Source organism: Pseudomonas sp. NPDC098740, assembly GCF_044760065.1.
Classification (GTDB): Bacteria; Pseudomonadota; Gammaproteobacteria; order Pseudomonadales; family Pseudomonadaceae; genus Aquipseudomonas; species Aquipseudomonas rossensis.
In genome coordinates this window covers 115343-173013 of the sequence record NZ_JBIWAM010000004.1, presented here as the reverse complement: position 1 = coordinate 173013, position 57671 = coordinate 115343, and the positions used below count along the sequence as shown (strand labels likewise).

The 57671-nt window shown below is 60.3% G+C and carries 48 protein-coding genes, 1 tRNA gene and 1 pseudogene (2 of these 50 running past the window's edge); 31 read left to right on the top strand and 19 right to left on the bottom strand.

What is annotated here, in order from left to right; genetic code table 11:
- Positions 1–3121 carry the 5' portion of a condensation domain-containing protein gene (locus ACIQU2_RS06815; protein WP_403139545.1) on the bottom strand. The gene continues 305 nt to the left of window position 1, outside the view, so only the first 3121 of its 3426 coding nucleotides appear in the window; the start codon lies at positions 3119–3121; its stop codon lies off the left edge, out of view.
- A gap of 8 nt (positions 3122–3129) precedes the next feature.
- Positions 3130–4107 (bottom strand): TauD/TfdA family dioxygenase, encoded by a 978-nt coding sequence (locus ACIQU2_RS06810; protein ID WP_347805297.1) that lies wholly within the window; start codon positions 4105–4107, stop codon positions 3130–3132.
- A gap of 259 nt (positions 4108–4366) precedes the next feature.
- Here ACIQU2_RS06810 and ACIQU2_RS06805 point away from each other — a divergent pair, with 259 nt between their 5' ends.
- From ACIQU2_RS06805 to ACIQU2_RS06790, 4 genes are all read left to right on the top strand, one after another.
- Positions 4367–6427 (top strand): TonB-dependent receptor, encoded by a 2061-nt coding sequence (locus ACIQU2_RS06805; protein WP_403139542.1) that lies wholly within the window; start codon positions 4367–4369, stop codon positions 6425–6427.
- Positions 6428–6512: 85 nt separating this feature from the next.
- On the top strand, positions 6513–7934 hold the full coding sequence (locus ACIQU2_RS06800) for a diaminobutyrate--2-oxoglutarate transaminase (RefSeq protein ID WP_347805299.1): 1422 nt from the start codon (positions 6513–6515) through the stop codon (positions 7932–7934).
- Between the two features lie 71 nt (positions 7935–8005).
- Positions 8006–9160, top strand: a complete 1155-nt coding sequence (locus ACIQU2_RS06795) for an efflux RND transporter periplasmic adaptor subunit (RefSeq protein WP_403139539.1) — start codon at positions 8006–8008, stop codon at positions 9158–9160.
- 44 nt (positions 9161–9204) lie between these two features.
- The gene (locus ACIQU2_RS06790; RefSeq protein WP_403139537.1) at positions 9205–12345 is read left to right on the top strand and encodes a multidrug efflux RND transporter permease subunit; all 3141 of its coding nucleotides are present in this window, start codon (positions 9205–9207) and stop codon (positions 12343–12345) included.
- A 19-nt stretch (positions 12346–12364) separates the two neighbouring features.
- Here ACIQU2_RS06790 and ACIQU2_RS06785 read toward each other — a convergent pair whose 3' ends face one another.
- Entirely contained in the window at positions 12365–12631 is a 267-nt protein-coding gene (locus ACIQU2_RS06785) for a DUF4880 domain-containing protein (RefSeq protein WP_149629447.1), read from the bottom strand.
- Positions 12632–12787: 156 nt separating this feature from the next.
- On the opposite strand from ACIQU2_RS06785, the gene ACIQU2_RS06780 reads away from it, so the two are divergent.
- Positions 12788–13165, top strand: coding sequence for a fe2+ zn2+ uptake regulation protein (locus ACIQU2_RS06780; RefSeq protein ID WP_347805302.1), 378 nt, complete (start codon positions 12788–12790; stop codon positions 13163–13165).
- Between the two features lie 198 nt (positions 13166–13363).
- Here ACIQU2_RS06780 and ACIQU2_RS06775 read toward each other — a convergent pair.
- Positions 13364–13451 (bottom strand) — tRNA-Ser (locus tag ACIQU2_RS06775).
- A 123-nt stretch (positions 13452–13574) separates the two neighbouring features.
- Between ACIQU2_RS06775 and ACIQU2_RS06770 the strand changes: the two genes are divergently transcribed.
- Positions 13575–14246 carry a Bax inhibitor-1/YccA family protein gene (locus ACIQU2_RS06770; protein ID WP_347805698.1) on the top strand — a complete coding sequence of 224 codons (672 nt, stop codon included), beginning with the start codon at positions 13575–13577 and terminating at the stop codon, positions 14244–14246.
- A gap of 64 nt (positions 14247–14310) precedes the next feature.
- Here ACIQU2_RS06770 and ACIQU2_RS06765 read toward each other — a convergent pair whose 3' ends face one another.
- Positions 14311–14748, bottom strand: coding sequence for an Lrp/AsnC family transcriptional regulator (locus ACIQU2_RS06765; protein ID WP_347805697.1), 438 nt, complete (start codon positions 14746–14748; stop codon positions 14311–14313).
- Between the two features lie 135 nt (positions 14749–14883).
- Between ACIQU2_RS06765 and ACIQU2_RS06760 the strand changes: the two genes are divergently transcribed.
- On the top strand, positions 14884–15789 hold the full coding sequence (locus ACIQU2_RS06760) for a DMT family transporter (RefSeq protein WP_347805696.1): 906 nt from the start codon (positions 14884–14886) through the stop codon (positions 15787–15789).
- A 14-nt stretch (positions 15790–15803) separates the two neighbouring features.
- On the opposite strand, the gene ACIQU2_RS06755 is transcribed toward ACIQU2_RS06760, so the two are convergent.
- A complete protein-coding gene (locus ACIQU2_RS06755) occupies positions 15804–16844 on the bottom strand; it encodes an FUSC family protein (RefSeq protein ID WP_403139533.1) in 1041 nt (346 codons plus the stop codon).
- Between the two features lie 47 nt (positions 16845–16891).
- Positions 16892–18517 carry an NADP-dependent glyceraldehyde-3-phosphate dehydrogenase gene (locus ACIQU2_RS06750; RefSeq protein WP_403139531.1) on the bottom strand — a complete coding sequence of 542 codons (1626 nt, stop codon included), beginning with the start codon at positions 18515–18517 and terminating at the stop codon, positions 16892–16894.
- 185 nt (positions 18518–18702) lie between these two features.
- Here ACIQU2_RS06750 and ACIQU2_RS06745 point away from each other — a divergent pair, with 185 nt between their 5' ends.
- The 17 genes and pseudogenes from ACIQU2_RS06745 (at position 18703) to ACIQU2_RS06665 (ending at position 35948) form a co-directional block, all read left to right on the top strand.
- Complete coding sequence (locus ACIQU2_RS06745) at positions 18703–19590, top strand: Dyp-type peroxidase (protein ID WP_403139529.1); 888 nt, start codon at positions 18703–18705, stop codon at positions 19588–19590.
- Positions 19591–19606: 16 nt separating this feature from the next.
- Positions 19607–20572, top strand: a complete 966-nt coding sequence (locus tag ACIQU2_RS06740) for a Gfo/Idh/MocA family protein (protein ID WP_403139528.1) — start codon at positions 19607–19609, stop codon at positions 20570–20572.
- A 267-nt stretch (positions 20573–20839) separates the two neighbouring features.
- A complete protein-coding gene (locus ACIQU2_RS06735) occupies positions 20840–21592 on the top strand; it encodes a GntR family transcriptional regulator (protein WP_403139526.1) in 753 nt (250 codons plus the stop codon).
- Positions 21589–23319: a fumarate reductase/succinate dehydrogenase flavoprotein subunit gene (locus ACIQU2_RS06730; RefSeq protein ID WP_403139524.1), complete on the top strand. Its 1731-nt coding sequence runs from the start codon at positions 21589–21591 to the stop codon at positions 23317–23319. Before ACIQU2_RS06735 ends, ACIQU2_RS06730 begins: the two co-directional genes overlap by 4 nt.
- Positions 23320–23344: 25 nt before the next feature.
- The gene (locus tag ACIQU2_RS06725) at positions 23345–23590 is read left to right on the top strand and encodes a ferredoxin family protein (RefSeq protein ID WP_007946457.1); all 246 of its coding nucleotides are present in this window, start codon (positions 23345–23347) and stop codon (positions 23588–23590) included.
- Between the two features lie 250 nt (positions 23591–23840).
- Complete coding sequence (locus ACIQU2_RS06720; RefSeq protein ID WP_403139793.1) at positions 23841–25247, top strand: ABC transporter substrate-binding protein; 1407 nt, start codon at positions 23841–23843, stop codon at positions 25245–25247.
- 49 nt (positions 25248–25296) lie between these two features.
- Positions 25297–26002: pseudogene (locus tag ACIQU2_RS06715) on the top strand (ABC transporter permease).
- Positions 26002–26850: an ABC transporter ATP-binding protein gene (locus ACIQU2_RS06710; RefSeq protein ID WP_403139522.1), complete on the top strand. Its 849-nt coding sequence runs from the start codon at positions 26002–26004 to the stop codon at positions 26848–26850. The pseudogene ACIQU2_RS06715 and the gene ACIQU2_RS06710 overlap by 1 nt, the downstream one beginning before the upstream one ends.
- Entirely contained in the window at positions 26847–27809 is a 963-nt protein-coding gene (locus ACIQU2_RS06705) for a HEAT repeat domain-containing protein (protein WP_403139520.1), read from the top strand. The genes ACIQU2_RS06710 and ACIQU2_RS06705 overlap by 4 nt, the downstream gene beginning before the upstream one ends.
- Entirely contained in the window at positions 27806–28081 is a 276-nt protein-coding gene (locus ACIQU2_RS06700) for a DUF971 domain-containing protein (RefSeq protein WP_403139518.1), read from the top strand. The genes ACIQU2_RS06705 and ACIQU2_RS06700 overlap by 4 nt, the downstream gene beginning before the upstream one ends.
- A gap of 53 nt (positions 28082–28134) precedes the next feature.
- On the top strand, positions 28135–28752 hold the full coding sequence (lexA, locus tag ACIQU2_RS06695; RefSeq protein ID WP_347806318.1) for a transcriptional repressor LexA: 618 nt from the start codon (positions 28135–28137) through the stop codon (positions 28750–28752).
- Positions 28752–29369: a translesion DNA synthesis-associated protein ImuA gene (gene imuA / locus ACIQU2_RS06690; RefSeq protein ID WP_403139515.1), complete on the top strand. Its 618-nt coding sequence runs from the start codon at positions 28752–28754 to the stop codon at positions 29367–29369. Before lexA ends, imuA begins: the two co-directional genes overlap by 1 nt.
- 7 nt (positions 29370–29376) lie before the next feature.
- On the top strand, positions 29377–30792 hold the full coding sequence (locus ACIQU2_RS06685; protein ID WP_403139514.1) for a Y-family DNA polymerase: 1416 nt from the start codon (positions 29377–29379) through the stop codon (positions 30790–30792).
- Entirely contained in the window at positions 30768–33866 is a 3099-nt protein-coding gene (locus tag ACIQU2_RS06680) for an error-prone DNA polymerase (RefSeq protein WP_403139513.1), read from the top strand. The genes ACIQU2_RS06685 and ACIQU2_RS06680 overlap by 25 nt, the downstream gene beginning before the upstream one ends.
- A 346-nt stretch (positions 33867–34212) precedes the next feature.
- Complete coding sequence (locus tag ACIQU2_RS06675; RefSeq protein WP_347806248.1) at positions 34213–34887, top strand: CsgG/HfaB family protein; 675 nt, start codon at positions 34213–34215, stop codon at positions 34885–34887.
- Positions 34888–34947: 60 nt separating this feature from the next.
- Positions 34948–35292: a DUF4810 domain-containing protein gene (locus ACIQU2_RS06670; RefSeq protein WP_403139792.1), complete on the top strand. Its 345-nt coding sequence runs from the start codon at positions 34948–34950 to the stop codon at positions 35290–35292.
- On the top strand, positions 35289–35948 hold the full coding sequence (locus tag ACIQU2_RS06665; RefSeq protein ID WP_347806245.1) for a DUF799 domain-containing protein: 660 nt from the start codon (positions 35289–35291) through the stop codon (positions 35946–35948). The genes ACIQU2_RS06670 and ACIQU2_RS06665 overlap by 4 nt, the downstream gene beginning before the upstream one ends.
- Before the next feature lie 137 nt (positions 35949–36085).
- Here ACIQU2_RS06665 and ACIQU2_RS06660 read toward each other — a convergent pair whose 3' ends face one another.
- From ACIQU2_RS06660 to ACIQU2_RS06630, 7 genes are all read right to left on the bottom strand, one after another.
- Positions 36086–36748: a flavin reductase family protein gene (locus ACIQU2_RS06660; protein ID WP_401360933.1), complete on the bottom strand. Its 663-nt coding sequence runs from the start codon at positions 36746–36748 to the stop codon at positions 36086–36088.
- A 12-nt stretch (positions 36749–36760) separates the two neighbouring features.
- Positions 36761–38248 (bottom strand): amidohydrolase family protein, encoded by a 1488-nt coding sequence (locus ACIQU2_RS06655; RefSeq protein ID WP_403139511.1) that lies wholly within the window; start codon positions 38246–38248, stop codon positions 36761–36763.
- Entirely contained in the window at positions 38245–39441 is a 1197-nt protein-coding gene (locus ACIQU2_RS06650; RefSeq protein WP_403139510.1) for an amidohydrolase family protein, read from the bottom strand. Before ACIQU2_RS06650 ends, ACIQU2_RS06655 begins: the two co-directional genes overlap by 4 nt.
- A gap of 158 nt (positions 39442–39599) precedes the next feature.
- Entirely contained in the window at positions 39600–40652 is a 1053-nt protein-coding gene (locus tag ACIQU2_RS06645) for an extracellular solute-binding protein (RefSeq protein WP_403139790.1), read from the bottom strand.
- Positions 40653–40684: 32 nt separating this feature from the next.
- The gene (locus tag ACIQU2_RS06640) at positions 40685–41473 is read right to left on the bottom strand and encodes an ABC transporter permease (RefSeq protein ID WP_046048507.1); all 789 of its coding nucleotides are present in this window, start codon (positions 41471–41473) and stop codon (positions 40685–40687) included.
- A complete protein-coding gene (locus ACIQU2_RS06635) occupies positions 41470–42387 on the bottom strand; it encodes an ABC transporter permease (protein WP_403139507.1) in 918 nt (305 codons plus the stop codon). Before ACIQU2_RS06635 ends, ACIQU2_RS06640 begins: the two co-directional genes overlap by 4 nt.
- 1 nt (position 42388) lies before the next feature.
- Positions 42389–43474: an ABC transporter ATP-binding protein gene (locus ACIQU2_RS06630; protein WP_403139506.1), complete on the bottom strand. Its 1086-nt coding sequence runs from the start codon at positions 43472–43474 to the stop codon at positions 42389–42391.
- 140 nt (positions 43475–43614) lie between these two features.
- Between ACIQU2_RS06630 and ACIQU2_RS06625 the strand changes: the two genes are divergently transcribed.
- The 3 genes from ACIQU2_RS06625 to uvrA all read left to right on the top strand — a co-directional run bounded on the left by ACIQU2_RS06625 (position 43615) and on the right by uvrA (position 49513).
- Positions 43615–44304 (top strand): GntR family transcriptional regulator, encoded by a 690-nt coding sequence (locus ACIQU2_RS06625; protein WP_008154995.1) that lies wholly within the window; start codon positions 43615–43617, stop codon positions 44302–44304.
- Positions 44305–44632: 328 nt separating this feature from the next.
- Complete coding sequence (locus tag ACIQU2_RS06620) at positions 44633–46744, top strand: PAS domain-containing protein (protein ID WP_403139504.1); 2112 nt, start codon at positions 44633–44635, stop codon at positions 46742–46744.
- A gap of 138 nt (positions 46745–46882) precedes the next feature.
- Entirely contained in the window at positions 46883–49513 is a 2631-nt protein-coding gene (gene uvrA / locus ACIQU2_RS06615) for an excinuclease ABC subunit UvrA (RefSeq protein ID WP_403139502.1), read from the top strand.
- A gap of 82 nt (positions 49514–49595) precedes the next feature.
- Here uvrA and ACIQU2_RS06610 read toward each other — a convergent pair whose 3' ends face one another.
- A complete protein-coding gene (locus ACIQU2_RS06610; protein WP_403139500.1) occupies positions 49596–51539 on the bottom strand; it encodes a response regulator in 1944 nt (647 codons plus the stop codon).
- 175 nt (positions 51540–51714) lie between these two features.
- Here ACIQU2_RS06610 and ACIQU2_RS06605 point away from each other — a divergent pair, with 175 nt between their 5' ends.
- Complete coding sequence (locus tag ACIQU2_RS06605; protein ID WP_347805798.1) at positions 51715–51903, top strand: hypothetical protein; 189 nt, start codon at positions 51715–51717, stop codon at positions 51901–51903.
- Between the two features lie 51 nt (positions 51904–51954).
- Here ACIQU2_RS06605 and ACIQU2_RS06600 read toward each other — a convergent pair whose 3' ends face one another.
- A complete protein-coding gene (locus tag ACIQU2_RS06600) occupies positions 51955–52476 on the bottom strand; it encodes a DUF4142 domain-containing protein (RefSeq protein WP_347805795.1) in 522 nt (173 codons plus the stop codon).
- Positions 52477–52692: 216 nt separating this feature from the next.
- Here ACIQU2_RS06600 and ACIQU2_RS06595 point away from each other — a divergent pair, with 216 nt between their 5' ends.
- Complete coding sequence (locus tag ACIQU2_RS06595; protein WP_033061630.1) at positions 52693–52935, top strand: DUF465 domain-containing protein; 243 nt, start codon at positions 52693–52695, stop codon at positions 52933–52935.
- A 109-nt stretch (positions 52936–53044) separates the two neighbouring features.
- Positions 53045–53305: a hypothetical protein gene (locus tag ACIQU2_RS06590; RefSeq protein WP_347805794.1), complete on the top strand. Its 261-nt coding sequence runs from the start codon at positions 53045–53047 to the stop codon at positions 53303–53305.
- Between the two features lie 11 nt (positions 53306–53316).
- Here ACIQU2_RS06590 and ACIQU2_RS06585 read toward each other — a convergent pair whose 3' ends face one another.
- From ACIQU2_RS06585 to ACIQU2_RS06575, 3 genes are all read right to left on the bottom strand, one after another.
- The gene (locus ACIQU2_RS06585) at positions 53317–54408 is read right to left on the bottom strand and encodes an SMP-30/gluconolactonase/LRE family protein (protein WP_403139497.1); all 1092 of its coding nucleotides are present in this window, start codon (positions 54406–54408) and stop codon (positions 53317–53319) included.
- Positions 54405–55550, bottom strand: a complete 1146-nt coding sequence (locus ACIQU2_RS06580) for an SRPBCC family protein (protein ID WP_403139495.1) — start codon at positions 55548–55550, stop codon at positions 54405–54407. The genes ACIQU2_RS06585 and ACIQU2_RS06580 overlap by 4 nt, the downstream gene beginning before the upstream one ends.
- 107 nt (positions 55551–55657) lie before the next feature.
- Positions 55658–56521 (bottom strand): LysR family transcriptional regulator, encoded by an 864-nt coding sequence (locus tag ACIQU2_RS06575; RefSeq protein WP_403139493.1) that lies wholly within the window; start codon positions 56519–56521, stop codon positions 55658–55660.
- A gap of 436 nt (positions 56522–56957) precedes the next feature.
- Here ACIQU2_RS06575 and ACIQU2_RS06570 point away from each other — a divergent pair, with 436 nt between their 5' ends.
- On the top strand, positions 56958–57671 hold the 5' portion of the coding sequence (locus ACIQU2_RS06570; RefSeq protein ID WP_347805791.1) for a zeta toxin family protein. The gene runs 258 nt beyond the window's last position; 714 of the gene's 972 nt are visible here — the first part of the coding sequence; the start codon lies at positions 56958–56960; its stop codon lies beyond the right edge, outside the window.

The window sequence follows — 57671 nt, the reverse complement described above, 5'->3', positions numbered from 1 at the left end:
GCGCGGTCATGTGCGCACCAGCGATATCGGTCGGTGTTACCCGCGATGGTTGATAGTTGAGCTTGACCTGGAACAGCGGCGAGTGACCGGAGCGGCGCTCCGGTGCCAGTGCCGACACCACCAGATCGAAAGGCAGGCCTTGATGGGCATAGGCCAGTCGTGCTTCATCGCGGACCCGCTCAAGAAAACCGGCCAGGGTCGGCTCGCCGCGCAGGTCGCAGCGCAGGGTCAACTGGTTGACGAAGAAACCGATGACGTCGTTGTGTTCCGCCAACGGCCGGCCGCTGACATCGGTACCCAGCAGAAATTGCTCCTGGCCACCCAATTGCTTGAGCACCAGTTGATAGCTGGTCAGCAACAGCATGAACAGCGTCATGCCGTGTTCGCGGGCCATGGCTGCGAGGTGTTCGCAGGTGGCCTGAGGCACGGTGAAGTTCAGATTGTGCTCGCCTTGAGTCTGGCCGCTGCCACCCAGGTCGAGGGTTTGAGGCACATGCGCCAGATGCTCACGCCAGAAATCCTGTTCGGCAGCAATCCGTTGTGCGCTCCAGTGCCCGGCTTCCCAGTGGGCGAAATCCAGGTACTGCACCGGCACTTCGGTGTTGGTGACGCCGGCCAGTTCCGCCAGCAACACTTGCGCCGAGCGGCCGTCGAAAGCGATGTGGTGCAGGGTCAGCAGCAAGTCGTGTCGCTCGTCGTTGCGGCTGAGCAGTTGCGCGCGCAGCAGCGGGCCGGTTTCCAGTTCAACCGGAGTGGCGTGTTCATTGGCCAGACAATCGTGGAGTGCTTGCTGTTGCTGCGGCTCGCTCTGGTTACGCAGGTCGTGCCAGGTCAGTGGCACGGCGCTGGCCGACAACACCTGTTGCTGCGGGCCATTGACCCCGTCGCGATACACCGTACGCAATACGCTGTGACGGTTGACCAGTGTGTTCAGCCGTAGCGCCAAGGTTTCGACGTTGATCGGACCTTGCAGACTCAGGCGCAACACCAGGTTGTGTCGGGTGTCGTCCGGGTTCAGTTGACGCAAGAACCACAGGCGGCTTTGGGCGAAAGATTGGCGACTTTGGCTGACGTTTGCATGGGTGGTCGAGGCGCTGGGCGCCGGGGCCGACTCGCTCAGGTATACCTGCAAGGCCAGCGCCCATTCGGCCAGGGTTTGTTCACCGAACAGGCTTTGAATATCGAGGTTCCAGCCCAGATCCTTGTGCAGGCGGGCGGCGAAGTCGGCCACGCTGATGGAGTCCAGGCCCAGGCCGATCAAGCTCAGTTCGAAGTCTGCCGCAAGGTACGGATTGACCTCGCGCAAGGTTTGCTCAAGCCATTGGCGGCAAGCAGTCTGCGCGCGTTGCGGCGTGCCCACGAGGTGCTTCAGTTGATTGAGGGCAATGGTTTCACTGTTTGGTGCGGTCTGCCCACCGCTCTGGGCGATGATGCTCAAGGTGCCGGCGGCCAGTTGTTTGCACGCGCCTTGACGGGCGATCTTGCCGCTGGTGGTCATCGGGATGGTGCCGGCTTCCACCAGCACGATCTGATCGATGCCGCAGTCGGCGGCTTCGCGCACGGCGTTTTGCATCGACGCAAACAGCGCCGGGTGATGCGCCGGGTCGACGAACTTGCGTTGCGGCTCGGCGACGATCACCAGTTTCTCGCGGCCCAGCACCGGGTCCATTTGCGAGAACGCAGCGATACGTCCGGTGCGAATGCCCGGCTCGGAATCGGTAATGGCGAATTCGATGTCGTGGGGGTACAGGTTGCGCCCGTTGAGAATCAGCAAGTCCTTGAGCCGCCCGCAGATCACCACCTGACCTTCGTGCATGAAGCCCAGATCGCCGGAACGCAGGTAATGGCCCGGCTCGCCGACAATGCGTGCTTCAAAGGCTTCGCGACTGGCTTCTGGATTTTTCCAATAGGCTTCGGCGTTGCTCGGGCCCCTCAGCCAGACTTCGCCAACGCGGTCGTCGGCGCAGCGCTCGTGACTCTGAGGATCGGCAATGGCAATGTCATGCAAGGCCTGCGGGTAACCGCAGGCGACGAATTCCACGGCGGCGGCATCGGTGGCCGCCAGAGCAACACGACCGGTTTCCAGCACTGCTTTATCCAAGCGAAGCACCACCGGCAGCGCGTCGGCTGGCGTGGCGCTGACGCACAGCGTGGCTTCGGCCTGGCCATAACCGGGGCTGATGGCCAAAGGGTTAAGGCCGCAAGCGGCAAAGCGCTGGGCAAAGGCTTCAAGGGTGCCGGGGTGGATCGGCTCGGCGCCGTTGATTGCGTGTTGCCAGGCGCTCAAGTCGAGCTGGGCAATCAGGTTGTCGCTGACTACCCGATTGCATAGGGCATAGGCGAAATTGGGGGCAAAACTGGCGGTGGCGCGGTAGCGGCTCAGCGCCTGAAGCCAGGTCGAGGGCGCATTGACAAATGTCTGCGACGCCATCAGGTAGCAAGGCATGCCGCTATATAGCGGGGCCAGCATGCCACCGATCAAACCCATGTCGTGGTACAGCGGCAACCAATTAACCATGCCGCCATGCTCATCGAAACCATAGGCCTGGCGCATCAGTTCGACGTTGGCGATCAGGTTGCGCTGACGCACTTCAACGCCTTTGGGTGTACCGGTGGAGCCCGAGGTGTATTGCAGAAAAGCCACGGTTGCACCGTCGACATCCGGGCGTTTCCATTCACTGGCCGGCGGCAGGCCGAGGTCCTGGACGGTCGACACGTCGACCTTGCCTTCCACCAGCTCCAGCAAACCCTGGCAATGATCCGCTGGTGCCAGAATCAGGCCCGGCTGTGCATCCACCACCACGTTACGTACGCGATCGAGGTGGCGCGGTTTGCGCGACGGTGGCGGGAACAACGGCACGGCGATCATTCCGGCATATAAACAGGCGCAAAATGCACGGGCATAGTCGAGACTGCTGGGCAGCATCAACAACACCCGATCTCCCGGCGCGTAGCGCGATTGCAGCGCGGCAGCCAGGGAGCGGGATTGTTCGTGCAACTGGGCAAAGGTCAGGGTTTCGCCGATCTCGACGCCGTCCGGCAAGAAGTGCAGGGCAGCACGCTGCGGGAAGTGCTGGGCATTGGCCTCCAGTACTTCGATCCAGTGATTGAATGAGAACATGATGGTATTCACGCCATGGCAACGATGACTTTGCGGTCACCGGTGTAAGGATTGCGGCCGTGTGCGACCAGTCGATTGTCGAGCATCAGGATGTCGCCGGGTTGCCAGGGAAAGCTGATGGCGGTCTGGCGATAGACCTCGCGCACGGTGTCGAGTACCTCATCGGGAATCGCCGAGCCGTCACCGAAGTAAACATGGCGGGGCAGGTTCTCTTCACCCACCGCGGCGAGCAGGCTGGCGCGCACGCCCGGCTCGATGGCCGAGACATGAAACAAGTGCGCCTGATTGAACCAGACCCACTCACCGGTATCAGGGTGCTGCAGCACGGCGGCGCAACGCTGGCGTGTGCGCAGGTCGCCGTCGGCTTTCCATTCCCACTCGATGTCGTTGTCCCGGCAGTAGCGTTCAACCTGGGCGCGGTCCTCGGTGTTGAACACTTTCTGCCACGGCAGATCCAGCGCGCCGCTGTAGTTACGTACATAGAGCAGCTCGCGACTGGCGAACAGTTCGCGGATCTCGGCGGGCATGCGCTGGTAGATCAGGCGGCTGTCGGCAATCGGTGTTTCGCCACCGGTCTCACTGGCCTTGATGCAGTGGAACCAGATGCGCGAAGGCCACGGTCGGGTGTAGGCCTGCTCGTTGTGCAAGGGAATGAATTGATGGGCCGGGTATTCGGTAGAGCTATAGACCCCGGCGAAGACTTTGCTGCGTGGCGTGGAACCGAATTCGTAACTGGCCAGCGGTGCGCCGAAACTGGCGGCGAAGCGCTTGAAGTCGATAGGTGTGGCGACAGTGAATCCTCGAAACAGCACGCCACCAATGGTGGTCAGCGCGTGGGGCAACGTGTCGCGAACTGACGGGTCGAGATTATGAATCGACTGTCCCGGCGTCGCCTGCACCAACACGGGTAACGACTGCTCGTTGCCATCCGCTGGAGCAATGGAGAAAGACTCGGAACGCCCGCTCAGGTGTTCGATTGAGGTCATCCTTTGTACTTCCTTTTTTATCTTTATTCGGCCAGTCGGGCGGCTTGGGCAGGCCTTGGAAACAGGGCAGAGGCCGCCGTTGCAGAGTTCGACTGAAATGTATTCGCTCTGATACACGGCGGCATATTAGGTGTTAATGAGATAGATTATCAATACTATTCCTTTAAGTTTTTTTTTGGATTAGACTCCGCCCCGCTGGCCCGAATGAGCATTTGGCCGGCCGAAAAAACAAAAAATATCTGTCGCATGGGAGCGGGGCGTGAATTTCAAAAAGAACACAATTGCGTTGGCTGTGGGGTCGGCGGTCTGCCTGGCTAACAGCGCATGGGCGGCCGAGCAGTCGAACACAATGGAGATCGCTCCGATCACGGTGACGGGTGAAAAAATCAACCGCTCCCTGGAGAAAACCCAGTCCAGCGTCGTGGTTGTCACCGAGCAGCAACTACGCGAGAAGGCCGACAATAGCCTGGTCGACGTGTTCGCCCGTACGCCGGGCGTGTACAGCCAGACCGGTAACGAGAACTGGGGTATTCGCGGTGTGCCGGTATCCGGTTTCGATGACCAGGGCCCGGCGACCCTCAACGGTGCGGTATCGGTTTATGTCGACGGCGCCGTGCAGCCGAACCGCACGCTGACCCTCAGTCCGGTCCCGTTGTGGGATGCGGAACAGGTCGAAATTTTCCTCGGCCCGCAGTCCACCACTCAGGGTCGAAATTCCCTGGCCGGGGCGGTGGTTATCCAGACCAAAAACCCTACCTTCCAACCGAGCTTCTCGGCGCAGACCAATGTGGGGAACTATGGTGAGAAGGGCGCGGCGGTAGCCGGCGGTGGTTCGATCGTCGACGACAAGATTGCCGGGCGTATCGCCGTGGATTATCAGGACGGCGACGGTTACATCGATAACGTCACGCTCAATGAGGACGCCAACCCGCATCGCACCAGCAATACCCGCGGCAAATTGCTGATCCTGCCCAATGACGACACGGACGTTTTGCTGACCTATGCCCATAACGAACACCGCCTGGGCGACCGTTCGACGATGAGTGTCAATGGAAAGCCCAGGTATTACGATATTTCTTCCAATACCAAGGCTTTCGACAACTTCAAGCAGGACACCCTCAGCGCAAAAGTGGATTACCGCCTGAACGATGCCTGGACGCTGACAAGTCTCACCGCCAATACCCGTACGGACTACAGCGCCCGACTGGACTTTGACCAGACCGCTGACTCTAATGAAGTCGTTCTGCGCAAGCAGGACAGCGACCTGTTCAGTCAGGAGTTGCGTCTGAATTACACCTCCGACACGGTGAAGAGTTTCGTCGGTGCCTACTATGGTTACAACACCAACAATTTCCACGATCGGTTGTTGTTCGATAACGAACTGTTCGGTACCTCCAAGGGTGATACCAAGATTGAAAACAAAGCAGTGTTCGGTGAAATCAACTGGACATTCGCCCCGCGCTGGACGTTGATCACCGGTCTGCGCTACGACCACGAGACGAACGACACCGATATCGAACAGGATGACTTCTCCAGCCCCGGGCAAGTCAGCAAGTCGTTTGATGCCGTGCTGCCGAAACTGGGCATCAACTATGAGCTGGCCACAGGACAGTACCTTGGATTCATGGTGCAGAAAGGCTATCGCGGCGGCGGCGTCAACGTCCGTGCCGGCGGCGGTCACGAGTCCTACGATCCTGAATACACCACCAACTACGAACTGTCGTACCGTGGTTCATTCTTCGACGAGACCCTGCGTACCCGCGCCAACCTGTACTACACCGACTGGAAGGACCAGCAGGTCAGCGTGCAGGACCCAGACACTCAGTTCTCTCGCGTCTTCAACGCCGGTAGCAGTGACATCAAGGGCCTGGAAGTCTTCGTTGAAAAAGACCTCACCGAACAGCTGACGCTGACCGCTGGTGGCGCCATCACCGATGGCAAGTACAAGGACTTCGTCACGGGCGATGGCCGGGATATGAGCGGCGAATCGTTCCTCTTCTCGCCCAAATACAAGATGTCGGTGGGTGGCACCTACCGCTGGGATGACCGCCTGACCTTCAACACGGACGTTACCTACCAGAGCACCGCGCCGTCGGAATACGAGTTCGGCGCGGACGGCAAGGTTACTGGCGAGCGCAAGAGCGACAACTACGTGCTGGTCAACTTCAACACCGAGTACAAGGTGACCAAGAACGTCGCTGTGTCCGGTTTCGTGAAAAACGCTTTCGACAAGGAATACGTCACCAACGACCGGAGCGACGGCATCATTGATGTGGGTGCGCCGCGCACGGTGGGTCTGGTTCTGCGTTACGACATGTAAGCCGATGAGCGCGGGGAGGCAATCTCTCCGCGCTCGTTTTCAGGCCAATTGTTCCTTTCCAAACCCAGCCTCCCTGGAGGAAATCATGAGTGCTTTTTCGAATGTCACGTCGGGTGACGCGCAACAGCTACGCCTGTTGCACACCGGTCTGTCGAGCCCTTACTGCCTTGATCCGACGCCGATGCTGGAGCGCCAGCAACAGCAGGAGTCCAACGCCCGCAGTTACCCTCGGCGCATTCCGCTTGTGCTCGAACGAGCCCATGGCATTTATGTGCAGGACAGTCGCGGACAAGTGTTCGTCGATTGCCTGGCCGGCGCCGGCACCCTGGCGCTGGGCCACAACCATCCAGTGATTATCGAAGCCATAACCCAGGTCATGGCCGCGGGTGTGCCAATGCATACTCTGGATCTCATGACGCCGGTGAAGGATGCATTCGTACAGGAAATCTTCGGCTGCCTGCCGGCTGACTTCGCGCGTAATGCACGCATACAGTTTTGCGGCCCAAGCGGGGCCGACGCAGTCGAAGCAGCGCTGAAGCTGACCCGCACCGCCACCGGACGCCATTCGGTACTGGCCTTTGAAGGGGCTTACCACGGCATGACGCTGGGGACACTTTCCATTAGCGGTAACCTGTCACCAAAAAATGCTCTCGGTGCCCTTATGCCAGGTGTTCAGCGCCTGCCGTTTCCCCATGATTACCGTTGCCCGTTCGGTGTGGCCGGTGATCAGGGTGTGACGTTGAACGTGCGTTACCTCGAACATTTGCTCAACGACCCGGAAAGCGGTGTCACCGCACCGGCAGCAATGATTCTGGAACCGATCCAGGGCGAGGGTGGGGTGATTGCCGCGCCGGACCGCTGGCTTCAGGAGCTTCGTCGATTGACCAAGGCCCACGGAATTCCGTTGATCGTCGACGAGATCCAGTGCGGCATCGCCCGCAGCGGCCGGATGTTCGGTTTCGAGCAGTCCGGCATCACGCCGGATGTCATCACCCTGTCCAAAGCGATCGGTGGCGGTCTGCCGCTGTCGGTCATGGTCTACAACGATTCGCTGGATGTCTGGCAGCCGGGTGCCCACGCCGGCACTTTCCGTGGCAATCAACTGGCAATGGCAGCTGGCACCGCGACCTTGCGCTTCATCCGAGATCAAGGCTTGGTGGCACACGCCGAAACCGCTGGTGCGCATCTGCGTAAGCAGTTACAGATGCTGCAAAGCGAATTCGCCTGGATTGGCGATGTTCGCGGTCGTGGTTTGATGCTCGGCATGGAAATCGTCGACCCGCAAGGCGCCCTCGACGTACAGGGTCACCCGCCGGTAGACGCGGTGCGGGCCAAGGCCTTCCAGCAGGCTTGCCTGAAGCACGGTTTGATCGTCGAACTCGGCGGACGCCACGGTGCGACCGTACGCTTCTTGCCGCCGCTGATCATCACCGAACAGGAAATCGATTTCGTCGCACAAATCCTGTTCCAGGCAGCGAGTTCGATCAATGAGCGCTCCACGCGTTAATGATCTGCCGATGCACAGGGTTTGCCGACATGGAACGGCAAGCCCGTTTTTGTTTTGAACAGGGACTGATAATGCGTAAGGCTTTAGCGACGATAAAACCGACGTGGGTGCTGGCGACCGTATTGGCATTGAACGGCTGTGGAGCACAGGATCAGTCCGCTGAACACAGTACGTCGCCGCCGCAGGTCAAAACGCTCACCGTGCAACCCCGACCGTTTGCCATGACCTCAGACCTGCCTGGTCGAATAGAACCGGTGCGCATCGCCGAGGTGCGCGCACGGATTGCCGGTGTTGTGTTGACCCGACATTTTGAAGAGGGCAGCGACGTCAAGTCTGGCCAACTGCTCTTCAGCATCGACCCTGCGCCGCTCAAGGCTGCATTAATGCGGGTCGAAGGCGCCTTGGCCAAAGCAGAAGCCGATGTCTATCGCGCCAACGCTCATGTGCAACGCTACAAACAACTGGTGGAAATCAACGCCGTCAGTCCGCAGGTATTCGACGACGCGGTCTCTGATCTCAAGAGCGCCAAGGCTAACCGCCTGGCCGCTCAAGCCGATGTGGCGACCGCCCGACTCAACCTCGGTTACTGTCAGGTGCGAGCGCCGATCAGTGGCCGTATCGGCCGCGCCATGGTCAGCGAGGGCGCACTGGTAGGCCAGGACGAAGCCACGCAAATGGCGCGGATTCAGCAACTGGACCCGATTTACGCCGACTTTACGCAGTCCGTCGATCAGATCGTGGCCTTGCAGCAAGCCGTGGCCAGTGGTCGTCTGACGCTCACCGGTGCGGGTGCAGCCAAGGTTACGGTACAGGTCGGCACTCCGGCACAAACTCGACAAGGCAAGTTGATGTTCTCCGATATTTCGGTCGATCGAAGCACCGGGCAAGTCACCTTGCGCGGCGAGTTTCCTAACCCGGACAGCGTACTGCTGCCGGGCATGTATGTGCGGGTCGTAGCGCCGGCGGGGATCGATCCGCAAGCGTTGTTCGTGCCGCAGCAAGCGGTGCAGCGCGGTGTCGACGGCCAGGCCAGGTTGATGCTGGTGGACGCCCAGGGGGGGGTGCGCGAACGGGTGGTCAGCACCGGCGCGATGCTCGGTTCCGACTGGCAGATCACCCAGGGACTAGTGGCCGGCGAGCAAGTGGTGGTCGAGCGCGCCGACAAGCTCAGTGTCGGCACCAGGGTCAACATAATCACCTTGGCCGAACAGCAGGCCCATAACTGAGGGCGTGACGCTTTTACCCACGGTTGTTAGCCAGGATCTTACCGATGCCCGATTTTTTCATTAACCGTCCGAACTTCGCCTGGGTCATCGCGTTGTTCATCGCGCTGGCAGGAGCGCTGACCCTGGGCACCTTGCCGGTCAGCCAATACCCGGACGTGGCACCGCCGCAAATCAGTGTCAGTGCCAGCTACCCCGGTGCCTCGGCGCAGATCATCAATCAGAACATCACCAGTCTGATCGAGGAGGAACTCAACGGCCTCAAGGATTTGCTGTATTACGAATCCAACAGTGCCAACGGCAGTGCAGAAACCACCATCACCTTCAAGCCGGGCATCGATCCCGACATGGCGCAGGTCGACGTCCAGAACCGCTTGCAACGGGTAGTCGGGCGCTTGCCCCAAGCGGTGATCGAGCAAGGCCTGAAAGTGGAGCAGGTACGTGCCAATTTTCTGATGATCTATGCCTTGTCCTACACCGATGGGCAGCAGGATTCGATCGGGCTGGCGGATTACGCCGCGCGGGGCATCAATAACGAGATTCGCCGCGTGGCCGGGGTAGGGCGGGTGCAGATGTACACCGCCGAACGGGCCATGCGCATCTGGGTCGACCCTGCCCGGCTTGTGGGTTACAACCTGTCGATGGCCGATGTAAGTAAGGCCATCGCCGGACAGAACGTGCAAGTACCCGCCGGCAGCATGGGCGAACGTCCGGGGCCTGCCGAGCAGCACATTACCGCCACCGTCATGGTGCAGGGTCAGCTCGAATCCGTGGAGGCGTTCGGCAACATTGTGCTGCGGGCCAATGACGACGGCTCCAGTGTCAGGATTCACGATGTGGCCCGAGTCGAACTGGGTCGTCAGGACTACCGCTTCGACGCTCGCCTGAACGGCAAACCTGCGGCGGCCATGTCGGTGCAGTTGGCACCCGGTGCCAACGCGCTGCAAACGGCGGCGGCGATCAAGGCCCGGCTGGATCAACTGTCGAGCACGCTGCCAGCGAACATGACGCTGAGCGTGCCTTATGACACCTCATACTTTGTCGACGTGGCGATCAAGCAAGTCATCTACACCTTGATCGAAGCCATGGTGCTGGTGTTCCTGGTGATGCTGCTGTTTTTGCAGAACCTGCGTTACACGCTGATTCCGGCCATCGTGGTGCCGGTCTGCCTGTTGGGCACCCTCGCGGTAATGGCGCCGCTAGGGTTTTCGATCAACATGATGACCCTGTTCGGCATGGTGCTGGCCATTGGCATTCTGGTGGACGACGCCATTGTCGTGGTAGAGAACGTCGAGCGCTTGATCACGCAGGAGCGCCTGTCGCCCAAAGACGCGACCCGCAAAGCGATGCAGCAGATCAGCGGGGCGATTGTTGGCATCACCCTGGTGCTGGCGGCGGTATTCCTGCCGTTGGCGTTCATGGGCGGTTCGGTGGGGGTGATCTACCAGCAGTTTTCCATGGCGCTGTCGGTGTCGATTCTATTCTCCGGGTTCCTGGCGTTGACCCTGACGCCGGCCCTGTGTGCCACCTTGCTAAAACCCTTCGACCCGGCGAAAGAGCTACGACCCAACCGCTGGGCGAACGGCTTCAATCGACGCTTCGATGCCTTGGCCCGGCGCTACGAGCGGTTCAGTTCGAGCTGGGTCCGTCGCAGCACTCGCAGCATGGGCATTTACCTCATAATGTTGCTGGTACTCGCTTTTGCCTATCACCGATTGCCATCCTCATTCATGCCGTCCGAGGATCAGGGCTACATCATCACGGATATCCAGCTACCACCTGCGGCTTCGGCTTCGCGCACGGATGTGACGGTGCAAACGTGGGAGCACTATGCCCTGGCGCAACCCGCCACGGATCAGGTGCTGGCCATCATGGGGTTCAGTTTTTCCGGGGTCGGCGCTAACGCGGCGTTGTCGTTTACCAGCCTCAAGGACTGGTCGGTTCGCGGCGATGGCCAGGCCAGCGACGCGGTGGCCCGACGCGCGAATGAGGCTTTTGAGAACGCCGCTGACGGCACGCTGTTCAGCGTGGTGCCGCCGCCGGTGGACGGCCTCGGCACCTCGAACGGTTTCGAGTTACGGTTGCAGGATCTGGCAGGGCAGGGGCACGAAGCGCTGTTGAAGGCCCGAACCCAATTGCTGGAGGCGGCCAAGGCGTCGCCGGTGATCGATTACCTGATGGAGGATGGCCTGGCGGATGCGCCGCAGATCAACGTCAGCATCGACCGCGAAAAAGCCGAAGCCCTCGGTGTGAGTTTTGATGTGATCAGTTCAGCGTTGTCCTCGGCGCTGGGCTCGGAACAAATCAATGAGTTTGCCAATCAGGGGCGGATGCAGCGGGTGATCGTTCAGGCGGACAGCATCAGTCGCCAGACGCCTGAAGCGCTGTTGCGCCTGCAAGTGCCCAATCGACAGAACCGATTGGTGCCACTGGAAGCGTTCAGCCGTTTTGAGTGGCAGGTCGGGCCACTGCAGATCGCGCGCTACAACGGCTCGGCGTCGCTGCGTTTTTCCGGTGATGCCGCACCGGGTTACAGCACCGGTCAAGCCATGGAAGAACTGCAGAAAATCGCCCGTCAGTTACCGGCCGGTTTTAGCCTTGAATGGGCCGGGCTGTCACTTCAGGAACAACAGGCCAGCGATCAGGTGCCGCTGCTGGTGGCGTTATCGTTGATTGTGGTGCTGCTGGTGCTGGTGGCGCTGTATGAAAGCTGGACGATTCCCTTTGCCGTGCTGTTGATCGTGCCTGTCGGCATGCTCGGTTCGGTAGCCGCGGTGACGATCATGGGCCTGCCCAATGATGTCTATTTCAAGGTGGGGCTGATCACGATCATTGGACTGGCGGCGAAGAATGCAATCCTCATCGTCGAGTTTGCCAAGACACTTCACGTTCAGGGCGCGAGCCTTGCGCAAGCGGCGGCTCAGGCCGCGCGTCTGCGTTTTCGTCCGATCGTCATGACGTCCCTGGCCTTCATTCTCGGCGTGGTGCCTCTGGCTATTGCAACTGGTGCGGGAGCTGCCAGCCAGCGAGCGATCGGCACAGGCGTGATCGGCGGTATGCTGGCGGCGACAGTGCTCGGGGTCTTGTGGGTACCGGTGTTCTTTGTCTGGGTTTTGTCCGCGGCAAATCGGTTGCGTAGTCGCCGTGTCAGCCTCACCGAGCCCGTGGCAGACGATGGAACGCGGTAATGTGGATTCAGCTCCCACGTTACATTTTGCGGGCGCCGTTATGCCGGGCTGATGTGTCGGTCAGCAGTTTTTTCGATGTGCTTTGATTGTCGGGTAACTGGTCGCTGAGGTCCCAGATTTCAAGCATTTTGGCGTACTCGAATGCGTGACGCGGATCGGTCTGAATCCACTGCTGAAAGGTCAGGCGTTCTTCGGTCGTGCAGGTTTCATCATGCAATCGCACACACCAATGCGCAGCTTGAGTGAGGATTTCTTCGTCCATTTCGCAAGGGTTGGGGGGATTCATTGACAGCTACCTGTATGGCCGGACAAGCCACTCTACGAGAGAGATTGGTAAAAAAATGTCAAAAAAAAACAAAACAAAACAGTCTTGCGTCCAAGTCTGGAGACTTGGACTCAGCGAATCTTTGCAAACCGTACATTTCTGAAAAGGAGTATTCGCATGTACAACCACTCAGCATCGGCACCCCCCGTTACGCAATTGCAATTCCAGGCAGCGGCAACTCAACGAGCATCCGAGTCAGATCGCGGCACTAATAAACATATCCGTGAGTTGCTGCGTTACTACGGGCTGCGCACCAGCTTGATCCGCTTGAAAGTTATCGATGCCTTGCTGATCGCCGCCAGAGATGGACGTTCCATCAATGCGCGCGACGTGCATGCCTACCTGGAATCATTTGCTGCCGAGTTGTCGTTCATTTGTGTGCGTGAAGTGCTCAAACGCCTATGTGATGAAGGTGTAATCCTTTTTCAACCAGACAAGAGATACATCTTTACCACCGAAGCCTGCGCAATACTGGAACAGCACTCCGGTCGTTGAAGGCCTAAGGTGCCTCATCACTGGCCGTTTTTGGCTGTGGATTCAACCGGTCGATGCAACAGATTGGCTAAACCTTCAGTTCTTTCGTGTTCCACGTATAACCAAGGAAAGCTACGGGTCAAGGTATGGGCTGGTGGATTTTCACCAAACCCCAGAAACGACAAAGCCCTGAAAAATCAGGGCTTTGTCGTATAAAGATGGCGGAGGCGATGGGATTCGAACTCATGGACCTGTTACAGTCGACGGTTTTCAAGACCGTTGCCTTAAACCACTCGGCCACACCTCCGTTTGCGTTGCGGGCGCCATAATACCTGAATGAAACACACTGTCAAACTCTCTGCATAGCTTGTTACAGAGCGTCTGTTATGATCTTTGCGACTGAACGTTTCAAACCAACAGGAGTGTCGCCATGCGCGAACAGGATTACGCAGTTAATAACAGCGTGCAGGTTGAGCAGCTAGAGGTTAGCCGCGTCCTGCGCAACACTTACGGCTTACTCGCTCTCACCCTCGCATTCAGCGGCGTGATGGCGTTTGTCGCTCAGCAGATGCGTGTCGGCTACCCGAACATTTTCGTGGTGCTGATCGGTTTCTACGGCCTTTTCTTCCTCACCAACAAACTCCGTGATTCGGCCTGGGGCCTGGTGTCGGCATTTGCCCTGACCGGTTTCATGGGTTTCCTGCTCGGCCCGATCCTCAACCGTTACCTGGGTATGCAGGGCGGCGCCGAGGTGGTCAGTTCGGCCTTCGCGATGACTGCGCTGGTGTTCGGCGGTCTGTCGGCTTATGTGCTGATTACCCGCAAGGACATGAGCTTCCTGGGTGGTTTCATCACTGCAGGCTTCTTCGTGCTGCTGGGTGCGACGCTGGCGAGCCTGTTCTTCCAGATCAGCGGTCTGCAACTGGCGATCAGCGCAGGTTTCGTGCTGTTCTCCTCGGTCTGCATTTTGTTCCAGACCAGCGCCATCATTCACGGCGGCGAGCGCAACTACATCATGGCGACCATCAGCCTGTATGTATCGATCTACAACCTGTTCGTCAGCTTGTTGCAGCTGTTCGGCATCATGAGCCGCGATGACTAATCGTCAGCCTTGAGAAAAAACCCGCCTCGGCGGGTTTTTTCTTGCCTGCGATTTGAGTTCGGACTCACGCCATCGGTGGCAACCGGCGTTTGACCGGGGTTTTCTTGACGATTGCAGTGTTGGTTTCGGCGTGGGTGTTGAGGTGGTCGAGCAGGGTGTCCAGTTGTTCCATCGAACGCACATGCAGGCGTGCGATGAAACAGTCGTCGCCGGTAACCTTGTCGCATTCGGTGAATTCAGGGATGGCCTGGATCTGCCGCTCCACTTCCTGCAACTGGCCCGGCAGCGGGCGAATGCGGACGATGGCTTGAAGCTGATAGCCGAAGCATTTTGGGTCGATCTCGACGGTATAGCCTTTAAGCACGCCACGCTCTTCGAGGCGGCGCAGGCGCTCGGCGACACTGGGCGAGGACAGGCCGCTAATTTGCGCCAAGGCCTTGAGCGAGCGGCGTGAGTCTTCCATCAAGGCCGTGATCAGCACTTGGTCGATATCGTCGGTCATGGCGAAACCCCTATTAGGCAATAAATTCAAACTGCCTTGATAAAAAAGGCAGAAATCGAGTTTAGCCTGCTTTTTGCTCTGGAGAAGCCCCTCGGCGGATTGGCATACTTTGGGCTCAAACACAGGAGTCTGATGATGGACAAAACAATACGTCACGGGTCATTCGAAATGACCGCCGCCATGCTGATTTCCGGGACCATCGGCTGGTTCGTGCTGGTGTCCGGGCAACCGGTGCTGGACGTAGTGTTCTGGCGTTGCGTGTTCGGCGCCGGCACGTTGTTGCTGATCTGCGCGGCATTCGGCTTCCTGCGCCCCGGCATTCTGACCCGCACCACGTTCTTGCTGGCCGTGCTTAGCGGCGTGGCGATTGTCGGCAATTGGGTACTGTTGTTTGCTTCTTACTCCCGCGCCTCGATTGCCATCGGCACCGCGGTATACAACGTTCAGCCGTTCATGCTGGTGGGGTTGGCCGCGTTGTTCCTCAACGAGAAAATCACCCTGCAAAAACTGTTCTGGCTGGGCATTTCGTTTCTCGGGATGCTGGCGATTGTCAGCGCACATGGCGCACATGGCGGGCAGGCCGAAAGCGGCAACGATTACCTGATGGGCATCGCACTGGCGCTGGGGGCGGCCTTTCTTTACGCGATTGCCGCGTTGATCATCAAACGCCTGACCGGCACACCGCCGCATCTGATCGCGCTGATTCAGGTCACCACCGGCGTGCTGTTACTCGCGCCATTCGCGCACTTTTCGGCACTGCCGCAAGCGCCGAGCGCGTGGGCCAGTCTGGTCACCCTGGGCATTGTCCACACCGGCGTGATGTACGTGCTGCTCTACGGCGCGATCCAAAAACTGCCGACGGCACTGACCGGTGCGTTGTCCTTCATCTACCCGATTGCGGCGATTTTCGTTGACTGGTTTGCCTTCGGTCATCGCCTGGAACCGCTGCAATGGATCGGTGTTGCCGCGATTCTGTTGGCCGCTGCCGGCATGCAACAGGGGTGGAGTCTTAAGTTTCGTCGGACGGTGACGACGCAGTAAGCCGTAAAGAAACGTCAGATGTTCCAGCGCGGTGCCGTCTTGGCCAAGCGCTGGCGCATCTCGCCGATGTTGGCGGCTAACTGTCGGACCAATAACCGGTAGCCGTCCAGCGGATTGTAAACCGGCGCGGTCAGGCTTGAATCCGACGGCAGTTCGACGGGGCGACTGAGCCGCTGGGACGCACCGGATTTCAGCGCCCGGGCCATACCGATCAATTGCACCCGAATCAGCCGATGCTCGGCTTTCAAGGCCGATTGCAGATGGGCCATGGCGTCCGGGTCACTGGCAGCCGGTCGGGTGTTGCCGAGGATTTCCAGGGTGCTGACACACATCCGCAGATGGCGCTGAATGGCATCGAGTTCGGTCATGGAGATCCGTACTTCCTTGGACACCGACGGCATCAACGAGCGCAGTTGCACCATCACCGTGTTCAGGCGGCCCACGAGTTTATGGTGTTCGTCATCGGTGACCGATTGGCCATTGATGATGCGCCCGTAGATCGTCGCGCAGTCGCGCAAAGCATCGGCCAGGTTGTAGCGCCAGGAATAAACCGCGTAGAGCGGCAGGGCGAAGGAAAACGCCAGGGCCAGGGCGATACCGATCAGGATGTCCACCCCACGCCACAACCCGTCGGTGATCGGATTGTCCCCATGCCCCGCGACGATAAACACGGTAATCGCCGAGAGCAACGCGGTGTAACCGCCCTTGCCGATGGCGTGGTATGAGAAGAACCCGCAAACCACGGCCATCGCGAAATAGGTCAGCCACGGCATCCCGAGCCAGGCCTGTTGCGCCACCAGCAGCAAGCCGACGCCGGCTCCGATCAAGGTGCCGATGGCGCGCTCGGTGGCTTTTTTGCCGATGTTGCCGTGATGCTGCAAACCGCCGATCACCACCAGCATCGTCACCGACGCCCACTCACCGTGGGGCAGATTGATGCCGGTGGTCAGCAGGATCGTTGCCAGCAACCCCAGCGACACACGTACCGCGTGGATCACTCTGGCGTGGCGATAGCGCCGGTACGGGTCCAGCAACGGACGCAGCAGTCGGCGCATTAGCGGTGGCAGTCGATGGGCTCTGAATGTGCTCAGGCTCGGTCTCCTCAGAAGATGTAATCGGTGGTCAGGAAACTCGAACTGCGTCCGCTGATGATCTCGCTGATGAGTTCTTTGTTGGTTTCCTGGAACTTGGTCGCCACCAGTGTCCGGATCGAAAACACCCGCAGCGCATCATGCACCGACAGCGTGCCTTCGGCGGAGTTCTTGCGGCCGTTGAACGGGAAGGTGTCCGGGCCGCGCTGGCACTGGGCGTTGAGGTTGATCCGGCCGACCTGGTTGGCGAAGGTGTCCACCAGTCGGCCGACCGCCACCGGGTTGGTGCCGAAGATACTCAGTTGCTGGCCGAAGTCCGATTCCAGGACGTAATCGATCACCGTGTCCAGATGTCGGTAAGGCACGATCGGGACGACCGGGCCGAACTGTTCCTCCTGATAGACGCGCATCTGCGGCGTCACCGGGTACAGCACGGCAGGGTAGAAGAATGATGCGCGGGCTTCACCGCCGTTGGGGTTGACCACGGCGGCGCCTTTGCTCACGGCATCCGCCACCAGCGAGTGCAGGTAATCGACTTTGCTCGCTTCCGGCAAGGGCGTCAGCGCCACGCCGCTGTCCCACGGCATGCCGGGTTTCAGGCTGGCGAGTTTGGCGTTGAATTTCTCGATGAACGCCTCGACCACGTCTTCATGGACGAAGAGGATTTTCAGCGCGGTGCAGCGCTGGCCATTGAACGACAGCGAGCCGGTGAGCGCTTCGCTGACTGCGTTGTCCAGATCCACCTCAGGCAGCACGATGCCGGGGTTCTTCGCATCCAGGCCCAACGCCGCACGCAAGCGGTGCGGTTTTGGATGGAGTTTTTTCAGGTCGCTGGCGGCTTTGTTGGTGCCAATAAACGCGAAAATGTCGATCTTGCCGCTGGCCATCAGCGCGCTGACGGTCTCGCGGCCGCTGCCGTAAATCACGTTGATCACCCCGGCCGGGAAGCTGTCGCGGAATGCTTCCAGCAGCGGACGAATCAACAGCACGCCCAGCTTGGCCGGTTTGAACACCACGGTGTTGCCCATGATCAGTGCCGGGATCAGCGTGGTGAAGGTTTCGTTCAGCGGGTAGTTGTAAGGTCCCATGCACAACGCCACACCCAGCGGTACGCGGCGGATCTGGCCGAGGGTGTCCTGTTCCAGTTCGAAGCGGCTGGAGCGGCGGTCGAGTTCCTTGAGCGCGTTGATGGTGTCGACGATGTAATCGCAGGTGCGGTCGAACTCTTTCTCCGAGTCCTTGAGGTTCTTGCCGATTTCCCACATCAGCAACTTGACCACGGCTTCGCGCTGTTCACGCATGCGGCCGAGGAAGGCTTCGACGTGCTGAATGCGTTCGGCCACGCGCATCGTCGGCCATAGGCCCTGGCCCCGGTCATAGGCACGTACGGCGGCGTCGAGGGCGGTTAATGCAGTGTCGGCATCGAGCAGTGGCGTGCTGCCGAGGATCACTTGTTCATCGCCATTTTCACCCGTCAGGTACACCGGGCTGCGGACCTGGGCGAGGTGCCCGGACCAGGTTTTCAGCTCGCCGTCGACCAGGTATTCACGCTGCTCGGTCTGCCCGTCGAGGCGGTATTTTTCCGGGATGTCGGTGGAGTCGGGAAACAGGTTGCCAAGAATGTGTGCTGTGGTCATGTCGCTACTCCATGTGATGTAAGCCATGCGCTGGCGGCTTGCCGTTCAGATTCACTTCAAAGGTTATACGCCTTATTGGCACGACTTTTTAAGTGCAGATCTCATGATCCCGCGATCTTTTGACCTGAGAACACACAACGGCCAATGCTCCGGTTAAACTTCGCGCTCTTTCTGAAGGAGTTCATATGAGTCACTACCAGCCGGGCATTCTCGCCACCCCAGTTCCGCCTCAAGCCCGTCATATGTTCTTCGCACTCGAATCCGCCGCTGCACTGCCGGCCGCGTTGGATAATCTGCAGGGGCTGGTGGACGGGAAGTCGGCAGTGGTCGGTTTCGGTGAGTCCCTGGTCAAGGCCCTCAAGGGGCAAATCGAAGGCCTGCGCACCTTTCCAGCGTTAGCCGGTGTCGGCGTCGACAACCCGTCGACCCAGCACGCGCTCTGGTGCTGGTTGCACGGTGTCGACCGTGGCGAATTGCTCAACCGCAGCAACGCCATCGAAGCCGCGCTGGCCCCGGCCCTGCGCCTGGTGCAGATGAACGAAACCTTCCGCCACCTCACCGGCCACGACCTGACCGGTTACGAAGACGGCACCGAAAACCCTCACGACGAAGCCGCCGTCGCTGCTGCGCTGGTGGGTGACGGCGCTGACGGAATGGTCGGTGGCAGCTTCGCCGCGATCCAACAGTGGCAGCATGATCTGAAAGGCTTCCACGCGATGCCATCCCATGAGAAGGACAACATCATGGGCCGTCGTTTGAGCGACAACGAAGAGATCGACGACGCGCCGATCTCCGCTCACGTCAAACGCACCGCCCAGGAAAGCTTCGCCCCCGAGGCCTTTGTGGTGCGCCGTTCCATGCCCTGGATCGAAGGCGATCGCGCCGGCCTGATGTTCCTGGCCTTTGGTTTCTCCCTTGATGCCTTCGAAGCCCAACTGCGACGCATGAGCGGTCTGGAAGACGGCATCACCGACGGTTTGTACCGCATCAGCCGACCGATCACTGGCGGCTACTACTGGTGCCCGCCGCTCAAGGACGGTCATCTGGACCTGCGCGCTCTGCGCATCGGCTAAACATCAGGGAGTGAGTATGAACGTGGTGCGCTGGGGCATGATCGGTTGTGGCAGCGTCGCTGAACGCAAGAGCGGGCCGGCCTTCTACAAGGCGCCCGGTTCGGCGCTGGTGGCGGTAATGGGCCGGCGTCTGGAAGCGGTGACGGATTACGCCGCGCGCCACGGCATCGCTCGGGTCTACACCGATGTGGAAGCGTTGATCAATGATCCCGAGGTCGACGCGGTATACATCGCCACGCCGCCTGACAGTCATCATGCTTACGCCTTGAGGGTGGCCGCCGCTGGCAAACATTGCTGCGTCGAAAAACCCATGTCGTTGAATGCCGGGCAAAGCCGTGAGATGCAAAAGGTCTTTGCCGATGCCGGGCTGCACCTGTTTGTTTCCTACTACCGACGTTCGCTGCCGCGCTTCCAGCAGGTGCGGCAATGGCTGGAAGAGGGGCGGATCGGCGAGGTCCGGCACCTGACCTGGACCCTGACCAAAGCGCCATCTCCGACCGATCTTGGCGGTACAGATAACTGGCGCACCGACCCGAACATTGCTGGCGGTGGTTATTTCGCCGACCTGGCCAGTCATGGCTTCGACCTGTTTCAGTACCTGCTCGGTGACATCGTCGAAGTTGCCGGGTTTACGGCTCGGCAAGCCGGTTTGTATGCCGCCGAGGATGCTGTCAGCGCCAGTTGGCGGTTTGCTTCGGGCGCCATGGGCATGGGCTGCTGGAATTTCGTTGCGGACCGTCGAGAGGATCGTGTCGAGCTGATCGGCAGCAAAGGCCGGATCACCTTTTCCGTATTCGATGAACATCCGGTTCAGCTTGAAGCCGATGAAACCCTCAGCCTCCACATCGAGAATCATGAGCACATCCAGTGGCATCACGTGCTGGGCATGAACGCGCACATTCGGGGTGAAGCGCAGCATCCGGCGGTGGCCGAACAGGCATTGAAAACCGATTGGGTGATGGACCAGATCCTCAAACGCTAACGTAATTCTGTAGCAGCTGCCGAGCAGCGCGAGGCTGCGTTCGACTGCGCAGCAGTCGTAAACCCTGCATGCAAGATTACCCTGACACACCGCGCTACCTGATTTCACGACTGCTTCGCAGCCGAACGCAGCCTCGCGCTGCTCGGCAGCTGCTACAAAGGATCGTGCTCGTGCGGCGAATCTAACCTTATGCTCAAACAGTATTTCTCAAGCCTCCCATTAGAACTTTAAGATCACGTCATAACTCGTTATAACAAGTGATCTACCATGCCCGATAACGTTCTCTCCCTCAGTAGCGTTCCGCTGCACACCCAACTGCGGGATGTGCTGCGCGCCCGCATCCTCGACGGCGAATACCCGCAAGACAGCCAGATGCCTTCCGAAAGCGAACTCGGCGCGCTGTTCAAAGTCAGCCGCATCACCGTGCGCCAGGCCTTGGGAGATCTGCAGAAAGAAGGGCTGATCTTCAAGATCCACGGCAAAGGCACCTTCGTCGCCAAGCCTAAAACCTTCCAGAACGTCAGCACCCTGCAAGGCCTCGCAGAGTCCATGACCGGTCGCGGCTATGAGGTGATCAACCGCCTGCGCAGTTTCAAATTCATTGCCGCCGACAAACTCGTTGCCGAGCGCTTGCACGTCGCTGAAGGCGAGACGGTGGCGCAGATCAAACGAGTACGGCTGATCAACCGCGAGCCGATTTCCCTGGAGATCACCTACCTGCCCAAGGCCATCGGCGAGCGTCTGGAGAAGGCTGATCTGGTCACTCGCGATATTTTCCTGATCCTGGAAAACGACTGCGGCCTGACCCTCGGTCACGCGGATCTGGCCATCGACGCGGTGCTGGCCGACAGCGACTTGACCCAGGCGCTGAACGTCGAGCCCGGCTCGCCGATCATGCGCATCGAACGCCTGACCCATGACGCCAGCGGCCAACCTGTGGACTTCGAACACCTTTACTACCGCGGCGATGCCTTCCAGTACCGCTTGCGGATCGACCGGCAAAAAGGGGCGCAGGCATGACTAGAAGTACCCTCGAACAGGAATACGACATCGTCGTGATCGGCGGTGGCACCGCAGGACCGATTGCGGCGATCAAGGCCAAGGAGCGCAACCGCGATTTGCGCGTGCTGCTGATCGACAAGGCCAACGTCAAACGCAGCGGCGCCATCAGCATGGGCATGGACGGCCTGAACAACGCGATCATTCCCGGTCATTCGACGCCGGAGCAATACACCAAGGAAATCACCATCGCCAATGACGGCATCGTCAATCAGGCGGCGGTGTATGCCTATGCGACTCACAGCTTCGAAACCATTGAGCAGCTGGACCGCTGGGGCGTGAAGTTCGAGAAGGACGAGACCGGCGACTACGCGGTGAAAAAGGTCCACCACATGGGCGCCTACGTGCTGCCGATGCCGGAAGGGCACGACATCAAAAAAGTCCTGTATCGCCAGTTGAAACGGGCGCGGGTGAACATCACCAATCGGCTGGTTTGCACGCGATTGCTGACGGACGAAGAGGGCGCGGTCAACGGCGTGATGGGCTTCGATTGCCGTACCGCCGACTTCCACGTGATCAAGGCCAAAGCGGTGATCCTCGCCTGTGGTGCCGCCGGGCGTCTGGGCCTGCCGTCCTCCGGCTACCTGATGGGCACCTACGAAAACCCGACCAATGCTGGCGACGGTTACGCCATGGCCTATCACGCCGGGGCCGAACTGGCGAACCTGGAATGCTTCCAGATCAACCCGCTGATCAAGGATTACAACGGCCCGGCCTGCGCCTACGTCACCGGTCCGTTGGGCGGCTACACCGCGAACAACAAGGGCGAACGCTTCATCGAGTGCGATTACTGGAGTGGCCAGATGATGTGGGAGTTTCACCAGGAACTCGAAAGCGGCAACGGCCCTGTGTTCCTCAAACTCGATCACCTGGCCGAGGAAACCATCCAGAACATCGAAGAGATCCTGCACAGCAACGAACGCCCGAGTCGCGGCCAGTTCCACGCCAATCGCGGCACCGACTACCGCACGCAAATGGTCGAGATGCACATCTCCGAAATCGGTTTTTGCAGCGGGCATTCGGCGTCCGGCGTGTGGGTCAACGAGAAGGCCGAAACCTCGGTCAAGGGTTTGTACTCGGCGGGTGACATGGCCGCGGTGCCGCACAACTACATGCTCGGCGCGTTCACCTACGGCTGGTTTGCTGGCACCAACGCGGCGGATTTTGTCGCCGGACGCGAGTTTTCAACGGTCGATGCCCAGCAGATTGAAACGGAAAAGGCCCGGGTCTACGCACCGCTGGACCGCGAACACGGCCTGCCGCCGGCTCAGGTCGAATACAAGCTGCGGCGTTTCGTCAACGACTACCTGCAACCGCCGAAAGTGACCAAGAAGATGCAAATCGGCCTGCAACGCTTCAGCGATATCCAGCGCGATCTCGATCAGATCAAGGCCCACAACGCCCACGAACTGATGCGCGCCATGGAAGTCAGCATGATCCGCGACTGCGCCGAAATGGCTGCCCGCGCTTCGCTGTTCCGCGCCGAAAGTCGTTGGGGGCTTTACCACTATCGGGTCGACCACCCGCAACGCAACGACAGCGACTGGTTCTGCCATTGCCATCTGAAGAAGGATGAAAACGGGCTGATGACCAGTTTCAAGAAATCCGTCGAGCCTTACATCATCCCGCTGGATGCCGATGAAATGCGGGCCTACGACCGGCTGCGGGTCGGTGCCTTTGCTGCCTGAGCCTCGCAAAAAGAGAGATCGCGAAATGGCCTATCAACCCCAGGAAATCTTCTTCCGCTCCAACGCGCCCGTCACGGTCGATGAGGACCTTTGCATCGCCCACAAAGGCTGCACCGTGTGCGTCGACGTGTGCCCGATGGACCTGCTGGCGATCAACCCGGCCACGCAAAAGGCCTACATGGCGTTCGACGAATGCTGGTACTGCATGCCGTGTGAAAAGGACTGTCCGACGGGCGCAGTGAAAGTCGAAATCCCTTATCTGCTGCGTTGACTGACAGGACGCCATCGCGGGCAAGCCCGGCTCCCACAGGTTTCTTTGTTGTCTGCAAAATTTTGGATTCAGCACAAATCACTGTGGGAGCGGGCTTGCCCGCGAAGAGGCCAGTCCAGACAACCACAAAGCCATCCGGTAACCCCCGGACGCTTGCTTCAAAACACCCCTCGTTTCCCACCGCGCCGTGATCGTGGCGGAGACGAATATCCTAAAAATGATTCGAGGGGATTTACCTATGTCTTTGCCAATATTGCTGCGTGCAGCGTTTGCCGGTCTGGTACTGGCTTCATTCACCTTGTCGGCGTCGGCCGAAACCATCCGCATTGCCATCGGCACCCAGGACACCACGATCAACTGCGCCGCCGGCGGTCTGTTGATTCGCGAGTTGGGCCTGCTGGACAAATACCTGCCCCACGACGGCCCCTACAAAGACGCCAAGTACAAGTTGGAGTGGAAGAACTTCACCAGCGGCGCGCCCCTGACCAACGAGATGGTCGCCGGCAAACTCGACTTCGGCGCCATGGCCGATTTCCCCGGTTCGTTCAACGGTGTGGCGTTCGAAACCGCGGGCAAGCACAGCCTGTTCATCAGCGTGCTGTCAGGCAGCATCAAGGGCAGTGGCAACGGCATCGTGGTGCCTAGCGCATCGAGCGTGCAGTCGCTGGCGGAGCTCAAGGGCAAGACCATTTCCGTGCCGTTCGCCTCGACGGCGCACGGCATGTTGCTGCGGGCCGTGGCTGCCCAAGGCTGGGACCCGCTGAAAGACGTGAACATCATCGCCCAGCCACCAGAAGTCGCTGGCTCCGCGTTGCAGGCCGGGAAGATCGATGCCCACGCCGACTTCGTGCCGTTCGCCGAACTGTTCCCCAGCCGTGGTTTCGCGCGCAAGATTTACGACGGCGCCCAGGCCAATGCGCCGACCTTCCACGGTGCGCTGGTGGATCAGGCCTATGCGAAGAAGTACCCGGAAATCGTCGTGGCTTATCTGCGGGCGAGCATTGAAGCCAACCAGTTGCTGGCAGCTGAGCCGGAGAAATACAGCGAGTTGATCGCCAAGGTCACTGGCGTCGATGCCGAGGTCAATTACCTGTTCCACGGTCCGTTGGGCGTGCAAACCCGCGACCTGAGCTGGAAGCCGGAATACCGTCAGGCCGTCGGGACCGCCATCGATACTCTCAAGCTGTTGAAGAAGGCTGATCGCGGGTTGGACCTCAATACCTTCATCGACGACCAATACATCCGCGCTGCATTCAAGGCCTCGAACCTGGATTACACCGTGCAACTGGCCAACTACGGACAGACGCCGCTCAAAGCGGTGGATGCGTCGAGCGGTAAAGCCATCACCGATTTCAGCCATGTGGCGGAGATCTGGGTGCGTGGCGAGCCGAAGGTTCGGCAGTACGCCTCGGCAGAGTCGGCGTTCACCGCGTTGGCCAGCCTGAAGCAGGAAGGCAAAAACATCCGCGCGGTATATGCCCAGGCGAGTGACAGCGGGATCAAGTTGCTGGCGGATCAGGCGTGGTTTGCCAGTGATGCGAAAGGGCGCCTCAGCGCGTTTCTGCTCAAAGGCCAGGCCCAACAATTCGCCACGGCACAGGGCGGAAAAGTCTTCGACTTCACCGACGCTACCACCCAGGCCGTCGCCGTTCGTTAACCCCCGGAGCAAGCCCGCTCCCACAGGATCTCGGTTGAGAGGAAGTATTGTGTACAGATCCTATTTACGCTGGACCCCCCGAGCCGCCTCACTGCTGCTCTGCCTTTTATTCTGGCAACTCGCCGCCAGCCACCACTGGAACCTTGGCCTGGTCACCTTCGCCAATGTCCCGACGCCACTGGCGGTCATCGAAGCCGCCCTCGGCCTCGGCGACTCCGGCAAGCTCGCGCAACACCTCGGTAGCAGCCTCAGCCGGGTCTTCGCCGGTTACCTCGCGGCGCTGATCATCGGCATCGCTTTGGGCTTGGCCATCGGTCGCTCGAAATGGGCTGAAGATCTGCTGCTGCCACCGCTGGAAGTCCTGCGCCCGATCCCCGCCGGGGCCTGGATTCCGCTGGCGATCCTGATGTTCCCATCCTCAGAGCTGTCGATGGTTTTCATCACCTTCACCGGCGCGCTGTTTCCGATTCTGCTCAACACCGTGCATGGCGTCGAAGGCGTCGACCCACGACTGATTGCTTCGGCGAAAAGCCTCGGGGCAGGGCACCTCATGGTTCTACCTGGTGACCGCCGAAATGATCTCCGGCCAATACGGCATCGGCTATTACACCTGGGAGTCCTACACCCTCCAGAACTACGCCGACATCGTGGTCGGCATGTTGCTGATTGGCGTACTCGGGATGGGCAGCAGCCTGCTGATCAAACGGCTAGGCGGGCTGTTCACGCCCTGGCACCGACCACGAGGAAAAGCCTGATGAGCGTGATGCAAACCCCTGAAGGGCGGATCGACATCCGCCAACTGTCCATCGTCCTCGGCGAAGACAAGCAAGCCTTCGAAGCCGTGCAAGGTCTGGATTGCCAGATCGAGCCGGGGCAATTCGTGTGCATTCTCGGGCCGTCCGGTTGCGGCAAATCGACCTTGCTCGGTGCGCTGGCCGGTCACCTGCAACCGCGAACCGGCACCCTGAAAGTCGACGGTGCGCCAGTCTCGGGCCCGTCCCCGCAGCGCGGCATGGTGTTCCAGCACCACACGCTGTTCCCTTGGCGCACCGTGCGCGACAACGTTGCTTCCGGCTTGAAAATGCGCGGCATTGGCAAAGCCGAACGCCACCAGGCTGCCGACGAAATTCTTGCCCTGGTGGGCCTCGAAGGGTTTGCCGAGCGCTGGCCTGACCAACTCTCCGGCGGCATGCAGCAACGGGTAGAAATCGCCCGGGTGCTGATCAACCGCCCGCGCCTGTTGCTGATGGACGAACCCTTCGGCGCCCTCGACGCGCTGACCCGGTTGAACATGCAGGAGCTGCTGCTGGACATCTGGACGCGAATTCGCACCACCGTGGTGTTCGTCACTCATGACATCGATGAAGCGCTGTTCCTCGCCGATCGGCTGCTGGTCATGAGTTCGCGCCCGGGGCGGATCATCGAAGACCTGCGTCTCGATTTCCCTCGGCCACGCACCACCGAACTGGTCACCAGCCACGAATTTTCCCGCTTGAAGCGTCATTGCCTCGAGTTGCTGCGTCACGAAGACGGTCGGCAGTTACCGCGCCTGAACCCTCTCGGACTTCCCTTTGAAAACAAACTGCCGCGATTTGCCCTATGACCTCTCTATTCGATGTAACCGATAACGACGACATTCTCGCCCTGCAACCACGCCTGACGGATGAAGATCCCGGTGTGCGCCGGATCGCGCTGATCGAACTGGCCGACCTTGAAGAACCGGACGGTTTGCTTTGGCTGATCAATCGACTGGCTGAAGACTCGACCGAAGAAGTCCGCGCCGAAGCCGCACGCTTGCTCGAAGCCTGGGAGGACGAACCGGTGGTGGAAGCGCTGTGCCAGGCGCTGACCGATCCTTCCCACGCCGTGCAAGCGGCCGCCGCGCAAAGCCTTAGCCTGCTCAAGACCGAGGCTGCGGGCAGGGTGATTCTGCCGTGGACCGGGCATGCCGACATCAACGTGCGCATCGCCGCTTTCAGGGCCTTGCGCGAGTTGCGCTTTCCCGATGCCGCCGCTGCCGCTTTAGCGGCATTGAGCGATGAAGACGCCAGTGTTCGCCGTGAAGCTGTCGGTGTGCTCGGTTGGCTCAAGCAGCTCGATGCCTTGCCGGCGCTTGCTCGATTGGCCAGTGAGGACCCGGACACCGAAGTCCGCCGCGCCGCCACCGGTGCCCTTGGCCTGGCGTCCGACGCCCACGTGCTGCCGGCGCTGCGCTACGCCTTGCAGGACGAGGCCTGGCAAGTGCGCGAAGAAGCCGCGACCACGCTGGGCAAGGTCGGTCACGTCGACGCAGGCCCGGCCTTGGTCGAAGCCTTGAGCGACGCGTATTGGCAAGTCCGCCTGCGCGCCACCCGTAGCCTCGGTCGTTTGCGGTACGTCCCGGCCCTTGAGGCGTTGATCGAAACCCTCGGCCACCGCATCAGCAACCTGCGCAAGGAGGCCGCCCTGGCCCTCGGAGAGTTGAACGACCGGGGCGCCATCGCACCTTTGCAGGCTGCGCAGGACGACGGCGACCCGGAAGTGCGCAAAGCCGTGCGCATCGCCTTGAGTCAGCTGCAATGAACCCGGTGGCGATTGGCAATTCCCAAGGTAAACAGCAGTTGCGGTTGAACTGGCCGGATGGTCGCGAGCAGTTGCTGGACCACGCTGAGTTGCGCCGTCAATGTCCGTGCTCGCAATGCCGGGCGTTTCGGTTGCAAGGGCTGACGGTGAAAGTCGATCCTCGCATTCGAGTGACCGAACTGAACGGCCAGGGCTATGGCCTTCAACTCATCTTCAGCGACGGCCACGAACGCGGCATTTACCCATGGCCCTACCTATCAGGACTCACCTGAAACCTGTAGGAGCTCCTACAAGTCCTTGCCAGGAAATTGCCAAAAGAGTACAAATGTACTCCATGACGACTTTAACTCCCCGCCGCACCGCCATCCTGACCTTTATCCGCGATCGAATCGCCGAGCATGGCCAGTCCCCGAGCCTCGCTGAAATCAGCGAGGCGTTCGGTTTCGCCTCCCGTAGCGTGGCGCGCAAGCATGTGCTGGCGCTGACCGAGGCCGGTTTCATCGAGGTCAATGCGCATCAGGCCCGGGGCATTCGTTTGCTCGGGCAACCGGCGCGGCCCGAGTTGCTGGACATTCCGGTACTCGGCCGGGTGGCGGCGGGTGCGCCGATCGGTGCCGATGCCGAGGTTCACAGCCGCTTGCTGCTCGACCCGTCGATCTTCTCGCGGGTGCCGGATTACATGCTGCGGGTCCAGGGTGACTCGATGATCGAGGACGGCATTCTCGACGGCGATCTGGTCGGCGTGCACCGCAATCCCGAGGCGGTCAACGGCCAGATCGTCGTCGCGCGACTCGACGGGGAAGTCACCATCAAACGTTTCGAGCGAGTCGGTGAGATTGTCCGATTGCTGCCACGCAATCCGGCCTACAAGCCGATCATCGTCGAAGCCAATCAGGACCTGGCCATCGAAGGGGTGTTCTGCGGTCTGGTGAGGCAAGGGTGATGGGCGCCGTCGTTGCGCTGGATACGCTGTTCAATGGCGGCCAGGTCTGGAAGGGCCGGCCTGCGCCACCGGCCGTCAGCCCGCAACCCACCGGGCATGCCGCGCTGGATGCGGCGTTGCCTACTGGCGGTTGGCCGGAAGCGGCGCTGACCGAAATCCTTTTGGCCGGGCAGGGTGTTGGCGAATTGCAACTGGTGTGGCCAGCGCTGGCGCGGTTGTCCGCCGCGGGCGAGCGCATCGTGCTGGTGGCGCCGCCTTACGTGCCCTATCCCCAGGCCTGGCAGAACGCCGGGGTCGATCTGCGTCAGTTGTCGATCATCCAGGCCAGCGAGCGCGATGCCTTGTGGGCAGCGGAACAATGCCTGCGTTCGGGCAGTTGCGGCGCAGTGCTGTGCTGGCCGCACAAGGCCGATGACCGGGCGTTGCGGCGCTTGCAGGTGGCGGCGGAAACCGGCTCGACCCTGGCGTTTGCCTACCGCTCGATCAATGAGGCGATCAACCCTTCGCCAGCGGCGCTGCGCATCGCCATCGATGCCAGGCCTGCGCAATTGCGCGTGCTCAAGTGCCGGGGCGGGTTGGCGCGTTCGGCGCCGATTGCCTTCCCTGCGGGGCATTGAGGTTGCCATGCGCTGGGTCTGCATTCTTTTCCCGCAATTGGCGCTGGACGCGGTACTGCGTCAGCGCTCCGATCCCGATGAGCCGCTGGCGCTGCTGACCGGCCCGGCCCAGCGTCGGGTGTTGCAAGCGGTCAACGCTTCGGCCCGGGCGCTGGGCTTGCGCCCGGGCCAGTCGATGACCGCCGCCCAGGCTTTGAGCAAAGGGTTTGTCACGGCTGAATACGACGCTGCCGAGATCGAGCACTGGCAGCAGTTTCTGGCCGCCTGGGCTTATCGATTCAGTTCACAAGTCAGCGTGCATTACCCGCGTGCGGTGGTGTTTGAAATCGAATCCAGCCTGGGATTGTTCGGCGCCTGGCCGCAATTCGAGGCGAGGTTGCGGGCCGAGCTCGGCGAGCTGGGGTTTCGCCATCGGATTGTTGCCGCGCCCAACCCGGTGGCGGCACGGGTACTGGCCAACGCGTATGACGGTCTGGTGGTGCCCGACGATCAAGCCTTGCAACATCATCTTGGACAGTTGCCCATCGACCGGGTCGGGCTGGAAACCAGCGTTGCCACCGCGTTATCGCGCATGGGGGTGCGCACGTTGAGTCAGGTTCAGGCGTTGCCTCGCCATAGCCTGGCCCGGCGTTTCGAGGCTCAGGTGCTCAAGCATCTGGACGCCTTGCTCGGGTTACGGCGGCTGGCGCTGGCGTTCTACTTGCCGCCGGACCGGTTCGATGTGCGCATCGAGCTCAACTTCGACGTGCAGTCCCATCAGGCGCTGCTGTTTCCGTTACGCCGGCTGACCGGTGACCTGTCGGCGTTTCTTTGCGGTCGGGACAGCGGCGTGCAGCGTTTTGACCTGCATTTGGAGCACGCCGGGTTGCCGGACACCGTCATCAAGGTCGGCCTGCTCAGCGCCGAACGTGATCCGGCGATGCTCTTTGAACTGGCCCGGGGGCGGTTGGAGCACGTCCAGGTCGAGGCCCCGGTGCGCGGTTTTCGCCTGCGCGCCGAAGACTTGCCGGCCTTCGTTCCCCAGTATCAGGAGCTGTTCGACGACCGCCCGCAACAATCCTTGCCGTGGGAGCAACTGCGCGAACGCTTGCGCGCGCGGTTGGGAGATGACGCGGTGCAGGGTTTGCGGTTCCAGGCCGATCACCGGCCGGAATGCGCGTGGCAGGCCAGTGTCGACAGTCAGCGCTGTGCAGGGCTGCCTGCCGTGCAACGTCCGGGTTGGCTGCTGACTGAACCGCTGGCGGTGCACGAAGGTTCGACGCGTATCCTGATGGGCCCGGAACGCATCGAGTCCGGTTGGTGGGACGGCGCCGATGTGCGCCGCGATTACTTCCTGATCGAAACCCGTTCCGGCCAGCAGGGCTGGGCCTATCGTGCGGTCGGAGAGGACGGCCCGTTGTGGCTGCAAGGCTGGTTCGCATGAGCATCGACTATGCCGAGCTGCATTGCCTGTCGAACTTCAGTTTTCAACGCGGTGCTTCCAGTGCCCTCGAACTCTTTCAGCGGGCGAAAAAGCAGGGCTATCAGGCCTTGGCGATCACCGATGAATGCACCCTGGCCGGTATCGTCCGCGCCTGGCAAGCGGCCAAAGCCGTGGAGCTACCGCTGATTATCGGCAGCGAAGTGCGCATCGAGAACGGTCCGAAACTGGTGTTGCTGGTGGAAAACCTCGAGGGCTACCAGACCCTGTGCCGACTGATTACCCGAGCGCGGCGCCGCACGCAGAAAGGCCAGTATCAAGTGCTGCGGGAAGACTTCAGCGAACCCTTGCCGGGGCTGTTGGCGCTGTGGGTGCCGGACGCCGTCGATGACTTTGAACAGGGCCACTGGCTGAAACAGACCTTCGTCGATTGCCTGTGGATGGCCGTCCAGCTGCATCGCGGCCAGGACGATACCCGACGGCTGGCTGCGCTGGTGTCCTTGGCGAGGGAACTGCGGATCCCGGCGGTGGCCAGCGGCGATGTGCACATGCACGCTCGTGGGCGACGCGCCTTGCAGGACACCATGACCGCGATCCGTCATCACGTGCCCGTGGCGGAGGCCGGGCTGCGTCTTCATCCCAATGGCGAGCGGCATGTGCGCAGTCTCGCTGCTCTGCAATCGATCTACCCGCAAACACTGCTCGACGAAACGCTGAACATCGCCCGGCGCTGCACCTTCGACCTCGGTCAGTTGCGTTATCAATATCCCCGGGAGTTGGTCCCTGAAGGCCAGACAGCCACATCCTGGCTGCGGCATCTGACCGAAGAGGGCATCGCGTGGCGCTGGCCAAAAGGCCCGCAGGCCCAGGTGCTGACGCAGATCGACAAGGAACTGGAGCTGATCGCCGAGCTGGGCTACGAAAGCTATTTCCTGACGGTTCACGACATTGTGCGATTCGCCCGTGAGCAAAAAATTCTGTGTCAGGGTCGTGGTTCGGCGGCCAACTCGGCGGTGTGCTTTGCCTTGGGCATTACGGAAATCGATCCGGATCGCACCACGCTGTTGTTCGAGCGTTTTCTCTCCAAAGAGCGCAACGAACCGCCGGACATCGACGTCGATTTCGAACACGAACGCCGCGAAGAAGTCCTGCAGTACGTGTTCCAGCGTTATGGCCGGACCCGCGCGGCGTTGACGGCGGTGGTCAGCACGTATCACGCGGCCGGCGCGGTGCGTGATGTGGCCAAGGCCTTGGGTTTGCCGCCGGATCAGATCAACGCCCTGGCCGATTGCTGTGGCCACTGGAGTGATGCAACACCGCCCGTGGAACGCCTGCTTGAAGGCGGGTTCGATCCCGAGAGCCCGGTGCTGCGCCGGGTGCTGAGCCTGACGGGGCAGCTGATCGGTTTCCCCCGACACCTGTCCCAGCACCCCGGCGGTTTCGTGATTTCCGAGCAGCCTCTGGACAGCCTGGTCCCAGTGGAAAACGCCGCCATGGCCGAGCGCACCATCATCCAGTGGGACAAGGACGACCTCGATGCCGTCGGGCTGCTCAAGGTGGATATCCTGGCGTTGGGCATGCTCAGTGCGATCCGCCGCTGTTTCGATCTGTTGCGCCGTCATCGCCATCGGGACCTGAGCCTGGCGACGATCCCGTCCGAAGACTCGCAAACCTACGACATGATCGGCCGTGCCGACACCATCGGCGTGTTCCAGATCGAGTCCCGGGCGCAGATGTCGATGCTGCCGAGGCTCAAACCCCGGACCTTCTATGACCTGGTGATCGAGGTGGCGATCGTCCGTCCGGGGCCGATTCAGGGCGGGATGGTGCATCCGTACCTGCGACGCCGAAACAAGGAAGAACCCGAGATCTATCCGTCCCCGGCACTGGAAGTCGTGCTCAAGCGCACGCTGGGCGTGCCGCTGTTCCAGGAACAGGTGATGCAGATTGCGATTGTCGCCGCCGACTACAGCCCCGGCGAGGCCGATCAGTTGCGCCGCTCCATGGCCGCCTGGAAACGCCACGGAGGGCTCGAACCGCACAAGGATCGCCTGGCCGCCGGGATGAAGAAAAACGGCTACACGGCCGAGTTTGCTGCGCAGATTTTCGAGCAGATCAAAGGCTTCGGCAGTTATGGTTTCCCCGAGTCCCACGCCGCCAGTTTCGCCTTGCTGACCTACGCCAGTTGCTGGTTGAAATGCCACGAGCCGGCGGCCTTCGCCTGTGCGCTGATCAACAGCTGGCCCATGGGTTTCTACAGCCCGGACCAGATTCTGCAGGACGCGCGCCGGCATCATTTGCAGATTCGCCCGGTGGACGTGCGCGCCAGTGACTGGGATTGCAGCCTCGAACCGATCACCGGTGCCCAGCCGGCGATCCGTATGGGGTTGAGGATGATCAAGGGCTTTCGCGAGGACGATGCCCGGCGCATCGAAACGGCGAGGTCGAAGGGGGCGTTTATCGACATTGCCGACCTCGGCGAACGGGCGCGACTCGATGCCCGTGCCCAGGAGCAACTGGCTGATGCCGGTGCACTGCGCGGCCTGGCGGGTGACCGTCATCGGGCGCGCTGGGAAGTGGCGGGGGTGCAGAAACAGCTCGGCTTGTTTGCGGGTCTGCCGAGTCAGGAGGAGGGCGCGGTGTCGTTGCCCAAACCCACCGTGGGCGAGGACCTGCTAGCCGATTACAACAGCGTCGGCACTACGCTCGGCCCGCATCCGCTGGCTCTATTGCGGGGTGAATTGAAAGCCCGGCGCTGCCGCAGTTCGAAGGAGCTGCTGGATATCGAGCATGGACGACCGGTCAGCGTCGCCGGGCTGGTGACCGGTCGACAACGTCCGGGCACCGCCAGTGGTGTGACCTTTGTCACCCTTGAAGATGAGTTCGGCAACGTCAACGTCATTGTCTGGCGCGACCTGGCCGACCGGCAGCGCCAGGTGTTGGTGGGCTCGCAATTGCTCAAGGTCGACGGGCGTTGGGAAAAGGAAGGCGAAGTGCGGCATTTGATTGCCGGACGTTTGAGCGACCTGAGTCCATTGCTGGATGGCATCAGCGTACGTAGCCGCGATTTCCGCTGATCTGTGCCTATACAACACCCTCTGTAGCAGCTGTGTAGGAGCTGTGGGGGGGGGGGGGGGGGGGGGGGTTTTTTTTTTTTTTTTTTAATAAAAAAAAAAAAAAAAAATCTCCCCCCCCCCCCCCCCCCCCCACAGCTCCTACAGATGTGTGTTTGCCAATCCACTGACGCCAATAAAAATTAAACACTGTCCTCCGTGGTGGCACTTTGGCATAATGCCGGCCGCCGACGTCCCGCACGTCGATTGTCGATTTGATTCCCCCTCGCTTTTTCTCCGCTGCAACCCGCAGTGGCTGGCTATTGCCGTGCCGGGATAAACCGTTTTTCAAAAGGAATGCACAGTGAGAATGATCTCTCGGATGTTGGTATCGGCGGCAGCGGTTGCCGTCTTGGGCGCGATGGCCGGGTGTGCGACCGAAAGCTCGCGCGCCTTGCCGGTAGAAAAGGTCGAAAGCGCCAGCCTCGCTTATGCCGGTATTCGCGTACCCATGGCGGTCGGCAAGTTCGACAACCGCTCGAGCTACATGCGTGGGATCTTCTCCGACGGTGTGGATCGCCTCGGCGGTCAGGCCAAGACCATCCTGATCACTCACTTGCAGCAAACCAACCGCTTCAGCGTGCTGGATCGCGACAACATGAGCGAGATCCAGCAGGAGGCCGCGATCAAGGGCCAGTCCCAGCGCCTCAAGGGGGCTGACTTTGTGGTCACCGGTGATGTCACCGAATTCGGCCGCAAAGAGACTGGCGATCACCAGTTGTTCGGCATTCTCGGTCGCGGCAAGACCCAGGTGGCCTACGCCAAGGTCAACCTGAACATCGTCAATATCAATACGTCCGAAGTGGTTTATTCGACTCAGGGCGCGGGCGAATACGCCTTGTCCAACCGTGAAGTCATCGGCTTTGGCGGCACCGCTGCCTACGATTCGACCCTCAACGGCAAAGTGCTCGACCTGGCCATGCGCGAGGCGATCAATCGTCTGGTGGACGGCATGAATGCCGGTGCATGGAAACCGGGCAACTGATCAAGGTCGATGACAAGGAGCGGTACAAGCATGTTCAAGATGTATGCGAAATGGGCGCTGATGGCGTCGACCGTGCTGGTCAGTGGCCTGTTGGCCGGCTGCAACAGCGGCCCGAAAACCCTTTACCAGTGGGAAAGCTACCAGCCGGAAGTCTATGAGTACTTCAAGGGTGAAGAGCCCAAGGAAGCTCAGGCCGAAGCACTGGAGCGCGACCTGCAGAAGATCAGGTCCACCGGCAGGACACCGCCGCCTGGCTACCACGCTCATTTGGGGCTGTTGTACCTGAGCATGGGCAAGGACGATCAGATGGTGCAGCAATTCAGAACCGAGAAGACGTTGTTTCCCGAGTCGACGCCGTACATGGACTTTCTGCTTAAAAACGCCAAGACCGGAGATGCCCAATGATCGCGCGCTCATTGAAACTGATGGCCGGGCTACTGGCGCTGGCGGTACTCGGCGGTTGCGTCAGTCCCAAGACCGTGGACTATTCGGCATACAAGCAAAGTCGTCCGAAAACCATTCTGGTGCTGCCGCCGCTGAACAACTCGCCGGACGTCAAGGCGTCCTACAGCCTGTTGTCGCAGGTCACGTACCCGTTGGCTGAAGCCGGTTACTACGTGCTGCCGATCGCCCTGGTCGATGAGACGTTCCGCCAGAATGGCCTGACCACGCCGGCGGATATCCATCAGGCACCGGCCAACAAACTGCAAGAAATCTTCGGTGCCGATGCTGCGCTGTACATCACTGTGACGGACTACGGCACTCGCTACATGATCATCAGCAGCGAAACCGTGGTTACGGCCAGCGCGAAACTGGTGGACCTCAAGAGCGGCACCACCCTGTGGACCGGCTCGGCTCGGGCTTCGAGCGAGGAGGGCGGTAACAATGGTGGCGGTGGTTTGATTGGCATGCTGATCACCGCAGCGGTGAAGCAGATCATCAACAGTTCCACCGACGCCGGTCACCCGATCGCCGGTGTGACCAGCGCTCGGCTGCTGTCGGCAGGACAACCGGCGGGGTTGCTGTACGGGCCGCGTTCGCCGAAATACGGCACTGACTGATGCCCGCAATCCTGTAGGAGCTGTCGAGTGAAACGAGGCTGCGATCTTTTGACGTTGCTTTTTAAGAACAAGATCAAAAGATCGCAGCCTCGTTTCACTCGTCAGCTCCTACAGGGTTTGTGTACGTGGGCAGAGTTCTATTTGGCCTCAGGCCAAAACCGCTCCCCACCCCCCGGCGCATCCGTCCACGCCTGCAACGACCGTGTCGGCAAATCAAAATAATCACGCGTGCGCGCATACCCATGCCCACCCATCCGGCCAATCGCATCGAGCCCGAGCTGATCGATATACAAGGTTTTCGGGTCGATCAATTCATCCCGCACATGGGCCATCAGCACTTCGCCAAAGATAATCTCCCGGGACTGTCCGATGGACAGCGCCATCATTCTTCGACACTCCAAAGCCACCGGCGCTTCCCCGATCCGTGGGCATTTGACCGTGGTGCCGGGAATGGCAGTAAGGCCCGCAGCAGTCAGTTCGTCGAAACCGGGGGCGAACGGCACGGCGCAGACGTTCATGGCTTCCACCAGGGCATCGCTGACGATGTTTACGGTGAATTCCTGGTTGAGCTGGATATTGCGAGTGGTGTCCTTGGGGCTTTGGTCGCCGTAGTTTTCTACGCCCAACGCGAGGATCGGCGGGTCGGCCGAGAGGGCGTTGAAGAAGCTGAAGGGCGCGGCGTTGATCCGGCCTTCGCCGTCGATGGTGGTGACCAGGGCAATCGGCCGTGGCACCACGCTGCCGATCAGAATCTTGTATTTGTCTCGCGGGCTCAATTGGCTGAAGTCGAAGCTTTGCATGGGCAGGACTCTCTAAAGAAGGGGATCAATCGCGCTCAGCGGCGCGCGTGCGCTGTAGTCGTCAGCGAACGGGATGGACGGTTTGAACAGGTCTTTCCAGTCCGGTTGGCCGAAGGCCCGGTCGCTGTGGCTGCGCATCAGTTTTTCGAATTGTTGTTGGGCCTGGCGTTGCAGGGCGGGGTAGTCGACGCCTTGAACCTGACCGTCCTGCATCACGCAGCGGCCGTCGATGTAGCTGGCGATGCAGTCGTCACCGCGCCCGGCCAATACCAGGTTTTTCAGTGGGTCGAACAGCGGCCCCAAATGCAGGCCGCGAAGGCTGAACACCGTGATGTCGGCCTTGGCGCCCGGTGCCAAGCGGCCCAGATCATCGCGACCCAGGGCCTTGGCGCCGCCGAGGGTGGCGGCGTTGTACAAATCCAGGGTGCTGGTGAGCAAGTTCCCGCCCTCCATCAATCGCGCGATGTTCAGACCCTGGCGCATGTTTTCCAGCAAGTCCGCCGGCCAGGTGTCGGTGCCCAAGGCGAAGTTGATGCCCTTGGCCCGATAGCGACCGAAAGCGTTCAGCGCCTCGCCGTCACGGGCAAACACCACCGGGCAATGCACCAGGCTCGCGCCGCCATCCACCACGCGTTGCAGATCGTCATCGCCTGAGGTGTAGATGCCGTGGGGCAGCAGACTGCGCGGGGTCAGCAGGTCCAGTTGCTGCAACCAGGTCAGGGGTGACACGCCGCGCAGTTGCTCGACCATCGCCACCTCACCGAGCCCCTGGCAGCAATGCAAACGCATCGGCGCGTTCAGTTCCAGGCTGAGCGCGGCGGTGCGTTGCAGCAGGGCCGGGGTGCAGGTCTGGATGCGGTCCGGCAGCAGCGCGCCGCGAATCAAACCCTCGTGTGCACCGTCGAAATCATGGAAAAACCTAACAGCGGCATCGAGCCCGGCCATGCCTCGCGCCTCATCCCAGTGATGCCCGAGGCTTCCATCGGCGCGCCAGTAACTCATGCCGCTCATGTAGCAGGGGCCGAGGTAAGTCCGCAGCCCCAACTCGGCAGCCACACCGGTCACCGCAGAAAACTCGTCGTAGGTTTCGGCCCACTCGCGGTAATACATCGAGGTGATCGGCATGGCGGTGGTGATGCCGTTGCGGATCAGCTGGGTGAAGGCGTAGCGGTATTTGAAGACTTGTTCATCCGCGGTGTAACTCTCCCGCGGGCCGCTCGCCAGATAGTCCTCGGACCACATCCGGCCCATGTCGCGTTCATCGCCGTTGTCCAGCGTCAGCACCGTTGAATCAAGATCCCCGAGCGCATCCAGATCGATGAAGCCCGGACCGATCAACGCGTTGCCGTAATCGAACCACTGATCCACCGGCCCCGGATAGTCGCGCCCGACAAACACGATGCGCGAACCTTCGAACACCACTTCGCCGTCGCGCCACAGCACGTGTTGCGTGCCGTCGAATCCGACCACGCAACTGGCTTTCAAAGCGATCCGTTTCACAAGCGACTTTCCAGCAGTCGGCCACCGGAAGCGATCAACTCACCGCCGCGATAAACCTGTCGCACCGGCCGCGACACCACCGCCTCGCCCAGCGTCTGCACCGGCATCAGCAAAAAGTCCGCCGGCTGGCCGATCTCTAACCCATAACCTTCACAACCCAACGCCTGAGCGCCATTCACCGTCGCGGCTTCGAACGCCGCCGCCAGTTCATCGTCCTTGTTCAAGTCGAAACGAAAGGCCAGCAGCATCGCCCGTTCCAGCATGTCGCCGTTGCCCATGGGCGACCAGGCGTCGCGAATGCCGTCCGAACCCAGGCACACGTTCACCCCGGTCTCGCGCAACGCAAGGAACGGCGGCACCGCGCAATCGGCTGGCGCCGAACTCATCAGGGAAATTCCCAAGGCCGCCAAACGCTCCGCCACTGGTTTGACCTGGCTCCACGGCAACATTCCAAGGCAGTACGCGTGGCTGATCATCACCCGACCCTGACGCCCGAAGCGTTCGGTGTAGTCGGCGATCAGTGCGATCTGCCACAGGCCCAGTTCGCCCTTGTCGTGCAGGTGAATGTCGACGCCACGCTCGAATTCGCTGGCCAGCTTAAACACGAAGTCGAGCTGGGCGATCGGGTCATTGTCGATGCCGCACGGGTCGAGGCCGCCGACGTTTTCCACGCCCAGGGCCATGGCTTCGCGCATCAGTTCGGCGGTGCCGGGGCGGCTGATCAGGCCGGTTTGCGGGAACACCACCAGTTGCAGGTCGATCAGGTCGCGGTAGTTTTCGCGCAGTTGCTGCATGGCCTCGACGTGGCGCAGGCCGAATTCCGGGTCGATGTCGACGTGACAACGCATCGTCAGCGAGCCACGGGCGATGCAGTTTTCCAGCAGGGCGCCAGCGCGCTGGACAATCGGTGCCTGGACTTCGCGCAGCACGCGGCGCTCGTTGGCGATGTAGTCCTTGAGCGTCGGGCCGGCGCTGTTCGGGCGCCAGGGTTGACCCCAGAGGGTTTTGTCGAGGTGGACGTGGCTTTCAACCAGGGCAGGGGTGAGGAGCTGGTTTTGGCCGTCGATGTCGGTGGTGGTGAGGGCAGCGGTCGATGCCGGGCGGCGTTGCTTGAACAGGCCGTTTTCGATCAGCAGGTCTTCGGCGGTTGAACCGTAGGGCCGCACATTGCGCAGCCAGCGGGGTTGGGTCATATCAAGCCTCAAATTTTGTTGTGTTTGGACGGGCCTCATCGCGAGCAAGCTCGCTCCCACAGTGGTTTTGTGTTGAACATGGAATGTGTGAACAACCCAATACCCTGTGGGAGCCGGGCTTGCCCGCGATGGCCACGACTCGGTCTCAAGCGAGCCGATCAACCCTTGAGCTTCGACCAGATCCGGTCCTGCAGCTCCCGCGCCTTGTTGCTGCACTCTTTCTCCGGGCGCAGGCGCGAGGCGAACTCATCGGGCATGTTGATCGCGTCCATCACCCGCCATTTGGCGTCGATCAACTTGTCGCTCTGGATGCCGTTGGCGTAGGCGATGGCGTTGGACACGGCGGCGGCGTTTTCCGGCTTCATCATCCAGTCGATGAAGATCTTCGCGTTGCCAGGGTGCGGGGCGCTTTTCGGTACGGCGAAGTTGTCCTGGAACATCGCCAGGCCTTCGCGCGGGTACACGTACTTGATGGTGCTTTTTTGCAACGTGGCCCGGGCGGTGGAGCCGTTCCAGTTCTGCATCATGATCACTTCACCGGAGGCCATGCGGTCGACGGTGTTGTCCGAGCTGTACATCTTCAAGTGCGGTTTCTGTTTTTGCAGCAGCTCCAGAATGCGCTTGGCGTCCTGCGGGTTTTCGCTGCATTCGTCGACGTTCAGGTAATGGCTGGCCGCGTTGATCACACTGCTGGAGGTGTCGAGGGCGGCGAGTTGGCCTTTCAGTTCCTTGCGCGGTTCGAAGAACTCTTTCCACGAGTCGTCCAGTTTGCCGCCGGGCACCCGCGCGCTGTCATAGGAAAACCCGGTGGTGCCCCACAGGTACGGGGCGGAGAACTTGCGGCCCGGGTCGAAACTCGGGTCGCGGAACGCCGGTTTGACGTACTGGAAGTTGGGCAGGGTCGAGGCGTCGATTTTCAACAGAAGGTTCTGGTTGATCAACGTGCGCATGATCGACTGCGACGGCACGATCACGTCATACGCCGCGCCACCGGCCTGCAACTTGGCCAGCAGGGTTTCGTTGCTGTCGTAGCCGTCCATGGTGACCTTGATCCCGGTCTCCTTTTCGAACTTGACCAGCAGTTCCACCGGGTAATAGTCGGTCCAGTTGTAGAAGAACAGTTCCTTGGGTTCGGCGGCCTGGGCGCTGAACGCCGTGAAGCAATTCAGGGCCAGACCGGCGACAGCGAAACGCATGCTTTTTGTTTTCATTGGCTTTTTATTCATAACAGCAGGCTCCAGACTCATTGGTTTTTGCCGCGCTGTCCCAGCCAGAAGGCCAGTACCACCAGCACGATGGAAATCACCAGCATCAAGGTCGAGATCGCGTTGATCTCCGGCGTTACCCCGGACTTGATTGCCGAGAAGATGTACACCGGCAACGTCGTCGAACCGGGGCCGGCAACGAAGAAGGTCATGATGAAATCGTCGAGGCTGACCACGAACGCCAGCACCGAACCGGACAACACCGCCGGCCATAACAACGGCAAGGTCACCCGGCGAAACACCTGCCACGGGTTGGCGTACAAATCGTTCGCCGCCTCCAGCAAACTCTTGTCCAGGTCATTGAGCCGCGCACGGATCGGTAGGTAGGCGAAAGGAATGCAGAAGCCGATGTGCGCGACGATCACTGTCAGCAAACCGAGCTTGATCCCCAGCGCCATGAACAGCAGCAGCGTGGCGACGGCGGTGACGATCTCCGGCAGGATCAGCGGCAGGTTGATCCCGCCCTCGACCATCTTCTGTCCATAGAACGGCCGATAGGTCGCCAGCGCTGCGAGCAAGGCAATGGCCGTGGCACACACCGTGGCGATGCCGGCGACGATGATCGAGTTCAGCGCTGCGGTCTGGATCGACGGGTTGGCCAGAATCCTTCCGTACCAGGCGAAGGAGAACTCGGTCCACACCGTGGCCGAACGGTTGGCGTTGAAGCTGTAGGCGATCAGCACGAATATCGGCACGTACAGATAGGCCAGGATCAGCAGGCTGACTTCCCGGGTCAGGGGCAGTTTTTTCAGGTGCAGGGCGATCATGCGGTGGCTCCCCGACGCAGAGTTTTAGCGGTGCTGCGGCTATAAAGGGCGTAAAGCACCAGGGACAGCAGCAGAATCCCCAGCAACAGGAACGACAGCGAACTGCCCAGCGGCCAGTTGCGCGCGGTGCCGAACTGTTGCTGGATCAGGTTGCCGATCATCAGCGTCTTGCCGCCGCCGAGAATCGCCGGGGTGATGAAGGCACCGAGACTCGGCACAAACACCAGCAGCGCGCCGGCAATCACTCCGGGCATCGACAGCGGCAGGATGATCCGCTTCAGTGCGTGCCAACGATTGGCGCCGAGGTCGTAAGCCGCTTCCACCAGACGCCAGTCGAGTTTTTCCAGGGTCGAATAGATCGGCAAAATCATGAACGGCAGGAAGCTGTAGACCAGCCCGACGCTGACGGCGAAGTCGTTGTAGAGCAGGGTGATGCCACCGGCCTGAGGGAGCAGCGCATTAATGCTTTGGGCGACCCAGCCATGCTCGCGCAGGATGATCAACCACGCGTAGTTGCGGATCAGCAGGTTGGTCCAGAACGGAATGGTGATCAGCAACACCATGAGGTTGCGCCGACGCGGTGTCAGGCTCGACATCCACAACGCCACCGGGAAGCCGAACAGGAAACACAGCAGGGTGGTGCCTCCGGCCTGGAACACCGAACGCAACAGCGCCTGGGCGTAGACCCAGTTCAGTTCCAGTTCACCGTCGAAACCTTCCTGGAAGAACAGCTGCACGTAGCTTTGCAATTGCCAGTCGGCCTGCCAGTCGACGCCGCCATACACGTTGCGCGGCAACAGGCTGATGTAGCCCATGATGCCGAGCGGAATGGCGATCAGCGCCAGTAAAGTCAGAACCACCGGGCTGAGCAACAGCGCACGGTTGAGGGCGGGAGAAGTTCCGCTGACGCTCATCTCAGGCCTCCATCAACAGGCAGGCGTGGGGCGGCAGGTTGACCGCGACGCGATCACCGACCACCCGGCCACGATTCAGGCCTTCGTTGTTCTCGCGCAACATGACCTTGATGTCGTTGTTCAACCGGCACTGGTAAAGGGTCGCGGTGCCGACATACAACACCGCTTCAATGACGCCGCGCAGGTGATGCGGTTGCGCCGGGTCGACCAATTGCGAGCGTTCCGGGCGGAACGCCAGTTGCACGCTGGCGCCATCGAAGCCCTGAGCCGGGCAGGGGATTTCCACCGGCATGCCGCTCGGCACGAAGAGCTTTTCGTTCTGCTGGCCGCGCTTGAGGTGGCCGGGGAGGAAGTTGATGTCGCCGATGAATTGAGCGACGAAGCGGTGCTGCGGCCGTTCGTAGATATCGTTCGGTGTACCGATTTGCAGGATCTTGCCGGCGGACATCACGGCGATACGGTCGGACAGGGTCAGCGCTTCTTCCTGATCGTGGGTGACGAAAATGAAGGTGATCCCGGCTTCCTTCTGTACGCGCTTGAGTTCGACCTGCATTTCCTTGCGCAGCTTCAAGTCCAGCGCCGACAGCGGTTCGTCGAGCAACAGCACTTTGGGTTTCGGCGCCAGGGCCCGGGCCAGCGCCACGCGCTGCTGCTGGCCACCGGACAACTCGGCCGGTTTGCGCTGGGCCAGGTGTTGCATTTGCACCAGCGTCAGCATCTCATCGACACGTTGCGGGATGAGCTTGCGATCAAGACCCTGCATCTCGAGGCCGAAGGCGATATTCTGCGCGACGCTCATGTGCGGAAACAGCGCGTAGCTCTGGAATACGGTGTTGACCCGGCGCTTGAACGGTGGCAAATCATTGACCGGTTCGCCCGCCAGACGAATCTCGCCTTCGCTGACCTGTTCGAAGCCGGCGATGGTGCGTAGCAGGGTGGTCTTGCCGCAGCCGGAAGGGCCGAGCAGGGTGAAGAATTCATTGTCGGCAATGTCGACTGAAACGTTGTCGAGGGCTGGAGCCAGCCCCGGATCGTCGGAATACCGCTTGGAGACGTTACGCACTTCGATTGCTGTTGGATGACCCATAATGGTGCATTCCTCTAATTATTGTATGCAATATCTGGATGCAATCTAGAAATAACCGGATTAATCTGCTCGTGCAACCCCCTTTTTCAAAGGCTGCTCATCGCCTGGGGCCGGTTGTTTAGCGCTGAAGGAGTGTTCAGATGACCGAGAAAAAACTCGAGACCACGGTCGACCGCGTCTACCAAGGGGTTTACGAGGCGATCAGCAAACGTTCTTTACGTCCCGGCATGAAGCTCGGCGAAGCGTCATTGGCCGAACTTTTTAATGTCAGCCGGACGTCGGTTCGTGCCGCGCTCAAACAGTTGGAGGCCGATGGCCTGGTCACCACCGAGCCCAATAAAGGGGCGTCGGTGTCGTTGCCCAGTGATGAAGAGATCCGCTCGCTGTTTGAAACGAGGCGCCTGATCGAGATCGGCATCGTCACTGAGCTCTGTCGTCGTCGTGATACCGCCGTGACCCAGGACCTGCGTGATCACTTGTTGCTGGAGGATGAAGCGCACCGCAGCGGCGACCATGAACGGCTGATTCATCTGCTTGGCGAGTTCCATATCAAACTCGCGCAAAGCCTGAACAACCCGGTGTTGCTGGACTGGTTCCGCAAGTTGATTTCCCGCGCCTCGCTTTACGCCGCCGCGCTGGATGACGACAGTCACGAAGCTTGCCGCGACGATGAACACCTGCGGCTGATCGAGTACATCGAAGCCGGCAACCAGAGCGCTGCGATCGAACTGACCTGCATGCATTTGAATGGCATCGAGAAAGCGATTCTCGACGTCGCCGCCACGCTGAAAACCGGCTACCACCCGCTCAAGCACCTGATTGAGGTGTAGCCACGAGATCCGTAGCAGCTGCCGAGCTGCGCGAGGCTGCGTTCGGCTGCGAAGCAGTCGTGAAATCAAACACCTCGGTGTGTCAGGACAAACTCGCATGCAGGGTTTACGACTGCTTCGCAGCCGAACGCAGCCTCGCAGGCTCGGCAGCTGCTACAAGGTTCGTCCGCAGGGCAAACTCCCTCGCCACAAATGCCTGGATGATGTGAATCAGCTAACCTCTATGAAACCATTGGCGACCGCGATGCTCGAAACAAACGGGCACGCACCGTCCTCATGCCGTTGCGATCCCTTAAGCCGGTCATCTACAGGGATACAGAGTCAGTCGATGCAGTTTCTAGACGATAGCCATGGGTGTGCAGGCTGGAACGGTGAAATGGCTGGGCGCATCCGCGCGTTCGACTGGAGCCTGACTGAGCTTGGGAACATGGACACCTGGCCCAGAAGCCTGTGCAGCGCGGTGCAGTTGATGCTCGCGTCCCCACTGCCGATGGTGATGCTGTGGGGCCGACCGGGTTACATGATCTATAACGATGCGTACTCGACGTTTGCCGGTGGCCGCCATCCTTACCTGTTGGGTTCTCCGGTGGAACTGGGCTGGCCGGAAGTCGCCGAATTCAATCGGTATGTGGTCGATACCTGCCTGGCCGGCGGCACCTTGTCCTATCGCAACAAAGTCCTGGAGTTGCTCCGCGACGGGATACCCGAAGACGTCTGGCTGGACCTCTATTACAGCCCGGTGGCTGATGATGACGGGAAACCGGCCGGGGTCATGGCGATGGTGGTCGAGACCACCGAGCATGTGATCTCCGAACGCCGCCGTCAGGCCGCCGAGGATGCCTATCACGCCGACAACGAACGGGTGCGACTGGCGCTCAATGCCGGGGCTTTGCTCGGCTCGTTCGTCTGGGACATCAAGGGCAATGCGCTCTCCGGTGACGAGCGTTTCGCCCGCACCTTTTCCTACCCGCCGGAGCAAAACCTGACCGACCTGCCAACGGACATCGCCGAAGCACGGATCCATCCCGATGACCGCAGCTGGGTGCAGGAGCAGATCAACCAATCAGTGGAAACCGGCGAACCCTTTAACGCCGAGTATCGGGTCCTGCGCCCGGATGGCAGTTATCTGTGGGTGCAGGCGAGTGGTGGCTGCGAATTCAATGAGCAGGGCGAACCGTTCCGTTTTCCCGGGGTGTTGATCGACATCCACGAACGCAAGACCGCCGAAGAATCCCTGCTCAAGTTCACCCGCAATCTGGAGCAACGCGTTGCCGACGAAGTCGAAGCGCGGCTGGCCGCTGAAGAACAACTGCGTCAATCGCAGAAACTCGAAGCCATCGGCGGTCTCACCGGCGGCGTGGCCCATGACTTCAACAACCTGTTGCAGGTGATCGCCGGTAACCTGCACTTGTTGGCGCGGCATGAACCGGACAACGCCAATGTGCAGCGCCGGGTCAGCGCTTCGATTGCCGCGGTCGAACGCGGCGCCAAACTGTCTTCGCAATTGCTCGCGTTCGCCCGTCGTCAGCCCTTGTCGCCAGCGGTCTGCGACCTGCGCCAGGTCTTCGATGGACTCGGGGAATTGTTGCAGCGGGCGCTGGGGGAAACCATCCAGATCAATGTCACCGCGGCTGAAGCCCTTTGGCACGTCTACGTGGACTGCAATCAACTGGAAAACGCCGTCCTCAATCTGGCGATCAATGCCCGTGACGCCATGAAAGGCGAGGGGACCATTGACCTGAGCGCCGAGAACATCGCCCTTGATAGCAAGTTTTGTGCGGGCAAGGGCATCGGTGCCGGCGATTATGTCTGCGTGGCGGTGGCTGACAGAGGAGTTGGCATGTCGCCGCAGGTACTCGCACAGGCTTTCGAACCGTTTTTTACCACCAAGGCCGATGGCCAGGGCACGGGGCTGGGACTGAGCATGGTGTTCGGTTTCGTCAAGCAAAGTGGCGGGCATATCGAGATTTCCAGCGTGGTCGGCCAGGGCACTCGGGTGCAGCTGTATTTCCCTCGCAGCCTGCGCCCGATGCTCAACGAAACGACACGTCATGACCCGCAACAGCGAGGCGGACACGAAACCATTCTGGTGGTCGAGGACAACGAGGCGGTGCGCAGCGCAGCGGTGGAGTTACTGCGCGAAGAAGGTTATCAAGTCCTGACGGCGGCCAACGGTGACGTCGCGATGCAGATGTTACTGGATGGCGCCGTGGTGGACCTGATTTTCACCGACGTGGTCATGCCTGGTCTGATTAAAAGTTCGGACCTGGCCGCCTGGGCCAAGATGCAGACGCCGCCGCTGGCTGTGCTGTTCACCTCGGGCAACACCCGTGACATTATTTCGCGCAATCACCAACTCAGCCCCGACACTTACTTGCTGAGCAAACCTTATGGTCCCGAGGCGCTGACCCAAATGGTCCGCACCGTCCTCAACGGCTAAACAGATCCAATGTGGGAGCGAGCTTGCTCGCGATGGCGGTCTGTCAGTTTCATTGATGTTGTATGTGCCACCGTCATCGCGAGCAAGCTCGCTCCCACATTGGGTCGGTGTTTTCAGCTAGCTAATTTAAGGCCCTTCATGACGTCCAAGAGCACTACCAATCCTCCCTCCGGCATGGTCAGGGTGCGCGGCGCCCGGGAACACAATCTCAAAAACGTCGATGTCGACATCCCCCGGGATGCCCTGGTGGTGTTCACCGGCGTGTCCGGTTCGGGGAAATCGTCGCTGGCGTTCTCGACCCTCTACGCCGAAGCGCAACGCCGCTATTTCGAATCCGTGGCGCCTTACGCACGGCGTCTGATCGATCAGGTCGGGGTGCCGGACGTCGACTCCATCGAAGGCTTGCCGCCGGCGGTGGCCTTGCAACAACAACGAGGTACGCCGAGCACGCGGTCTTCGGTGGGCAGCGTGACGACGTTGTCGAGCCTGATCCGCATGCTGTACTCCCGGGCCGGCAGTTATCCGTCGGGGCAGCCGATGCTCTATGCGGAAGATTTTTCGCCCAACACGCCCCAGGGTGCGTGCCCCGAATGTCATGGGTTGGGGCGGGTGTATGAAGTCACCGAAGCGTTGATGGTCCCGGACCCGAGCCTGACCATTCGCCAGCGTGCGGTCGCCTCCTGGCCCACCGCCTGGCAGGGACAGAACCTGCGCGACATCCTGGTGACGATGGGCTACGACGTTGATAAACCCTGGCGCGATCTGCCGAAAAAACTGCGCGACTGGATTCTCTTCACCGAAGAAACACCCACGGTGCCGGTGTATGCCGGGCTCACCCCCGAAGAAACCAGAGTCGCGCTCAAACGCAACATGGAGCCGAGTTACCAGGGCACGTTCACCGGCGCCCGGCGCTACATCCTGCACACCTTCAGCCATTCTCAAAGCGCGCTGATGAAAAAGCGCGTCGCGCAATTCATGCTCGGCAGCCCGTGCCCGTTGTGTGACGGCAAACGGCTCAAACGCGAGGCGTTGTCGGTGACCTTTGCCGGTTACGACATCGGCGAACTGTCGCAGATGCCGTTGCTGCAAGTGGCCGAAGTCTTGAAACCAGTGGCCGCTCACAGCTACCTCGAACAGACCGAGGCGGCGGGCGAAGTATTGACCCACGACCAGACCCGCGAGGCCCGCGAGCAACGAGTGGCCCACGGCGCCAGTGGTCACGCCAACGCGCCGGATGTTCGCCACACACCGAACCTGTCAGTGGAGAAACGCCTGGCCGCGCAGCGGATCGCTCAGGACTTGCTGGAACGGGTCAGCACGTTGACCGATCTGGGGCTGGGTTACCTGGCGCTGGAACGCAGCACGCCGACGCTGTCGTCCGGCGAGTTGCAGCGTCTGCGCCTGGCGACGCAATTGGGTTCGCAGTTGTTCGGCGTGATCTACGTGCTGGATGAACCGTCGGCCGGTCTGCACCCCGCGGATGGCGAAGCATTGTTCGAAGCGCTGCAACGCCTGAAGGCTGCCGGCAACACCTTGTTCGTAGTCGAACATGACCTGGAAACCATGCGCCGCGCCGACTGGTTGATCGACGTAGGCCCGGCGGCCGGCGAGCACGGCGGCCAAGTCCTGTACAGTGGACCGCCGCCAGGGTTGGCGCAGGTGACGAACTCGCAGACGCGCGCTTATCTGTTCGCCGAGCAGGTCACTCAGCCCCAAGCCAGCCGAAAGGCGAACGATTGGCTACGGCTGGAAGGCATCACCCGCAATAACCTGAACAACCTCAGCGTCGAATTCCCGCTGGGCTGTTTTACCTCGGTGACCGGCGTCTCCGGTTCCGGTAAATCGAGCCTGGTCAGTCAGGCGTTGCTGGAACTGGTGGGCGCGCATCTCGGGCGCGCGGCAAGTGACAGCGAACCCGAAGCGTTGAGCCTTGAGGACGACGCACCGCAAGTCAGCGGCGGTCAGGTCTCGGCGGGACTGGAATCGATCAAGCGCCTGGTGCAAGTCGACCAGAAACCCATCGGCCGCACACCGCGCTCGAACCTGGCGACCTACACCGGGCTGTTCGACAACGTACGCAAACTGTACGCAGCCATACCGGAGGCGCAGGCCGAGGGTTACGACGCGGGCCAGTTTTCCTTCAACGTCGCCAAGGGCCGTTGCCCGACATGCGAAGGTGAAGGCTTTGTCAGCGTCGAGTTGCTGTTCATGCCCAGCGTCTATGCACCGTGCTCGACCTGCCACGGAGCGCGCTACAACCCCGAGACGCTGGCAATCATCTGGAAAGGGTTGAACATCGCCCAGGTGTTGCAACTGACGGTGGACGAGGCGGTCACGGTGTTTGCCGAGCAACCGGGTATTCGCCGCTCGCTGGAGGTGCTGCGCGATATCGGCCTGGGTTACCTGCGCCTCGGCCAGCCGGCGACCGAGCTGTCGGGCGGTGAAGCCCAGCGGATCAAACTGGCCACCGAACTGCAACGCAACCAACGTGGGGCCACGCTGTATGTGCTTGACGAGCCCACCACCGGTTTGCACCCAAGGGATGTCGATCGCTTGCTCGAACAGTTGAATACGCTAGTGACGGCGGGGCATACGGTGATCGTCGTCGAACATGAAATGCGCGTGGTGGCGCAAAGTGACTGGGTGATCGACATCGGCCCGGGGGCGGGGGATCAGGGCGGGAAGATTGTCGTCAGTGGGACGCCGCAAAAAGTGGCCAACAGCAAAAAGAGCCGGACGGCACCGTTTTTGGCCAGAACCCTAGGGTAAATCAAAAGATCGCAGCCTGCGGCAGCTCCTTGGTGTACGCCGATCCTTTGTAGGAGCTGCCGCAGGCTGCGATCTTTTGATCTTAAACGCTGTCGAGCGTGCGCCGCACCTTGCCCAGCAGTTCGTTGATCTGGAACGGCTTGATCAGCATCTCCATGCCATGACCGAGGAACACCTGACGGTTGATGGCGGTTTCGGCATAGCCGGTCATGAACAGGATCGGCAGCTTTTCGCGCCATCCCCGTGCCACATCGGCCAGCTCGCGGCCGCTCATGCGCGGCAGTCCGACGTCCGTCAGCAGCAGGTCGATGGACTCATCGTTTTGCAGGCGCTCGAGGGCACCTTCGATGTCGCCCACCTGAGTGCAACGGTAACCGGCATCCACCAACACTTCGGCCACGAACATGCGCACCGACGGCGTGTCCTCGACGATCAACACATGTTCGCCGGCACCCTGATGATCGACGGTGGCTGACTCGGATTCGCAGGCGGTGGGGTCGGAGCTGGCCGGTAGCATGATGGTGACTTCGGTGCCGCGCCGGGCGACGCTGCGGATGTGTGCATCGCCACCCGATTGCCGGGCGAAACCGTAGAGGGTCGACAATCCTAGCCCGGTGCCCTGGCCCAGCGGCTTGGTGGTGAAAAACGGGTCGAACACCTTGTTAATCACGCTGTGTTCGATACCGGTACCGTCATCGCGCACAGACAACGCGACATACGCACCATCGGCCAGATTGGGGTCGCCATGGGAATAGGCGGCATAGGTGCTGACCCAAATGTTGCCGCCCTGGGGCAAGGCATCGCGAGCGTTGATCACCAGATTGAGCATCGCGCTTTCGAGCTGAATGGGGTCGACCAGAGCGATGGCGGCTTTAGAGGTCAATTCGAGTTTCAGCGCGATGCGTTCGCCGATGGTGCGCACCAGCAATTCTTCAAGGGAACGCACGTGTTCGTTGATGTCCACGGGCCGGGTATCGAGGGGCTGTTGGCGCGCGAAGGCGAGCAGGCGATGGGTCAGGGAAGCGGCACTCATTGCCGAGTTCAACGCGGATTCGGCGTAAAACTGAACCTTGTCGGTGCGTGAGGCAGCGATACGTTTCTGGATCAGTTCCAGGCTGGTGATGATGCCGGTCAGCAAGTTATTGAAGTCGTGGGCGATGCCCCCGGTCAGCTTGCCCAGTGCATCCATTTTCTGCACTTGCAGCAGCTGAGCTTCGGTTCGCGCTCGCTCGGCGACTTCTTTGGCCAACTGGGTGGTGGCGTCGTCAAGCCGGGCCAGGTGCGAGCGTTCGCGGTGACGGTGTTCAGTGACATCCTCGACAAACACCAGGCTCAGTTCCGGCGTGCGGTACGGCGAAATCTGCCACTCGGTTTCACGAGTCTCGCCGTGGACCCGCATGCTCAGGGTGCCTTTCCAACGCTCGCCATAGGCCAGACGCAGACGCAGTTCCTCGATGCCGACGTCCTGATCCTCGGCAAAGCACTCGCGCAGGGTGTCCGGGTTGAGGTTGTCCTGAATCAGCTGCGCGAAGGCATGGTTGCATTCATGCACCTTCAACTCGGCATCCAGCACCGCGATGGGCGCCGATACATTGACAAAGATTTCCCGAAACCGCGCCTCGCTTTCGCGCAGGGCATTTTCGGTTTCACGCACCCGCAGCAAAGTGCGCAAGGTCGCGAGCAGCACATCCGGATCCACCGGGTGGATCAGGTAGGCATCGGCACCCGCGTCCAGGCCGGTAATGATGTCGCCGGTCTGGATCGAGGCCGCCGAGACGTGAATCACCGGTAGCAGGGCAGTGGCGGGTTCGGCGCGCAGTTTGCGCACGATGTCGAAGCCGCTCATGTCCGGCAGATTGACGTCGAGGATCAGCGCGTCGATCGCCACGCTGCCGATCAGCTCCAGGCCCTCGGTGCCGGTGCCGGCTTCGAGCACTTCATAGCCGTGGCGTTCCAGGCGCCGGCGCAGCGCGTAGCGCGTGGCGACGTTGTCGTCGACGATCAGCAAACGGATGTCACGCTTCATCGACGGGCTCCAGGGGTGAGATGATCAGTCAGTTTCCGTCACTTGAGCATAGTCAAAGGGTTGCAGCTTTTGACCTTGAATTACCCTTGCGATGGAACCCTGTCCCCGTGGAGGCTTCGAATCTACAAAGCGCGACTGTTTCAGCCGCGCACGTGCAGTGACGAATGAGGTACTTATGAAAGATGACATTGGTCTTGAGGAAGACGCAAAAACCGCCGAACCGGAAAGCGCAGACAAAGCGGTCGACCAGAAGCAACTCCACACCGATAACGACAATGAGTTCAGCCCGGGTTTCAAGCCGAATCCCGACCGGCCCAAACCCGGGGATGACACCGATGCCGACATCGACACCGATGGCGGCTAGGCAGGCATTGAAAACGGCCGCATCAAACGGTGCGGCCTTTTTGTGGGAGGGTTATTTGTCCGGATGAGCAGCCTGGAGTTTTTTCGCCATATCCAGATGTTTCTCCAGCGCCGGCAACATTTTTTGCGCGAAACCTTTCAGGTCCGTGGCGCCTTTGACTTTGTCGTCCGTCACGGTGTTGGCTTCCTTCTTGAACAGCTCGATGGTGTCTTCGTGAGCCTTCACCTGATTGTTGGCGTACGCCGCGTCGAAGGATTCATCGCGCATGTCAAGGATTTTCTCTTTCGCCTGCTTGACCAGCGTGGTGTTGTCCGGCACCTCGATGTCATTTTTTTTCGCCAGCGCCGTCAGTTCATCGTTGGCTTTGGAATGGTCGGTGATCATCATGTTGGCGAATTTCTTGATGTCCGCCGATGAACTTTTTTCCAGGGCCAGTCGGCTCGTTTCGATTTCCGCGATATTGCTCGCGGCCGCGCTGTCGACGAAGTCATTGGAAGTGGCAGCGAAAGCCGTGCCCATGCTGGTACTCAAGGCAACGGCCAACGTGAGGTGGCGCAGGGTAAATCCGTCCATTGGTTATTCTCCACACAGGTTTTCATGGGCGATCGAGTGATCGTTAATCTGTGGAGGCCGACGAGTGGCAAAGGTTTTATCGCGTTTGCGGCAGGGCGACGAACGGGCACCGCTGGTCTGATAGGCGGTCGACAGAACCGGCTAACCGAGGCCATTCTGATAGTTGGTGAACGCCATTGATCGCGTTTGCCTCCGATCAACAAACGGAGGTGTTCCATGCCGGTGCCACACGACCTTTATCAGGATCTCAAACTTTCAAAGGAAGATATCCAGCAAAAACGCACCAAGGATCCGTTACTGGATTCACTGATCAACAAGTATTCGCAGGCGGACGCCGAGGTGGTCAAGGCTGAAACCGCCCAATCGGATGCGCCCAGCGATGACGCACTGAAGAAACTCAAGGCGAAGCGCGTGGAGGTTAAGCAAAAGATCGTTGATCGGCTCCAGACGCCGTCCTGAAGCGACCTACCTGGTCACCGACGATCGGTGACTGAAAAATTGGAACGGCGATAAATACCGGCGCCTCGAATGTTCAGAGTCCGAATTACGGCTCCATGCGAGGTGCCTCATGACCGAACCACTCATCCCCGGCAAAGAAAAGTTCCCCAGCGAAGAACAGGGTAGCTACGACCCCATCCCGACACATCCCGAACCCCTGAGTCCAGGACGCACCACCCTCAATCCCGAAGATGAGCCGGGCATCGACGAACTGCCGAAGAACGAAGGTGCCATCCCGATGGACGAGGATGACTCCATCGCCATGGACCCGGAAAGGGTGCTTGAAGAAACGGATAACGCGGTGCGCGATGGTGAGGTGGATCCGCGTTGAGTCAGGCACGTTTACTGTTGCAATGCCTTGTTCAACGGCAATCGCACCATGTTTTTCGCCTTCAACGACCCGAAATACAACCAATCCCCATACTCGCGAACGGTAGTGATCGGCGAGTAGTTGTCGCGGCTACCGTCCTGCAAGTTGGCGATCACTTTACCGTCCAGATCCAGCCCCAGCGCAAAGGCGCGCTTCTCCACCGGTTTCGGCAGGAAAGTCATGGCTCGCACGATCATCTTGCGCACGAAGGGATGCGGTGCGGTGGCATCGAGCAATGCGTTGCGCGGTGCATAAAGCGCTACCCAGAAGCGGTCGCGACCATTGAACGCGAGGTTGTCCGGCAAGCCTGGCAAGTTGTCGATGAATAGATCACGGGTGCCAGCTTTCGGCCCGCTCAACCAGTAACGACTGATGCGATAGGCGCCCGTTTCGTTGACCAACACAAAGGCATCGTCCGGTCCCAGCGTCACGCCGTTGGCGAATTCCAGCTTATCCAGCAGGACCGCGGTCTTTCCGGTCTGGAAGTCATAACGCAGCAAGCGGCCATCGCCGCCGTGCTCGATGATCGCTTCGCCGTCACTGCCGTAGCCAAAGCGACTGGAGGCATCACTGAAATAGGCGTAGTGCCCGGATTTATCGATCGCCACGTCGTCGGTGAAACCGAAGGGCACGCCGTTGGCCGCAGTGGTCAATGGAATCAATCGGCCCTGGGCATCCAGTGACAGCAAGCCCTTGACCCCGTCGGCAATCACCAGCAGACCGTTGGGATGACGGGCCAGGCCCAAGGGTCTGCCGCCCGTATCGGCCAGAACCTTGGTGACCTTGCCGTCGAGGCTGGTACGGATCAATCGGCCGTCATGCAAACCCGTGATGAGGACGTCTTCCTCCAGCAGCAACGCTTCCGGTCCGTCGATATCCGCGACGCCGACGCGCTCCACGCCTTTGAGGCGCTGATTGTCGGCGTAGATGCCGCTGGTGAGGGAGGGCGCCGGCGGCGGTGTCCAGGCCACCGGTTGAACCTTGGTCGGCATCAGCAGCAGAAAGGCGCCGATGGCGACGATTATCAGCAACAACAGATGGCGAAACTTGACGGTTCGTCTCACGCGCTGACTCCTGCCGGGGCTAACTGTTTTTGCGCCATCTCGCGCAATGCCAGCATCGACGCCGCCGACTCACGATCGATGCGGCGCTTAAGCAGCAGTCGATTGGCAATGCGCATCGCCAGGCCGCTGAACTGATACTCCAGGGTGCGGACAAAGTGTGTGCCATCGCCCCGGGCGTCGCACTCGTAAGTCACCACTAAAGACAACCCGTGATCGCCACGGGCCCAGGCACTCCAGCGGCGTCCTGGCAGGTATTCGTTAACCTCCCAGCGCAAGTGTCCCTCACGCCCGCCGGCCTTGATGTCTTCCTCAAACCGCCCCCCGGCATGCAGCGGACCGCTCTGGCCATCCACCTTCAGGGACGAGGGATGCCACTCCGGCCAACGGGTCACGGTGCTGGCATAGGCGAGCACGTCAATCGGGTCTCCAGCAATATCGATCTGATGCTGCATGCGGGTCATGGTCGTTCTCGTCGGGTGCAAGTCCGTCGGTGCCGGTTCCCAATAAAGGGTGCCGAACAGGTAGTCCATCAGCGGAAAAACGATATTGAAATTGCGTTCCTGCATCAGCTCACGACGGTGATGCAGTTCATGCAGGCGGCGCATCTGGCGGATCCACGGCAACCGTGTGACGGGGTTCTCCGGCGGCAGGTGCTCGCAGGCATGGAATACTTCATAGGTCAGGTAGCCGAGGACCAGACAGCCGCCGAACAATCCGGCGACGTTGGCATCGAACTGCTCAAGCAGCCACCAGATGGGCAGGGTGATGACGACCGTGTGCAACACGATCAGCCAGGCTGGAAACAGAATCACCCGCCAGTCCCGGGCACTGTCGTAGGTCATGTGGCCAGGGGCGAAAAAGCTGTGATGGTCGCCTGCATGGCGTGCGTAGAACATTCGCGCGAAGTTTTTTTTATGATGCCCCAAGTGCCGATGGACCATGTACACGCCGAAGTTGAAGAACAACAACGTCAACGGCATCGCCAGCCATTCCAGTGGCTGAACCTGGTGCACGGTGCTCCAGAATCCGCCGATGGCCAGCAACCCGAACAGCAGCACAAAAGCGCCGTGCAGCCATGGGTTGTAGAGCGGATGAATAGCAGCGCGGTAGCGGGCGCGAAATGCTTCGGTGGTCTGCCTCACTGCAATCACCTGTGGTTATTGTTATCTCCAGCAGATTAGACGATCCCGGCGTTTCAGGCGGGCCGAACCGTGAGGTCACAAATGCCATGGTCCGGTGCAAACCGGATTCAGGTCAGCGGGTTCCAGCGTTGCGACCAGTCATCGTCGGATTTGATCACTTCGCGCAGCAGGTCGAAGGCTTGTTGCAGGATCGCCGAGTCGCGGTCGCGGGAGTAAACCAGATAAGTCGGGTAGCTGAATTCCGGGGCTTTGGGCACTTGCTCCAGCACACCGCTTTGCAGATAGCTCTGGACCACCCGGGTGCGGAAATAGCCACTGCCGCCGTTTTCAAGAATGTACTGCAAACCCAGTGGGCCGAGGTTGAAGCTCAACGCGGCTTTGGCTTTTTCCGGCAGGGCCGCATCGTGCTGACGGCGGAAGTCCGGGCCCCAGTCGATGTACACGTAGGGATCGGGTCTTGCGGCCAGACGGATGAGGACCAGTTTTTCTTCCAGCACCTGTTCGACTTGCAGGCGTGGCCAATACTCGGGCTGGTAAACCAGCGCCGCATCCAGAACCCCCAGCTCCAGTTGGCGCAGCAGGTTTTCACCGTCACGAATTTCCATCCGCAGTGCATGGCTGGGAATCTTCTCGCGCAGTGCGCCCGCCCAGCTGAGCATCAGCGGGTTGCACAGACTGACCTCGCCACCGATGTGCAACACGTCGCGGTAACCCTCGGGCAACGGCAAGTCCCGTCGCGCCGCTTCCCAGGTTTCGACCAGTTGATTGGCGTAGACCACGAAGGCTTCACCGTTAGGTGTCAGGCGCGCACCGGCGCGGTTGCGCACGAACAACGTACTGCCTAGCTGGCTTTCGAGTTTCTGCACGCGCGCCGTGATAGCGGTCTGGGTGACGTGGAGTTTCTCGGCGGCTGCGGCAAGGCTGCCGTGGCGGACGATTTCCAGAAAGGTGCGGGCGAGATCGATGTCCATGGGGCGGCCGGTGTCGGAGGTGCAGGCATTGTAAGAGCAGGGGCTGGCAACGGATACCTCGTAGGCCGGCTCATGTGGCAGTCTTCGAGTTTGAAATGGCGTCATTGGTTTATAAGAAACAGGGTGTTTCTGGAAGTGATTCTGTCAAGTTGAGCATAGGGTTGTTCGTTGATAGGTCGATGAAGTTTCGCTGAGCGCGATACTTAATGATGTGTGTTAGGTAGTCCATTGCTGCTTGCTCTGTAGGGGGTTTTCCGGAGTTAGGGTTGACGTTTTTCTGAAATGTTTTGCAAGATCTTCTTGGTTGTCCGATGTAACAAAATGGATTTAGCTTGAGTTGTCTTTTGAACGGCTTCGACGATTGTCAATAACGTTTGCTGTATCGAAGTCCGGATTATTTAAAGGACTTATTTCAACTGAAAAGGAATTTCAGAAAGTGTCGAATAATTATGCTTATACGAAACAGGATGTAGAAAAAGTTTTCCATGAAATGGAAGAAGAGTTGTTCGCGTCCAGAATGCCAGGTGCAGACGACGAATCTGTGCCAAAGATGCTGGTGGTCGTTGGCGTGGAGGGGGCGGGTAAAACGCATTTGCTCAATGAGCTGCTCAAAACTTCCCGCTATTCAAATTACGTCCCGCTGTACGAGCCTGAATATCGCACCCGTCATCCGCACTACGACGAGATCGAGAAGCATGGCGTGGTGTATGCCTACAAGCAGACCGAAGCGTTTGTCAGGGATCTGGGAGCGATGATCTTTGAGAAGTCCCTTGAAGACAAGTACAGCATCATCATGGAGGCGGGCCTTGAAACCCGCGAGTTTGCCGGTTTTCAAACGGGTGAGCATGCTTGTCTCTATGAATATGAGGTTCATGTCATCGCGAGCAAAAAAGATTTTGCGCACGTGTCGACCATCACGCGGGCACTGGACAGCGTGAAGGGGAATAAGCTGGAACGCTTCGTTTCGCTTCGGGACATAGACGCGGGCATGGCGAATGCCAAAGCGGTGTTGACTGCCTTCGAAGAAGCCTGTTCCAGGGTGCAAGGTTCGGAAATTACGTTGTATGAACGTAACTTTAGTACAGATAAAAGAAGCAGGATGATTTGCCGCAGTCAGTGCGTAAAAGTCGGGGATTTGACGCCGCAGTCG

What these genes read in the sequence shown, in the direction of transcription:
- uvrA (WP_403139502.1), top strand. Translation starts at nt 46,883, where the DNA reads ATGACGTCCAAGAGCACTACCAATCCTCCCTCCGGCATGGTCAGGGTG.
- ACIQU2_RS06785 (WP_149629447.1), bottom strand. Translation starts at nt 12,631, where the DNA reads ATGAATCCCCCCAACCCTTGCGAAATGGACGAAGAAATCCTCACTCAA.
- imuA (WP_403139515.1), top strand. Translation starts at nt 28,752, where the DNA reads ATGGGCGCCGTCGTTGCGCTGGATACGCTGTTCAATGGCGGCCAGGTC.
- ACIQU2_RS06575 (WP_403139493.1), bottom strand. Translation starts at nt 56,521, where the DNA reads ATGGACATCGATCTCGCCCGCACCTTTCTGGAAATCGTCCGCCACGGC.
- ACIQU2_RS06725 (WP_007946457.1), top strand. Translation starts at nt 23,345, where the DNA reads ATGGCCTATCAACCCCAGGAAATCTTCTTCCGCTCCAACGCGCCCGTC.
- ACIQU2_RS06810 (WP_347805297.1), bottom strand. Translation starts at nt 4,107, where the DNA reads ATGACCTCAATCGAACACCTGAGCGGGCGTTCCGAGTCTTTCTCCATT.
- ACIQU2_RS06675 (WP_347806248.1), top strand. Translation starts at nt 34,213, where the DNA reads ATGATCTCTCGGATGTTGGTATCGGCGGCAGCGGTTGCCGTCTTGGGC.
- ACIQU2_RS06590 (WP_347805794.1), top strand. Translation starts at nt 53,045, where the DNA reads ATGACCGAACCACTCATCCCCGGCAAAGAAAAGTTCCCCAGCGAAGAA.
- ACIQU2_RS06735 (WP_403139526.1), top strand. Translation starts at nt 20,840, where the DNA reads ATGCCCGATAACGTTCTCTCCCTCAGTAGCGTTCCGCTGCACACCCAA.
- ACIQU2_RS06610 (WP_403139500.1), bottom strand. Translation starts at nt 51,539, where the DNA reads ATGAAGCGTGACATCCGTTTGCTGATCGTCGACGACAACGTCGCCACG.
- ACIQU2_RS06800 (WP_347805299.1), top strand. Translation starts at nt 6,513, where the DNA reads ATGAGTGCTTTTTCGAATGTCACGTCGGGTGACGCGCAACAGCTACGC.
- ACIQU2_RS06770 (WP_347805698.1), top strand. Translation starts at nt 13,575, where the DNA reads ATGCGCGAACAGGATTACGCAGTTAATAACAGCGTGCAGGTTGAGCAG.
- ACIQU2_RS06620 (WP_403139504.1), top strand. Translation starts at nt 44,633, where the DNA reads ATGCAGTTTCTAGACGATAGCCATGGGTGTGCAGGCTGGAACGGTGAA.
- ACIQU2_RS06765 (WP_347805697.1), bottom strand. Translation starts at nt 14,748, where the DNA reads ATGACCGACGATATCGACCAAGTGCTGATCACGGCCTTGATGGAAGAC.
- ACIQU2_RS06630 (WP_403139506.1), bottom strand. Translation starts at nt 43,474, where the DNA reads ATGGGTCATCCAACAGCAATCGAAGTGCGTAACGTCTCCAAGCGGTAT.
- ACIQU2_RS06700 (WP_403139518.1), top strand. Translation starts at nt 27,806, where the DNA reads ATGAACCCGGTGGCGATTGGCAATTCCCAAGGTAAACAGCAGTTGCGG.
- ACIQU2_RS06670 (WP_403139792.1), top strand. Translation starts at nt 34,948, where the DNA reads ATGGCGTCGACCGTGCTGGTCAGTGGCCTGTTGGCCGGCTGCAACAGC.
- ACIQU2_RS06650 (WP_403139510.1), bottom strand. Translation starts at nt 39,441, where the DNA reads ATGACCCAACCCCGCTGGCTGCGCAATGTGCGGCCCTACGGTTCAACC.
- ACIQU2_RS06750 (WP_403139531.1), bottom strand. Translation starts at nt 18,517, where the DNA reads ATGACCACAGCACACATTCTTGGCAACCTGTTTCCCGACTCCACCGAC.
- ACIQU2_RS06705 (WP_403139520.1), top strand. Translation starts at nt 26,847, where the DNA reads ATGACCTCTCTATTCGATGTAACCGATAACGACGACATTCTCGCCCTG.
- ACIQU2_RS06625 (WP_008154995.1), top strand. Translation starts at nt 43,615, where the DNA reads ATGACCGAGAAAAAACTCGAGACCACGGTCGACCGCGTCTACCAAGGG.
- ACIQU2_RS06685 (WP_403139514.1), top strand. Translation starts at nt 29,377, where the DNA reads ATGCGCTGGGTCTGCATTCTTTTCCCGCAATTGGCGCTGGACGCGGTA.
- ACIQU2_RS06755 (WP_403139533.1), bottom strand. Translation starts at nt 16,844, where the DNA reads ATGCGCCGACTGCTGCGTCCGTTGCTGGACCCGTACCGGCGCTATCGC.
- ACIQU2_RS06600 (WP_347805795.1), bottom strand. Translation starts at nt 52,476, where the DNA reads ATGGACGGATTTACCCTGCGCCACCTCACGTTGGCCGTTGCCTTGAGT.
- ACIQU2_RS06790 (WP_403139537.1), top strand. Translation starts at nt 9,205, where the DNA reads ATGCCCGATTTTTTCATTAACCGTCCGAACTTCGCCTGGGTCATCGCG.
- ACIQU2_RS06795 (WP_403139539.1), top strand. Translation starts at nt 8,006, where the DNA reads ATGCGTAAGGCTTTAGCGACGATAAAACCGACGTGGGTGCTGGCGACC.
- ACIQU2_RS06605 (WP_347805798.1), top strand. Translation starts at nt 51,715, where the DNA reads ATGAAAGATGACATTGGTCTTGAGGAAGACGCAAAAACCGCCGAACCG.
- ACIQU2_RS06710 (WP_403139522.1), top strand. Translation starts at nt 26,002, where the DNA reads ATGAGCGTGATGCAAACCCCTGAAGGGCGGATCGACATCCGCCAACTG.
- ACIQU2_RS06730 (WP_403139524.1), top strand. Translation starts at nt 21,589, where the DNA reads ATGACTAGAAGTACCCTCGAACAGGAATACGACATCGTCGTGATCGGC.
- ACIQU2_RS06595 (WP_033061630.1), top strand. Translation starts at nt 52,693, where the DNA reads ATGCCGGTGCCACACGACCTTTATCAGGATCTCAAACTTTCAAAGGAA.
- ACIQU2_RS06665 (WP_347806245.1), top strand. Translation starts at nt 35,289, where the DNA reads ATGATCGCGCGCTCATTGAAACTGATGGCCGGGCTACTGGCGCTGGCG.
- ACIQU2_RS06745 (WP_403139529.1), top strand. Translation starts at nt 18,703, where the DNA reads ATGAGTCACTACCAGCCGGGCATTCTCGCCACCCCAGTTCCGCCTCAA.
- ACIQU2_RS06760 (WP_347805696.1), top strand. Translation starts at nt 14,884, where the DNA reads ATGGACAAAACAATACGTCACGGGTCATTCGAAATGACCGCCGCCATG.
- ACIQU2_RS06645 (WP_403139790.1), bottom strand. Translation starts at nt 40,652, where the DNA reads ATGAAAACAAAAAGCATGCGTTTCGCTGTCGCCGGTCTGGCCCTGAAT.
- ACIQU2_RS06640 (WP_046048507.1), bottom strand. Translation starts at nt 41,473, where the DNA reads ATGATCGCCCTGCACCTGAAAAAACTGCCCCTGACCCGGGAAGTCAGC.
- ACIQU2_RS06660 (WP_401360933.1), bottom strand. Translation starts at nt 36,748, where the DNA reads ATGCAAAGCTTCGACTTCAGCCAATTGAGCCCGCGAGACAAATACAAG.
- ACIQU2_RS06740 (WP_403139528.1), top strand. Translation starts at nt 19,607, where the DNA reads ATGAACGTGGTGCGCTGGGGCATGATCGGTTGTGGCAGCGTCGCTGAA.
- ACIQU2_RS06780 (WP_347805302.1), top strand. Translation starts at nt 12,788, where the DNA reads ATGTACAACCACTCAGCATCGGCACCCCCCGTTACGCAATTGCAATTC.
- lexA (WP_347806318.1), top strand. Translation starts at nt 28,135, where the DNA reads ATGTACTCCATGACGACTTTAACTCCCCGCCGCACCGCCATCCTGACC.
- ACIQU2_RS06635 (WP_403139507.1), bottom strand. Translation starts at nt 42,387, where the DNA reads ATGAGCGTCAGCGGAACTTCTCCCGCCCTCAACCGTGCGCTGTTGCTC.